This window comes from Dactylosporangium aurantiacum, from assembly GCF_000716715.1.
GTDB classification, from domain to species: domain Bacteria; phylum Actinomycetota; class Actinomycetes; order Mycobacteriales; family Micromonosporaceae; genus Dactylosporangium; species Dactylosporangium aurantiacum.
This window is the reverse complement of sequence record NZ_JNYJ01000002.1, coordinates 1-57,671: the sequence shown is the minus strand read 5'-3', so window position 1 is coordinate 57,671 and position 57,671 is coordinate 1. Positions and strand designations below refer to the sequence as shown.

Genomic DNA, 57,671 nt, shown 5'->3' with positions numbered 1-57,671 from the left:
GGCAGATGAACAGCGCCTCGCGTCCGGACCCATCCGGACCGTCCGCGCCAAACGGTGCGGGGGTGGCAGAACGGGTGAGAGCGACCGCCGCGACGGCCGGGCGGGCGGCCCCCGGCGGCTAGAATCGCCGCAGCCCTGCCAGCCTGGAGGCCTCGTGGTCACTGCGCCGCGGATCCGTGGTTACCGCGACCTCACGCTGATCAGCGCGCGCGGTGGCCAGGCCCACGTGTTCCGGGCGCACAAGGCGACGATGGACGGCTCCCCCGTCGCGATCAAGGTGTACAAGCAGGACCTCGACGACGCCGACCAGCGGCGCTTCCTGCGTGAGGTCGAGGCGTTGCGGGCGCTGCGCGGCCGGCCGCACGTGGTGCGGCTGCTGGAGGCGGACCTCACCGCCGACGGCGCCGGGTACGTGGTCATGGACCTGTACGCCGCCTCGGTCGCCGACCGGCTGGCCGACGGGCGGACGCTGCCGGTCGCCGACGTGCTGCGCATCGGCGCGCAGGTGGCCGAGGCGCTCATGTACGCGCACGAGGCACCGACGCGCATCCTGCACCGCGACATCAAGCCCAGCAACATCCTGCTCGCCGACGACGGCAGCGCGGTGCTGACCGACTTCGGCATCTCCGCGATCTGGCGGACCGACGGCGCGTACACCGCGACGGCCAGGATCGGCACGCGCGGCTACATGGCGCCGGAGATCCACGCCGGGCACGCCGACAGCGTCGCGTCGGACCTGTACTCGCTCGGCGCCACCCTGCACACGCTGCTGCTCGGCGAGCCGCCGTCGGCGCTCGCGCCGGCCGCGCAGCTGCCCACGGTGCCGGAGCCGCTCGCCGCCGTGCTGTGCCGGGCGCTGTCGCCGGACCCGGCGCAGCGACCGGAGTCGGCCCGCCGGCTGCGCGAGGACCTGCTGCAGGCGACGGCGCGGGAGACCGGCGCGTTCGCCGCGGCGCCGCCGGCCGCCACCAGGGTCATGCCGGAGCGGCCCGCGGCCCCGGCCCGGGTCCACCCGCGACTGCTGGAGACCCCGGTCGCCGACCCGGACCTCGGCCGCAACATCGGCGTGGGGCTGGCCGCGCTGCTCGGCGCGCTGGGGCTGCTGACCCTGCTCGACTGGGTCTGGTGGGCCGGCGCGCTGCTGGTCGCGGTGCCGATCGGCGCGGCCGTGGCGCTGCGGGCGGCGCTGCACGCCCGGCGGCTGGCCGGGCCCGCCGCGGCGGCGTCGCTGGCCTGTTACGCGGTGCCGGTCGTGACCTACGCGGCGCGCCTGGGCGAGCACCCGTTCGTCAACCTCGGGATGCTGGCGCTCGTGCTGGTCGCGTTCGGCGGCCAGGTCACCGCGATCCACGAGATCGAGCGGTACGTGCGGCAGGACCTCGCCCAGGCGGAGGTCGCCCGGGCGAACGAGGAGCGCCGGCAGCTGTTCGAGTCCTCCGCCGGCCGGTACTGGCTGGACGGCGCCGACCCGCCGCCGTGGCTGGACGACGTGCTGGGCGCGCTGCCGGCGGCCCGGGCCATGCCGTGGCGGGACGGGCTGGTGCGGCACGCGGTGGTGTGCGACCGCAGCGTGGTGCTCGTGACGGTGCTGGACGGCGCGCGCCCCGGCTCGTACGACCTCGACCCGGCCGGCGGGCACCCCTGCCGGGTGTTCGCCGACGGCCGCCCCAACACCTCCGTCGACACGAGGCTGCGCGAGCTCGCCCGCCGGGTCGACGGCGTCGGCTGGGGCGCGGCCGGCGTGAGCGCCGGCTGTGTCGTGGTGCTCACCACGGACGGCACCCGGTCCGACGGGATCCGTCTCGCGCCGGCCCAGTTCGACTCGACCAGCCTGACGGTGGTCGTCGCCCCGGACGTCGCGACCGCCGTGATCCGGCTGCTGGCCGGCGCCGAACGCCTGGTCATCGACCCCGTGCTGCTGCGCGCGGTGTGGGAGCGGGCGGCGCGGGCCTGACCCTCGCGGGTGCCGCCGTCCCGGCGGTTCAGCGATCCGATCGACCGATGTAACGCAACCCACACGGATCGACTGCGCCCCGCAACCTTGACAGCCCGCGTCGCGCAACTATTCTATTCCTACCTACTAACTAGAGAAGTAGGAAAGATAGGAAAGCTAGGGATTGCCGCTCGAGCCGGAACGGAGACAGGCAGCGTGCACAGGTGTTGTCGCCGACCACAGGCGAGCTGATCGGAGCACAGCGACGTGCACATCTCCGTCCGCGCCGACTACGCGATCAGAGCCATGCTCGCCATCGCCGCGGCCGACCCGGGCCGCGTCACGGCGGCACAGCTGGCCCAGCACGAGCAGATGTCCATCGGCTCGCTGCAGACGGTCCTGCTCGAACTGCGCCGCGTCGGGCTCGTGCTCAGCCACCGCGGCACCGAGCGGGGCTACGGCCTGGCCCGGCCGGCGTCGGCCATCACGGTCGGCGAGATCCTCCGCGCCATGAACGGGGCGCTGACCACGGTGCGTGGCCTGCCCACCGGCCAGGCCACCTACGACGGGGTCGGCCGCGGGCTGCGCAGGGTCTGGCTGTCGGTCGACACCGCGGTCAACGCGATCGTCGACCAGGCCACCCTCGCCGACCTGCTGGCCGAGGACCGCACCGAGGAACGCACCGAGGAACACGTACGGCACCGCACGACCCCCATATGAGCACCGCCTACCCAGGAGGACAGGTTCCCCATGAAGCACCCGATCAGAGCGACTGCCACGCTCATGCTCGCCGCCGGCTTACTGCTGTCGGCGTGCGCGGGGACCACCAGGAAGGCCGACGCCGGCACCGGTGGCGAGTCCACCACGCTCAACATCGTCGGCTTCGCGGTGCCTGAGGCCGCGAACAAGGCGATCGCCGCGGAGTGGAACAAGACCCCGGCGGGCAAGGGCGTCAAGTTCCAGACCTCCTACGGCGCCTCCGGCGACCAGAGCCGCGCGGTCGTGGCCGGCCTCAAGGCCGACTACGTGCACTTCTCGGTCTCCAGCGACGTGACCCGCCTGGTCGACGCCAAGCTGGTCGACCCGACCTGGAACCAGGGCCCGACCAAGGGCATCGTCTCCTCCTCGGTCGTGGTCCTCGCGGTCCGCCCGGGCAACCCGAAGCACATCAACGGCTGGGACGACCTGGTCAAGCCCGGCATCGGCATCGTCACGCCGAACCCGGCCTCCTCCGGCGCGGCCCGCTGGAACGCCCTGGCGGCGTGGGGTCACGTCACCGCCAACGGCGGCACCGACGCGCAGGCCGGCGAGTTCCTCACCAAGCTCTTCGCCAACGTCGTCGCGCTGCCCGGCAGCGGCCGCGACGCCACCACCGCCTTCCTCGGCGGCACCGGCGACGTGCTGCTCGCCTACGAGAACGAGGCCATCCTGGCCCGGCAGAGCGGCGAGAAGCTCGACTGGGTCTACCCCGACACCACGATCCTCATCGAGAACCCGGGCGCGATCCTCACCAACGCCAACCCGAAGGCGAAGGAGTGGCTCGACTTCGTGCTGAGCCCCGCCGGTCAGCGCCAGTTCGTGCTCAAGGGCTTCCGGCCGGTCATCTCCGGCGTCGACGCCAAGGGTGTCGAGGGCGCCATCGACCCGAACGACCCCTTCCCGACCCCGAAGAAGCTGCTCACCGTCGACAAGGACTTCGAGAGCTGGTCGAAGCTGTCGAAGAAGTACTTCGACGAGAAAGAGGGCCTGATCGTCAAGATCATCGCCGCGTCGGGCAAAGCCAAGTGACCACCGCGACCTCGACGCCTGACGTCGACCAGAGCCGGCCGGCGGGCAACCGCCGGCCGGCTCCGGCCGGTCAGCCCCTCACCCGCGTCTCCGGCCTCGGGCTCGGGGTCGCGATGCTGTGGTTCAGCCTGCTGGTGCTCATCCCGCTCGCCGCGGTCGTCGCCGTCGCCGGCTCGGAGGGCTGGGGCGGCTTCTGGGACGCGATCACCGCCGAGCAGACCCTCGCCTCGATCGAGCTCACCATCTTCACCTCGATCGGGGTGACGCTGGTCAACGTGGTGATGGGCACGCTCATCGCGTGGGTGCTGGTCCGGGACCGGTTCTTCGGCAAGCGCGTGCTGGAGGTGCTCGTCGACATCCCGTTCGCGCTGCCGACGATCGTCGCGGGCCTGGTGCTGCTGTCGCTGTACGGCCCGGCCAGCCCCATCGGCGTCGACATCGCCAACACCAGGGTCGCGGTGTTCGTCGCGTTCCTGTTCGTGACGCTGCCGTTCATCGTGCGCACGGTGCAGCCGGTGCTCGCCGAGATCGACCAGGACGTCGAGGAGGCCGCCGCCTCGCTCGGCGCCAGCCGGTTCACCATCTTCCGGCGGGTCATCCTGCCCAGCCTCACCCCGGCGATCACCGCCGGGGCCGCGCTGTCCTTCGCCCGCGGCGTCAGCGAGTACGGCTCGCTGGTCCTGCTGTCGGGCAACCTGCCGATGCGCACCGAGGTCACCTCCGTGCGCATCTTCAGCAGCATCGAGAACGACCACCTGGAGAACGCGGCGGCCGTCGCCACCGTGCTGCTGGTGATCTCGTTCGCCGTCATCGTCATCCTCGACGTGATCCAGCGAAGGACGGTGCGCCGTGGCTGACACCATCACCGAACCCGCGCCGGCACCGGCGCCGCGCAGGCGCACCGGCAAGGCCTGGACCCGCCGCCGCGGCCCGGTCACCCACCTGGTCCGACTCGTCGTCGTCACGTACCTGTTCTTCCTGGTCGCGTGGCCGGTGTACCTGGTGGGCCAGAACACCTTCCGCAAGGGCTTCGACGACCTGCGGGCGATCCTCACCGACCCCGACATCGTGCACGCCCTGCACCTGTCGGTGGAGATCGCGATCATCTCGGTGGTCATCAACACCGTCTTCAGCGTCCTCGTGTCGATCCTGCTGGTGCGGTACCGCTTCCCCGGCAAGCGGCTGCTCAACGCGCTGCTGGACATGCCGCTGTCGGTGTCGCCGGTGGTCGTGGGCCTGTCGCTGGTGCTCGTCTACGGCGGGCGCAACGGCTGGTTCGGCCCGACCCTGGAGAGCTGGGGCCTGCAGATCATCTTCGCCGAGGCCGGCATGGTCATGGCGACCGTCTTCGTCGCCCTGCCGCTGGTCATCCGCGAGGTCGTGCCGGTGCTGCAGGAGATCGGCGACGAGCAGGAGCAGGCCGCCCGCAGCCTGGGCGCCAACGCCCTGCAGACCTTCGTCCGGATCACGCTGCCGTCCATCAAGTGGGGCATCATCTACGGCGTCGTGCTGAGCCTCGCCCGCTCGCTCGGCGAGTTCGGCGCCGTGAAGATCGTGTCCGGCAACGTGCTGGGCCTCACCCGCACCGCACCGCTCGTGGTCGAGGAGAAGTACCTCAACTTCGACAAGGGCGGCGCCTACGCCACCGCCTTCCTCCTCGCCCTCGTGGCCGTGGCCAGCATCATCGTCGTATCCGTCCTCCGGCCGAAGGAAGAACGTTGAGCATCGAGATCGCAGGGGTCGGCAAGCGCTTCGGGGACTTCGTCGCGCTCGACAACGTATCGGTGAGCATCCCGTCGGGCCGGCTCACGGCGCTGCTGGGCCCGTCCGGCGGCGGCAAGTCCACGCTGCTGCGCATCATCGCCGGCCTGGAGCGCGCCGACACGGGCCGGGTCGAGATCGAGGGCGTCGACGCGACGGACCTGCCGCCGCAGAAGCGCAACGTCGGCTTCGTCTTCCAGCACTACGCCGCGTTCAAGCACATGTCGGTGCGCCGCAACGTCGCCTTCGGCCTGCAGATCCGCAAGCGGCCGAAGGCGGAGATCGCCGCGCGGGTCGACGAACTGCTGCACCTGGTGCACCTGGAGCAGTTCGCCGACCGGCTGCCCGCGCAGCTGTCCGGCGGCCAGCGCCAGCGCATGGCCCTGGCCCGGGCCCTCGCGGTGAAGCCCACGGTCCTGCTGCTCGACGAGCCGTTCGGCGCGCTGGACGCCAAGGTCCGCAAGGAGCTGCGCGACTGGCTGCGCCGGCTGCACGACGAGGTCGAGGTGACCACGGTGTTCGTCACCCACGACCAGGAGGAGGCCCTCGAGGTCGCCGACGAGATCGTCGTCATCAACGACGGGCGCATCGAGCAGATCGGCTCCCCCGACGACCTGTACGACCGCCCGGCCAACGACTTCGTCATGCGCTTCCTCGGCCCGGTCACCCAGCTCGGCGACCACCTGGTGCGCCCGCACGACCTGCAGATCAGCACGACCCCGACCGGCCCGGACGACGTGACCGGCACGGTCACGCGGATCACCCGGATCGGCTTCGAGATCCGCATCGACGTCACCACCACGACCGGCCAGCCGGTCATCGTGACCGTGACCCGCAACGAGTTCCTCGCCCTCGGCCTGGACACCGGCGCGACCGTGCACCTGCGCATCGCCCCCGGCAGCCCCACCACCGCCGCCGCGCCCGCCGCACCCGCCACGGCCGGCGCCGACCACGACCTCGCGGCGAGCAGCATCTGACCGGCCGGGGCGCTTCGCCCCGCTGTCCACAGAGGAGACGCGGGACGGCGCGGGCCGTCCCGCTCCCGGACACCGGACCGGGTCTTCGTCGACGCCGCCGGCAACGCGCCGGTCGGGGCGTGGAAGGACGGCGCGGCAAGCGGGAGCGGCGGCACCTGCACGGCGTGGTGTCCTACACCTACCAGGTCGGCGACGCCGACCCGGTGACGGTCACCGCCGCCGCCGACGGCACCGTCACCTGGACGCCAGGCTCCCCCGTGCGGGCACAGCCTGTCCGTGCGCAGCCGCACCGCGGGCGGGCCGGCCTGCGGGTACACGTCCACCGGCGGGTGGGTGAGCTCGCCGCGGCCGGGCCGTCACCAGGTGTCGGGGTGCTCCAGGTCCTCGACGGGCCGGTAGCCGCCCAGGACCCGCAGGCCGTCCTGCTCGGTGTAGCCGCTGCCCCGGCCAGTGAGGAACAGGTCGACCAGGCACGGCTGCACGAGCATCTCCAGCAGCCCGTCGCCGGTGCGCGCCACCCGGTAGGGGCCGGCGGTCAGCTCGCCGGTGACGGTCTCCATGCCCGGCGGGGTGCGCTCGGCGCGGACCGTGAGCCAGCGGGCGGTGCCGTCGCCGGCGACGAGGGCGCCCTCGGCGAAGCCGCCGCGCTCCGGGGTGCCGAGGACCACCGAGCAGTGCAGCACCCGCGCGCCGGCGGGCAGCGCCGTCAGGCCGAACGGCACCACGCAGCGGCGGGCCTCGTCGAAGGTCACCCGGGCCGCCGCCGCGACCGCCTCGTCCCGGTCCGCGGCGTACATGTCGAGCTGCGCCCACAGGCCGTCGCCCGGCTGCCAGCGCACCGACCACAGCCGGCGGGTGCCGTCCGGGGCCCAGGAACTCGACGCTCTCGGTGCCGTACCCGGCGCTCCAGGTGGCGTAGTCGGCGCCGGCGGCCAGACCGTCGGCGGCGAAGTGCAGCACCCGCGGGTCGGCGCCGACGGCGTCGGGGCGCCGGTGCGGCGCGGAGCGTGTCGAGGGCACGTTTCGCATGGGTCCGCACGGTGCCGGTGGAGCAGTCCAGGATCTCCGCGATCCGCGCGTCGTCCATGTCCTCGTAGTAGCGCAGCACGATGACGGCGCGTTGCCGGGCGGGCAGCGCGCGGACCAGCCGCCACAGCGCGTCGCGCTCGGCGATGTCGGCGGCCTCGTCGGCGGTGCCGGGCGGCTCGGCGACCGCCTCGACGGTCACCTCCCGGCTGCTGCGCCGCCGCCACCACGAGCGGTGGGCGTTGACCATCATCCGGCGCACGTAGACGTCCGGGCGCTCGGTGCCCGCGATGCGCCCCCAGCGGCTGTAGGCCCTGGCCAGGACGTCCTGCACGAGGTCCTCGGCGCGGTGGTCGTCGCCGGTGAGCAGCCTGGCGAAGCGGAACAGCGCCGGGGTCCGGGCGAACGCGTACTCCTCGAACGTCACGTCCCTACACACGCGGCGGGCCGCCCGTGCCGTGGACACGGGCGGCCGGCTCTTCTACGTCTGGCGGATCGTGACGTTGTCGACGCCCGCCTCCACCAGGCTCGCGGTCGAGGCGTCCGCCGCCTCGACCAGGATCCGGACGGTCTGCCCCGCGTACGGGGTGAGGTTGGCGCTGGCGGTCGCCCACGACGCGTCCCGGTCGGTGGCCGCGCCGGCGGCCGTGAACAGCACCGTGGTGCCGCTGCCGGTGACCACGCTGACCCGCAGGAAGTCCGCCGACGACGCGTTGCTGCCGTGGCCGAGGTACCACGACCAGGTCAGCGTCAGCGTGCCGGTCGACGGCAGCGTGACGCTCGGCGAGCGCACGCTGGTGGTGCCGCCGTCGACGTCGTTGGCGCCGGCGCTGGCGCCGGCCAGGCGCGCCGTCACCAGGTCGTTGCTGCCGCTGACCGTGGTGCCGAGCTGCTTCGGGCCGCTGGAGTCGGTGGCCTCGGGGTCGCCGCGCTCCCAGGCGCCGCTGGTCGCGGTGTCCGTGCCGGACGGGTTGACCGTCCAGCCGAGGTTGGACTCGAAGTCGTCGGACCACACGGTGGTGCCCTGGCCCGCGCCGCAGTACTGCGCCTCCTTGCCGATCACCCGGTACGGGCAGTCGGCGTACTCGGCGATCTGCAGGCTCGCCTCCCGGTTCAGGGCGGTCTGCGCCGCGATCACCTCGTCGGGCGGGTAGAAGCCGCCGCCGCCGGAGCTGCCCGGGTACATCTCGAACGTGTACGACCAGATCCGCTGGTCGCCCCACATCCAGTCGTCGATGGACCCGTCGGTGATGTACAGGTCGCTGGCCTGCTCGGGGGTGTAGCCGTTGGTGCCGGCCAGCTGCACGCCGAGGGTGCGGAACGTCGCCTCCTGGTCGGCGTCCAGGCCGGGCGCGGTGTTCGCGGTCGTATAGCCGAACGGCCACAGCACGAGCTTGCCGTAGGTGTGGAAGTCGATGTGCGTTCTGATCTGCTGCACCCCGCCGACGCGCCGGCTGAGCACGAAGTCGCGGACCCGAGACGTCTCCGGCGCGGAGAACGCCGACGGCCCGCGGTACGTCTCGGAGCTGGTCGTGCCCGATGAGCCGCCGCAGCAGCCGAAGTTGTACGCCCAGTTGCGGTTGAGGTCGGTGCCGACGTTGCTGCTGCCGCTGTTCGGCTGGCGGTTCTTGCGCCACGACCGGTAGGAGCCGGTCGCGATGTCGTACTCGCCGCCGTCGGGGTTCATGTCCGGCACGATCCAGATCTCGCGCGAGTCGACGACGGCGGTGATCCGCGGGTCGGTGCCGTAGTTGTCGGTGAGCTGCTTGATCAGGTACAGCGCCATCTCGACGGTGAGGTGCTCCCGGGCGTGCTGGTGGGCGGTGTAGATGACCTCGGGCTCGTTCTCGTCGACGCCGACGTTGTCGGAGATCTTGATGACCGGGATGCTGCGGCCCTCGTACGAGGTGCCGAGGCTCGTCCTGCTCAGGATCGCCGGGTGGTCGGCGACGGCCTGGTCGAGCTCGGCGGTCAGCTCCGCGTAGTTGTGGTACGCCGAGTCCGCGGACGGGAAGTCCTGGACGGTGGCCGGCCCGCCGGGGGTGGCGGGGCGCAGCGCCCGGGTGACGGTGAAGCCCTGCTGCCGCAGGCTCGCCACCTCCGACGGGGTCGCGGTGATGTCGGCGACGCCGTGCTCGACGCCGTCCAGCGACGCGCCGCTGGCCGCGATCCGGTTGCGCTGCTCGAGCGTGGTGACGTCGCTGACCAGGTACGGCGCGGACGTCTCGGCGGCGACCAGGTCGGTCGGGGCCGCGCCGGCCGGGGCCGCGGCCGGGCTGATGGCGGCGACCAGGAGGGTGCCGGTCGCGGCGACGGTGAGGGGGATGGAGCGCCAACGGGAATGGCTCATCAAGCCTCCTTGGGTGTGGAGGTGCACCGGAGTTACCAGGTGACCACCCGGGAGACGTCAAGACAACATCCGTCTTCGTCAATAACGCCGGCCGCTGTGCGCGGCCGGCGTCATCGGTCGCTACTTGCCGCGCAGGCCGACCGGGTTGCCGTCGGGGTCCTGCAGCACGCAGACCCGCGAGCCGGGCGCGACCTCCCGCGGCGCGCTGCGTTCGGTGGCGCCGGCGGCGAGCAGCGCGGCGTGGGCGGCGTCGAGGTCGTCGACGTCGACGTAGGCCACGGGCCCGCCGGCGACGTCGCCCTGCGGCGCCAGGCTGACCTCGAAGCCGTTGGCGTTGAAGCCGACGTAGTAGGGCTGGTCGGTGTGGGGCGCGCCGAACAGCGCCGTGTAGACCGCCTTGGCGGCGGCCAGGTCGGTCACGGGCACGACCACGCTGCGGATCGTCGGGTTCATCTGCGGGTTCCTCTCCGGTTCGGGGGCGGCTGGCTGTCGCATCCACAACCGCCGGTTCCCCGGGGACGTTACGGACCGCGGGGCGTGCGAGTGGCCACATTGGACGAAACGGTGCGTCCTATGGTTGCCGCATGGACCGTGACCGCAGGCCGATCACCGCCGCCGTGGCCACCGCGGCCGTCTCGTGCGGGCTGCTCGCGGCCGCGCTGCGGTGGGGCTGGCTCGGCCCCGACGCGGGGCGCGGCGCCGAGTTCTGCGAGGCCGGCCGCGACTGGGTGGTGCGGCAGCCGGCGAACACCTTCAGCAACGCCGGGTTCGTCGCGGCCGGGCTGCTCATCGCCTGGCACGCCGGGGCGCGTCCCGACCCAGGTGCCGGGGCCGGTCCGCGGCGGCGGGCGACCGCCCTGGCGTGTCTCGTGGTGCTGCTCGGGCCGGGCAGCGCGGCGATGCACGCCACCCAGTCCGTGCTCGGCGGGCACCTGGACCTGCTGAGCATGTACCTCATCGCCGCGTTCGCCGCCGCCTCCGCGACGACGCGGTGGCTGCGGGCCGGCACCGCGGTGCTCGCCGGGGTCTTCGCGGGCGCCGTGGCCGCCTGCGAGGCCGCCGGCGCGTGGGACGTGCGGGTGCCGGTGGTGCTGCACCCCGGCAACGCCGCGTTCGGCCTGCTGCTGCTCACCGCGGCCGCCCTGGAGATCGCGATCATCCGCCGGGACCGCACCGCGCCGGGCGCCGGTTTCGCGTACGCCGCGATCGCCGTGCTCCTGGTCGCGTTCGCGGTGTGGAACGCCGCGCAGGCGTGGCTGTGCGACCCGCGCTCGCCGCTGCAGGGCCACGCCGCCTGGCACCTGCTGTGCGCGGTGTCGGCGTACCTGCTGTACCGCTACTACGCCGCCACCGATCTTGTGGTGCGCCGGGCGGACGCCTATGGTGCGTGAGGGAAACACTGTTTCCCAATCGAGGAGGCGCCCGTGGCAGGCACCGACCGTGGCGGCACCGTGCTGGTGGACGCCTTCGCCGGACGGCCGCCGGTGCCGGTGCGCCCCGGCGCGACCGCGCCCCTGGGCTGGTGGCCGGCGATCTGCGTGGCCCTCGTCGCGTTCGTCGACCGGGTCGAGTACAACCTGCTGGCCGGGGTCGTGCCGCAGCTCCAGGAGGAGTTCGGGCTCAGCGACAAGGCGGTCGGCGCGATCCCGACCGCCGGCGCGATCGCCGGGGTGGTGCTGCTGCTGCCGGCGGGCCGGCTCGCCGACACCAGCCGGCGCAACTGGATCATCGCCGCCGTGGTCGGCGCGTGGGCGGTGCTGACCCTCGGCACGGGCCTGGCCGGGTCCTACGCCGTGCTCTTCGGCATCCGGGTGCTGCTCGGCGCGGCCGGGCAGCTGTACAACCCGCCGGCGTCCAGCCTGCTCGCCGACTACTTCCCGCCCGGCGGCCGGGCCCGCGCCTACGGCCTGGAGCGCCTCGGCTACTTCGTCGGCCTGCCGGTCGGCGTCCTGGTCGGCGGGGCCCTCGCCCAGGCGGTCGGGTGGCGGCAGGCGTTCCTGGTCGTCGCGGTGCCGGGCGCCGTCATCGCCCTGCTGTGCCTCACCATCCGCGAGCCGCTGCGCGGGCTCGGCGACCGGATCGGCGCCCTGGCCGCGGCGGCGCGGGTGCCGGCGCCGGCGACGCCACCGCCGCCGGCCGGGCCGGGCCCGGCGGTGCCGATGCTGCGGCAGCTGCGGGACCTGGTGCGGATCCCGACGCTGCGGTCGGTCGTGGCCGGGCTGACCATCATGTTCTTCGGCCTGGGCGGCCTGTTCTTCTGGATGCCGACGTTCTACCAGCGGCAGTTCGGCCTGGACGAGGCCGCCGCGACCGGGATCGCCGGCGGGGTCGGCGGGATGGGCATCGTGCTCGGTGTCGTCGTCGGCAGCCGGTACGGCGACCGCTTCCACGGCCGGCGCCCCGGCTGGCGGATGGTCCTGGCCGGCACGGCCCTGTTCGCCGGCGCGCTCGGGCTGGCGGTCGCGGCGCTGGCGCCGGTGCTGGCGGTGCAGATCGCCGGGTACTTCGTCGCCAACGCCGGCTTCTCCGCCGCGATCCCGAACCTGACCGCGGCGAACGCCGACGTCGTCCCCGCCCACCGGCGCGGCCTGGGTTTCGCGGTGCTCAACGCGGTCGTCACCCTCGGCGGCGCGGCCGGGCCGTTCCTCGTCGGGGTCGCCTCCGACGCCCTCGCGGGCGGCAGCGGCCCGGGCTCGCTGCGCGGCGCGTTCACCGTGCTGCTGCTGCCACTCGGCGCCGGCGCCTGGATCATCCTGCGCGGCGGCCGGACCTTCGACGCCGACATCGCCCGCGCCACCGGCGGCGACCCTGCGGCGCCCGCCGCCACCGACCCGACCGCCGCCACCGACCCGAGCGCCGCCACCGACCCGAGCGCCACGACGGACCCGGCCCACTGACGCCCCGACCCGTTGACGTCCCGGCCCCTGACGGACCAGACCCCTGGCAGAGGCGTCCCTCGCCGCGGCGCGGTGTCGGGCGGTCGCGGGGCAGGTCCTGACCGGCGGGCGGACAGCGGGCGGGCCCGGCGTCGGCGACAGTGGGAGGCGCACCGGGGCACCCGGCCCCCGGCAGGCGGGCCGTGCGAGGCACACCTGCCGGAGGCCGGGCCCGGCTCAGCGCTGGACGCGGGCGCCGCCGCCGCGGACCAGGGACTCGACCTCGGCGAGGCTCGCCATCGACGTGTCGCCGGGGGTGGTCATCGCCAGGGCGCCGTGGGCCGCGCCGTACTCGACCGCGGTGGCGATCCCGCCGTCGCGCTCCAGCAGGGCGAAGATGAGGCCGGAGGCGAAACTGTCGCCGCCGCCGACCCGGTCCAGGATCTCCAGGCCGGGCCGGTGCGTCGCCTCGGCGAAGTCGCCGCCGGCCCACGCGACCGCGCCCCAGTCGTTGACGGTGGCGCTGCGCACGGCGCGCAGCGTGGTGGCGACGACCTTGAAGTTCGGGTACTCCTCGACGACCGCCTTGATCATCGTCTTGAAGTTGCCGGCGTCAAGCGCGCCGGCGTGGATGTCGGTGTCCGGCACGGCGAAGCCGAGGCAGGCCGTGAAGTCCTCCTCGTTGCCGATCATGACGTCGACCAGGCCGGCGAGGCGGCGGTTGACCTCCTGGGCGCGGGCCTGCCCGCCGACGGCCTTCCACAGGCTGGGCCGGTAGTTGAGGTCGTAGGACACGATCGTGCCGTGCCGGCGCGCGGCGGTCATCGCCGCCTCGACGGTCTCCGGGGCGGTCTCCGACAGCGCCGCGTAGATGCCGCCGGTGTGCAGCCACCGGACCCCGAGCGTGCCGAACAGGTGCTCCCAGTCGACGTCGTCGGGGCGCAGCTGGCTGGCGGCGGTGTGCCCGCGGTCGGACGTGCCGACGGCGCCGCGCACGCCGAAGCCGCGCTCGGTGAAGTTGAGCCCGTTGCGGGCGGCGCGGCCGATGCCGTCGTAGGGCACCCAGCGGATGAAGGCGGTGTCGACGCCACCCTGCAGGATGAGGTCCTCCAGCAGCCGCCCCACCTCGTTGTCGGCGAACGCGGTCACGATCGCCGTGCGCAGCCCGAAGCAGCGGCGCAGGCCGCGGGCGACGTTGTACTCCCCGCCGCCCTCCCACGCCTGGAAGCTGCGGGCGGTGCGGACCCGGCCGGCGCCGGGGTCGAGGCGCAGCATCACCTCGCCGAGGGAGACGAGGTCGTAGCGGCACTCCTCCTTGGGGCGCGGGGTGAGCGTCATTTCGCCGCCACCTCCACCGCGGCCGCGGCGCGGCTGGTGACCTCGTCCCAGCGCCCGGCGGCGAGCAGGTCGGGGGCGACGATCCAGCTCGCGCCGACCGCCTGGACGGCGGGCAGGGCCAGGTAGTCGGGCATCACGGCGGGGGTGATGCCACCGGTCGGGATGAACCGGACCCCGCGGAACGGCGCGGCCAGGGCCTTGATCATCGCGGCGCCGCCGAGCTGCTCGGCGGGGAAGAACTTGACGAGGTCCAGGCCGGCGTCGAGGGCCATCTGGATCTCGGTGGCGGTCGCCGCGCCGGGCACGACCAGCACGCCGGCGTCCTGGCAGGCGGCGACGACGGCCGGGGCGAACCCGGGCGTCACCACGAACCGGGCGCCGGCGGCGATGGCCCGCTCGGCCTGCTGGGCGGTCAGCACGGTGCCGGCGCCGACGACCAGGTCGTCGCGGCCGGCGAGGGCCTCGATCGCATCCAGGCCGGCGGCGGTGCGCAGGGTGATCTCGGCCGCCGTCAGGCCGCCCTTGACCAGGGCGTCGCCGAGCGCGCCGGCGTGCCGGGCGTCCTCCAGGACGACCACCGGCACCACGCGGCCGATGGCAAGCTGTTCACGATTCTGAACGTCAGTCACGAGTGTGAACATAGTGGAAGCCGCGCCGGTTCGCTACAGTGGCGCCGTGCAGCAGGAGCTCCAGGACTTCCAGCCGGTCAAGTCCGCCGGGCGCACGCTCGACGTGCTCGAGGTCCTCGCCGGCCAGCCGCGCGCCTGGACCCTGGTCGACCTCGCCCGCGAGCTGGGCATCCCGAAGAGCAGCCTGCACGGGCTCATGCGCACCATGACCGCCCGCGGCTGGGTGCGCGCCGACGAGACCGGCACCCGGTTCCGGCTGGGCATGCGCGCCCTGCAGGTCGGCGCCGCCTACCTCGACGGCGACGACAGCGTCGCGGTGGTCTCCGGGGTGCTGGACGAGCTGTCCCGGCGGCTCGGCGAGACCGTGCACCTCGGCCGGATCGACGGCGACCAGATCGTGTATCTCGCCAAGCGCGACTCGACGCACCGGCTGCGGCTGTACAGCGCCGTGGGCCGCCGGCTGCCCGCGCACGCGACCGCGCTGGGCAAGGCGCTGCTGGCGCAGCACCCCGACGCCGACGTCGACCGGATGCTCACGTTCCCGCTGCAGCGGCTCACCGCGGGCACCGTCACCCAGCGCGGCGAGCTGCACCGGGCCCTCGCCGAGGTCCGCGCCGCCGGCTATGCGGTGGACCGGGAGGAGAACGCGGAGGGCATCGTCTGCGTCGCGATGGCGGTGCCGCTGACCGACCCGGCCACCGACGCGGTGTCCGTGTCCGTGCCGACGACCCGGATGGGCGCCGACGTCGAGCGCCGCATCGTCGACGCGCTGACCGACCTGATCCAGCCGCTCGGGCAGGCCCGCAGCATGCTGTCCGCCTGACCGGACGCTGACCCGGGCCGCCCCCGGCCGGCCCGGCGCGCCGGACGCGGCCGGCGGTGCGGGCCCCGCGCCGTCAGCCCCGCATCCCGTAGGCGGCCAGCACCGCCGACGTGACCGCCGCGACCGTGACGCCCGGCAGCGCGTCCTCCAGGGCGCCGACGGCCGCCGGGTCCAGGTCGTAGCCGAGCGCGGCGTAGGCGGCGCGCAGCGGCGCGCGGAGCGCGGCCGCGCCGGTCACCTGGATGATCGAGCTGAACAGCCAGCCGTCGCGGGTGACCCGCTGGGCGGAGCCGACGACCTTGCGGGTGCCGCCGAGGTTGACGCTGTACTCGCCGGGACAGTACTCGCCGGGGACGGCCCCGACCCGGGCGTCGGCGCCGAGCGCGGTGAGCACGCCGGCGTGCAGGGCGGCGAACCGGCGGAACCGCGCGACCGTGTCCCGCGAGGCGTCCGGGGTGCGGTACACGTGGTCGACGACGACGCTGCCCTGGTGGTACACGGCGAGGCGGCCACCCTGCGGGCGCACCACCGGCGTCCAGCCGAGCCGGCGCACCGCCCCGGCCGCGGCCGGGTAGCCGGGGCGCAGCGTGTCGCGGCGGCTGAACGCGGCCGTGGGCGACGGCGAGTACACCCGCAGGAACTGCCGCCCGTCGCGCAGACCGGGCAGATCTTCCGGCAGATCGTCCGGCAGGTCGTCCGGCAGGTCGCCGCGCAGCAGCTCCTGGCCGAGGGTGACGTCCCGCGCCGGGCCGCCGGGCAGCGGGTGCCCGGCGAGCAGCACGGCGGCCGGCACGGCGGTCACAGCCTGGCGATGGCCGACGCGGGGTCCTCGATGGCGTCGGCGACGCTGCGCATGAACCCGGCGGCGGTGCCGCCGTCGCACACGCGGTGGTCGAACACGAAGCTCATCTGCGTGATCTTACGGACGCACAGCTGGCCGTCCACGACCCACGGCCGGTCGATGATCCGGCCGAGGCCGAGGATCGCCACCTGCGGGTGGTTGATGATCGCGGCGCTGCCGTCGACCCGGAACGCGCCGTAGTTGTTGAGGGTGAACGTCCCCGCCGACAGCTCCCGCGCCGTGCTGCGGCCCTCGCGGGCGGTCGCGGTGAGCCGGCGGATCTCGGTGTCCAGCTGCGCGGTGGTCATGGCGTCGGCGCCGATGACGGCCGGCACGACGAGCCCGCGCTCGCCCTGCACCGCGATGCCGAGGTCCACCCGGTCGAACTCCACGATCTCCTGGCGCTGCGTGTCGAGCCGCGCGTTGAACACCGGGTACTCGCGCAGCGCCGCGACCACGAACCGGGCCACGTACGCGATCAGGCCCGGCCCGCCGGGGGTGCGCTCGCGCAGCTGCCACAGCCGGGTCGCGTCGACGTCGACCCAGACGGTCGCCTCGGGGATCTCGGCGCGGCTGCGGCTCAGCGCGGCGGACACCGTCTTGCGGAACCCGTTCAGCGGCACCCGCCGCTCCCCCGCCGCCACCGGCGCGGGCGGAGCCGCGGGCGACGACGCGGGCGACGACGCGGCCGCGGTGAGGGCGCGCTCCACGTCGGACCGGGTGATGACGCCGCCCTCGCCGGTGCCCTCGAGGGTGCGCAGGTCCAGACCGTTGGCCCGGGCGAGGTTGCGCACGATGGGCGAGACGACCAGCGGCACCGGCCGCGGCGTCCCGGCGCCCCCCGCGGCACCCCGGGTGCCGGACACGCCCGGCCGCACGCCGCCCCGCGGGCGGCGCCGGCGACCGGAGGTGGTGCCGCCGGAGGTGCCGTAGCCGATGAGGACGTTGCCCGACCCGGCCTGCTCCTCCTCCCGGTAGGTGGCCGCCGCCGCGGCCGCCGCCGGCGATGCGGCCGGTGCCGCGGCGGGTGCTGCCGAAGGTGCGCCCACGGTGGCGGGCTCCCGGTCCAGGGCGGCCACCGTGATGAGCGGCCGGCCCACCTCGACCGTCGCCCCGGGCGCCGCGTGCAGGGTCTCGACCCGGCCCGCGTACGGCGACGGCACCTCCACCACCGACTTGGCGGTCTCCACTTCGACGATGCTCTGGTCCACGGCGACCACGTCACCCTCGGCGACGAGCCACCGCACGATCTCCGCCTCGGTGAGCCCCTCACCGAGGTCCGGCAGCAGGAACGTGCGCGCCGCCATCACTGCTCCCACTGCAGGTCGTCGACGGCGTCCAGGACCCGGTCCACGCCGGGCAGCTGGAAGTGCTCGAGCTTCGGCGGCGGGTACGGGATGTCGAGCCCGGTGACCCGGCGGACCGGCGCGGCGAGGGCGTTGAAGCAGCGCTCCGTGACCCGGGCGACGATCTCGGCGGAGACGCCGGCGAACCCGGCGGACTCGGTGACGACCACGGCCCGGCCGGTCGAGCGGACCGCGGCGCACACGGTCTCGTCGTCGAACGGCACGATCGAGCGCAGGTCGACGACCTGCAGGCTGCGCCCCTCCCGCGCGGCGGCCTCGGCGGCCTGCAGCGCGACCGGCACGGACGGCCCGTAGGCGATGAGGGTGGCGTCGGTGCCGTGCCGGCGCACCACGGCGGTGCCGATGCCCGGGGCCCGCGACGGCAGCTCGACCTCGCCCTTGCTCCAGTACAGCTTCTTCGGCTCGAGGAAGACGACCGGGTCCGGCGAGGCGACCGCGGCGCGCAGCAGCGCGTAGGCGTCGGCGGGCGTGGCCGGGGCGAGCACGTGCAGGCCCGGGGTGTGCGCGTAGTAGGCCTCGGAGGAGTCGCAGTGGTGCTCGACGCCGCCGATGCCGCCCGCGTACGGCACCCGGATCACCATCGGCAGCGCGACCCGGCCCCGGGTGCGGTTGCGCATCTTCGCGACGTGGCTGACGATCTGCTCGAACGCCGGGTAGGCGAACGCGTCGAACTGCATCTCCACCACCGGCCGCATGCCGTTCATCGCCATGCCCACGGCCATGCCGACGATGCCGGACTCGGCCAGGGGCGTGTCGAAGCAGCGGACCTCGCCGAACTCGGCGGTGAGGCCGTCGGTGATGCGGAAGACGCCGCCGAGCGCGCCGACGTCCTCACCGAACACGACGACCGACGGGTCCTCGGCCAGCGCGTCGCGCAGGGCCCGGTTGAGCGCCTGCGCCATCGACAGGGTGACGGTCCCGGCGGCCGGCCGCACCGGCCCGGCCGGGGCCGCCGGGGGCGCCTGCGGCGCGGTGGTCATGGGTTCGGCGACGGCGGTCATCGGGCTGCTCCTTCCGGGCTGCGCCGGTCGGCTGCGTGGTCGGGGGCGCCGAGCTCCCGGCTGAGCTCGTCGGCGACGAGTGCCGCCTGCTCCCGCAGCTGCGGGGTGGGGGTGGCGTACACGTGGGCGAACAGGTCCGCGGGGTCGGGTTCGACGTCCCGGTTGAGCCCGTCGCGCAGGTGCGCCGCGACCCGCTCGGCCTCGGCGGTGAAGGCGGCCAGCTGCTCGTCGCCGAGCACGCCGCGCTCGCGCAGGTGGGTGGTGAGCCGGGTGATCGGGTCGCGCTCGACCCACGCCGCGACCTCGGCGTCGTCGCGGTACCGGGTGGCGTCGTCGGCGTTGGTGTGCGCCTGCATCCGGTACGTGTGCGCCTCCACCAGCTGCGGGCCGCCGCCGGCGCGGGCCCGGGCCACGGCGGCGCCGAGCACCGCGAGCAGGGCGGCCATGTCGTTGCCGTCGACCCGCTCGCCGGGCACGCCGTAGCCGATGCCCTTGTGCGCCAGGGACGGCGCGGCGCTCTGCCGGGACAGCGGCACGCTGATCGCGTACTCGTTGTTCTGCACGAAGAACACGACGGGGGCGTGGAAGACGGCGGCGAAGTTGAGCGCCTCGTGGAAGTCGCCCTCGCTGGTGCCGCCGTCGCCGCACATGGCCATGACGACGGTCGGCTCGCCGCGCAGCGTGGCCGCGTGCGCGACCCCGACCGCGTGCGGCAGCTGGGTCGCGAGGGGGGTGGCGTGCGGGGCGACGTGGTGCTCGTACGGGTCGTACCCGCAGTGCCAGTCGCCCTTGAGCAGGCTCAGCGCCTCGACCGGGTCGACGCCGCGGCCGACGGCGGCGACGGTGTCACGGTAGGTGGGGAACAGCCAGTCGCCGTCGTCGAGGACCTGGGCCGCGGCGACCTGGCACGCTTCCTGCCCGTGCGAGGACGGGTACACGGCGAGGCGCCCCTGTCGCACGAGGGCGTACGCCTGGTCGTTGAGCCGGCGCGCGGTGAGCAGCGCACCGAGCGCCCGCAGCAGGGCGGCGTCGTCCGGGGCGGGGTACGGCGCACCCCCGACGGCCCGGCCGCGCGCGTCGATGAGGCTGACGGGCTCCGCGGAGGGCAGCAGGTGACTCGGGTCACGTGACATGCGGCAATACTGGGCCTCATGCCATTCGCGTTCCACTGCCCGGCCGGAAACGAGAAGATGGAGCCCGGGACCGGCCCGGACCGGGCCAAACGTCCAAACCTAGGGCTCGTTCAGCAACGGTGGTGAGACAGGTGGCCAGCCCGCTCGACGACATCGACCGGCGTATCCTCGCCGAGCTCAGCCGCGACGGACGCATGTCGATGCGCACCCTCGCCGAGCACCTGCACATCTCGCGCGCCAACGCCTACGCCCGCGTCCAGCGGCTGCGCGACACGAACGTCATCCGCGGCTTCCGCGCCGACGTCGACCACGCCGCCGCCGGCATGGGCACCTCGGCGTACCTGACGGTCAACCTGCGTCAGGCGGAGTGGCGGGTGGTCGGCGAGCAGCTGCGCGCCCTGCCGGGCGTCGTGCACATCGCCCTCGTCGGCGGCGAGTTCGACGTGATCCTGCTGGTGCGCGCCAAGGACAACGCCGACCTGCGCCGCCTCGTCCTCGACGTCATCCAGGGCATGCCGGGCGTGGTGAGCACCCGCACCCTGCTGGTCTTCGAGGAGTTCGAGCCGCCGACGGCCGCGTCGATGTGGGAGGCCCGCTGACGCCGGCGCCCCCGCGGCGACCTGCGGGTGAACTTCAACGTGACCCCGGTCACTAGGAACCTCAGGGTTGGCCCGAATCTCTTTTGTGGGATCCTTACAACACGACGGCACCGGTATGCGTGATCCGGCACATTGGCGTACTCGGCGGTAATCACGCAGGGTGTAGCAAGGTGCAGGCGGCGCTCCGGAACCCGGACGTCGCCTGCTGCATGTGGGGTTCATGGGAGGCTCAACCGGTGTTCAGTCGTGTCGCCATCGTCAACCGCGGAGAGGCCGCGATGCGGCTCATCCACGCCGTCCGGGACCTGTCGGCCGAAACCGGGGAGCGGATCGAGACGGTCGCTCTCTACACCGACGCCGACCGGACCGCGACGTTCGTGCGGGAGGCGGACATCGCCTACCCGCTCGGCCCCGCCTCGGCCCGGCCGTACCTCGACCACGCCGCGCTGGAGCGGGCCCTGGTGGAGACCCGGGCCGACGCCGCCTGGGTCGGCTGGGGGTTCGTCGCGGAGGACCCGGCGTTCGCGGAGCTGTGCGAGAAGCTCGGGGTGACGTTCATCGGGCCCAGCCCGGAGGCGATGCGCCGGCTCGGCGACAAGATCGGCTCGAAGCTCGTCGCCGAGGAGGTCGGGGTCCCGGTCGCGCCGTGGAGCCGCGGCGCGGTGTCCACCCTCGACGAGGCGCTGCGCGCCGGCGCCGAGATCGGCTACCCGCTGATGCTCAAGGCGACCGCCGGCGGCGGCGGGCGCGGCATCCGCAAGGTCACCTCGGCCGAGGACCTCACCGACGCCTACGAGCGCACCAGCCAGGAGGCGCTGCGCGCGTTCGGCTCCGGCGTGGTGTTCCTGGAGCGCCTGGTCACCGGCGCCCGGCACGTCGAGGTGCAGGTCATCGCCGATGGGCAGGGCACCGCGTGGGCGCTGGGTGTGCGGGACTGCTCGGTGCAGCGGCGCAACCAGAAGATCATCGAGGAGTCCGCGTCGCCGGTCCTCGCCCCGGAGCAGTCCGCCGAGCTGAAGGCGTCCGCCGAGCGGCTCGCCATCGCCGTCGGGTACCGCGGCGCCTGCACCGTCGAGTTCCTGTACCACCCCGGTGAGCGGCTGTTCGCGTTCCTGGAGGTCAACACCCGCCTGCAGGTGGAGCACCCGATCACCGAGATCACCACCGGCACGGACCTGGTCCGGCTGCAGCTGCACGTCGCCGCCGGCGGCCGCCTGGAGGGCCCGCCGCCGCAGGAGACCGGGCACGCCGTCGAGGCGCGGCTCAACGCCGAGGACCCCGACCGCGACTTCGCCCCCTCCCCCGGCCGCATCGCCCGGCTGGTCCTGCCCGCCGGCCCCGGCATCCGCGTCGACACCGGCGTCAGCGAGGGCGACACCATCCCCGCCGACTTCGACTCGATGATCGCGAAGATCATCGCGTACGGCCGGGACCGCGACGAGGCGCTCGGGCGGCTGCGCCGCGCGATGGCCGAGACCACCGTCATCATCGAGGGCGGCACCACCAACAAGAGCTTCGTGCTCGACCTGCTCGACCAGCCCGAGGTCATCGACGCCAGCGCCGACACCGGCTGGATCGACCGGGTCCGCGCCGAGGGCCGGCTCGTCACCCACCGGCACTCCGCGGTCGCCCTGGCCGCCGCCGCGATCGAGGCCTACCAGGACGAGGAGGACCTCAGCCGGCAGCGGCTGCTGGCCACCGCGCACGGCGGCCGGCCGCAGGTGCAGCACGAGACCGGCCGCCCGCTGGACCTGAAGCTGCGCGGCGTCGGCTACCGGGTGAGCGTCGCGCGGGTCGGGCAGAAGCGGTTCCGCGTCGGCGTCTCCGGCGGCGGCGACGTGCACCCGGTGGACGTGGAGATCGAGCGGTTCGACGCGCACAGCGGCCGGATCGTGGTCAACGGCCACCGGTTCCGCCTCGTCACCGCCACCCACGGCCCGATCCACCTGGTCGAGGTCGACGGCACCACCCACCGGATCAGCCGCGACGAGGGCGGCGTGGTGCGCTCGCCGGCGCCGGCGCTGGTCGTGGCGACCCCCCTCGCCGTCGGCGACGAGGTCGAGTCCGGCGCGCCGATCCTCGTGCTGGAGAGCATGAAGATGGAGACGGTGCTGCGCGCGCCGTTCCGCGCCCGGGTCCGCGAGTGCCCGGTGTCCGTCGGCAGCCAGGTCGAGACCGGCGCGCCGCTGATGCGCCTGGAGCCGCTCGCCGACGGCGACGCCGCCGAGGACGCCGCCGGCGGCACCGAGGTCGCCGAGATCGAGCTGCCCGCCGAGCCCGACGGGGTGTCCGCGGCCGAGCGGGTCGAGCGCGGCCTGCAGGACCTGTGCAGCCTGCTGCTCGGCTTCGACGTCGACCCGCAGGACGGCCGGCGGCTGCTGTCGGGGTACGTGGCCGCCCGTGCCGAGCTCGGCGGTGGCCGGCCGCTGCCGGGCGAGCTGGACCTGCTGACCGTGTTCGCGGACCTGTCGGAGCTCAGCCGCAACAAGCCGGGCGGCGACTTCGACGAGGAGCCGGGCAGCCCCGTGCACAGCCCGCGCGAGTTCTTCCACAGCTACCTGCAGAGCCTCGACGTGGAGCGGGCCGGCCTGCCCGAGAGCTTCCGGGCGAAGCTGCGCACCGCGCTGCGGCACTACGGCGTCACCGAGCTGGACCGCACGCCGGAGCTGGAGGCCGCGGTCTTCCGCATCTTCCTGGCCCAGCAGCGCATGTCCGCCGACGTCGCGGTCGTGTCGGAGCTGCTGCGGCAGTGGCTGGCCGGGATGCCGCCGGTCGAGTCGCTCAGCGAGCGCGCCGGGCTCGTCCTGGAGCACCTCGTCGAGGCCACCCAGGTGCGCTTCCCCGCCGTGTCGGACCTGGCCCGGGGCGTGGTGTTCCGCTGGTTCGCCCAGCCGCTGCTGCGCCGCAACCGGGCCAAGGTGTACGCCGCGGTCCGCGAGGACCTGCAGCACCTGGACCGCAACCCGGACGCCCCGGACCGCGCCGAGCGCATCCAGGCCATGGTCGCCAGCGCCGAGCCGCTGGTGCGGCTGCTCGGGCAGCGCATCGGCCGCCCCGGCCGCGACCACGCGCCGCTGCTGGAGGTGCTGACCCGCCGGTACTACGGCAACCGGGCGCTGTCCGGGGTCACCGTGCGGGAGGCGGCCGGCTGCCGGTTCGTCACCGCCGAGCGCACCGACAGCTCCGGCGTGGTCCGCATCGTCACCACCGCCGTCGACATCGCCGCCCTGAAGCAGGCGATCGGCGCGGTCACCGAGCTCGCCGCCGGTGTCGCCGACGACGGGCTCGTCGCCGACCTGTACGTCACCTGGGAGGACCAGCCGGACGCCGACGCGATGGCGGTCCGCCTCGGCGAGCTGCTCGCCGGGCAGCCGCTGCCCCGGGCGGTGCGCCGGATCACCACCACCGTCGCCGGCACCAGCGGCGCCGTGATGCACCACCACTTCACGTTCCGCCCCGACGCCGCCGGCAGCGGCGCGTTCACGGAGGACCGGCTCATCCGCGGCCTGCACCCGCAGATCGCGCAGCGGTTGCAGCTGCACCGGCTGCGCGAGTTCGACCTCACCCGGCTGCCGTCCGCGGACGAGGAGATCTACCTGTTCAAGGCCGTCGCGCGCAGCAACCCGGCCGACGAGCGGCTCATCGCGATGGGCCAGGTCCGCGACCTGACGCCGCTGCGGGAGGCCGACGGCCGGCTCGTCGCGCTGCCCGCCGTCGAGGACGCGATCACCGCCGGTCTCGACGCGATCCGCAACATCCAGGCGCAGCGGCCGCAGAACAAGCGCTTCGACACCAACCGGATCATGATGTACGTCTGGCCGTCGACCGAGCTGACCGGCGACGAGCTCAACGCCCTGGTCCAGCGCATCCTGCCGACCACCGCCGGAGCCGGCCTGGAAGAGGTCCAGTTCATCGCCCGGCAGCGCAACTCCGCCGGGGACCTCAGCGAGGTCGCGGTGCGCATCACCCTCGACCACGGCCAGAGCGTGCGGGTGTCGGTCGACAAGCCGTCGACGGAGCCGCTGCAGCCCCTCGACGACTACCGGCAGAAGGTGCTGCGCGCCGCCCGCCGCGGCAACGTGTACCCCTACGAGCTGACCGACCTGCTCGCCGGCGCCGACGGCAGCTTCGTCGAGCACGACCTCGACGAGCAGGGTGTGCTCGTACCGGTGCAGCGGGCGAAGGGCAGGAACAGCGCGGCGATCGTCGCCGGGGTCGTCACCACCCCCACCGAACGGCACCCCGAGGGCGTCACCCGGGTCGTGCTGCTCGGCGACCCCACGAAGGCGCTCGGTGCCCTGTCGGAGCCGGAGTGCTCGCGGGTCATCGCCGCGCTCGACCTGGCCGAGCGGATGCGGGTGCCCCTCGAATGGTTCGCGCTGTCCGCCGGCGCCCGGATCTCGATGAGCTCCGGCACCGAGAACATGGACTGGGTCGCCGCCGCGCTCAAGCGGATCGTCACGTTCACCCAGGCCGGCGGTGAGATCAACATCGTGGTCGCGGGGATCAACGTCGGCGCGCAGCCGTACTGGAACGCCGAGGCGACGATGCTCATGCACACCAAGGGCATCCTGGTCATGACCCCGGACTCGGCGATGGTGCTGACCGGCAAGCAGTCGCTGGACTTCTCCGGCGGCGTCTCCGCCGAGGACAACTACGGCATCGGCGGCTACGACCGGGTCATGGGCCCCAACGGCCAGGCGCAGTACTGGGCGCCGCACCTGCCGGCCGCCCGGGACATCCTCATGGCGCACTACGACCACACGTACGTGGTGCCGGGCGAGACCGGCCCGCGGCGCGCCGTGACCAGCGACCCCGTCGACCGGGACGTCTCGGACTTCCCGCACGCGATCGTCGGCAGCGACTTCACCACCGTCGGGCAGATCTTCTCGGTCGCGCACAACCCCGACCGCAAGAAGCCCTTCGACATCCGCACCGTCATGCGGGCCCTGTCCGACCAGGACCACCCGGTGCTGGAACGCTGGGCCGGCATGGCCGACGCCGAGACGTCCGCGGTGCAGGACGTGCACATCGGCGGCTGGCCCGTGTGCCTCATCGGCATCGAGTCCCGCTCCGTGCCGCGGCGCGGTTTCCCGCCCACCGACGGGCCCGACACGTACACCGCGGGCACCCTCTTCCCGCGCTCGTCCAAGAAGACCGCCCGGGCCATCAACGCCGCCTCCGGCAACCGCCCGCTCGTGGTCCTCGCCAACCTGTCCGGCTTCGACGGCTCCCCCGAGTCGATGCGCAAGCTGCAGCTGGAGTACGGCGCCGAGATCGGCCGGGCCATCGTCAACTTCGAGGGCCCGATCGTCTTCTGCGTCATCTCCCGCTACCACGGCGGCGCGTTCGTGGTGTTCTCCAAGGCCCTCAACCCGAACATGACCGTCCTGGCACTGGAGGGCTCGTTCGCCTCCGTGCTCGGCGGCGCCCCCGCCGCCGCGGTCGTGTTCACCGGCGAGGTCAACAACCGCACCGCGACCGACCCGCGGGTCACCGACCTGCAGGCGCGCATCTCCGGGGCCACCGGCGCCGAGCGGGCCGCCCTCAACGCGCAGCTCGCCGAGGTCCACTCCGCCGTGCGTGCGGAGAAGCTCGGCGAGGTCGCCGCCGAGTTCGACCGCGTCCACAACATCCAGCGCGCCGTGGCCGTCGGCTCCGTCGACGCCATCATCAGCGCCGCCGAGCTGCGCCCCCGCATCATCGAGGCGATCGAGCACGGCATGAAGCGCTGACCCGCGGTGGGGCACGCCGGACCGGATGCTACGGTCCGGCGTGCCTGTGCGCGTCATGCCCGGCAGACAGCCCCTGCCGGTCGCCTCCCCCGAGGACGTCGCCGTCCTGGTCGCCGCGCTGGCGCGGCCCGGCGCGGACACCCGCGTCCTGGCCGACCATTTCTCGCTGCTCGCCGGTACGCACCCCGAGTGGCTGCGGCCGCACCAGGAGCACGTCATCGCCGCGCTGCTGGAGCCCTTCGACGTCGGCTTCGACGACCTCTGCGTACTGCTCGCCGGTGCCCCGGACCGCTGCGTCGAGCTGCTCGCCCGCCGGCTGCGGGACCGATGGCACTTCCGCGACGCGTGGGCCCTCGCCGCCATCGGCACCGACGCCGCCCTGGCCGCGGTCGCCGCCGACGTCCGCGCCGGCACCGCACGCGAGGAGTACGAGACCCTGGGCGTCGAGGTGCCCGCTCACGGCCCCGCCCGGCACCGCTTCACCGCGCGGCGCCGCGCGGCCCGGCTGCGCCCTGTCGCCCGCCACGAGGACCTCGCCGCCGAGCGCCACCCGGTCGGCCTGCGCGTCGAGGACGTCGCCGCACTGCCCGTCCCGCGGCCGGCTGATGTTCCACGTCGCCACGCTGCCCGCGCGCGTCCGCGAGTACGGCGACGGCTGGCGCACCCTGTCGTTGTGTGAGGACTGCGGCCGGGTCGCCTGCACCGCCACCCCCTGGAACTGACCGGCGGCCGGGCCGCGGGGGCGGTGCGGCGGTACTAGCCTCTGAGGATGACCACGCACCGGTTGTCCCCTGCCGACGCGCGCCGGATCGCGGTGCGGGCGCAGCTGCTGGAGGCGGGCCGGCCCGCGGGGCTGCTGGAGCTGGTGCGGCACCTGACGTTGCTGCAGCTCGACCCGACGGCGGCGGTCGCGCCGAGTGCCGATCTCGTGGCGTGGAGCCGGCTCGGGGGCGCGTACGAGCCCGCGGACCTGGCCGGTGCGCTGGGGCGGCGGGACCTGGTCGAGCTGGCGGCGACGGTGCGGCCGGCGGAGGACATCGCGCTGTACCGGGCGGAGATGTCGCTGCGCCGCGAGGAGGCGCCCGGGGCGTGGAAGTACCAGCGGCACCTGGACTGGATCCGGGCCAACGACGCGTGCCGGCGCGACATCCTCGCCCGGCTCGCCGCGGAGGGGCCACTGCCGTCGCGGGTCATCCCCGACACGTGCGTGGTGCCGTGGGCGTCGACCGGCTGGACCAACGACCAGAACGTGATCCGGCTGCTGGACCTGATGGCGGCCCGCGGGGAGGTCGCGGTCGCCGGGCGGCAGGGGCGGGACCGGCTGTGGGACCTGGCGGAGCGGGTGTACCCGGACGAGACGCCGGTGCCCGCGCAGGACGCACCGCGGTGCCGAAGCGAGCGGCGGCTGCGGGCGCTCGGCATCGCGCGGGCGAAGACGACCGAGGTGCCGATCGAGCCGTGGGGCGTCGGCGACGTCGGGGAGCCGGCGACCGTCGACGGGGTCAAGGGCACCTGGCGGGTCGACCCGGAGCAGCTCGGCCGGCTCGGCGAGCCACTGGACGGGCGGGTGGCGCTGCTGTCGCCGTTCGACCGGCTCATCCACGACCGGAAGCGGGCCGTGGAGCTGTTCGGCTTCGACTACGGCCTGGAGATGTACAAGCCGGCCGCGAACCGCCGCTGGGGCTACTACGCGCTGCCGATCCTGCACGGCGACCGCCTGGTGGGCAAGCTCGACGCGGCCGCGGACCGCAAGGCCGGGGTGCTGCGGGTGCGCGCCGTCCACGAGGACGAGCCGTTCGACGCGGCGACGGCCGCCGCGGTCGACGCCGAGATCGCCGGCCTGGCCGCCTGGCTGCGGCTCGAGGTGGCGCGCTAGATCCGGGCGCCCTTGGCGAGGTTGCACCGGCGGCACAGCAGCTGCAGGTTGCCGACGCTGGTCGCGCCGCCGCGGCTCCACGGGATGACGTGGTCGAACTCCAGGTACTCGGTGGCCTGGCACTCCACGCACGCCCCGCCGTCGCGGCGCCACACCTCGGCCCGGATCGCCGGCGGCACCGAGCGGGAGTCGCGCTGGCCGGGCACGGTCGCGATCCGCTTCGCGACCTTCAGCACGCCGGTGAGGACGGCGGCCACGTACTCGGGGTCGCCGACCTCGTAGGTGCCGCCGCCGCGGGAGGTGGTGGCGGCGACGACCACGGTGCCGTACTCGGGGCGGGCCTCGATCACCTTCGACCAGGCGAGGTCGGCGCCGGCACCCTCGCCGACGAAGCGCAGCTTGGTGTTGGTGACGATGAGCCGGCCGCTGTTGCGGCGGGTGCCGCTGGCCAGCTGCCGCACCCGCGTCGCGGGCACGTCCAGGTGCAGGATCTCGTCCGCGTCCAGGTGCAGGGTGCTGGAGGTGGCCCGGGGCACGTCGCCGCCGCTGATCAGGCCCAGCTCCAGGCCGCGCCGCAGCCGGCGGCGCAGCTGGCTGATCGCGGGGTCGACGACGCCGAGGGCGCGGACCGCGTCGTCGAAGGCGTCCATCTCGTGCTGCTCGATCACCCCGTCGGCGAACGCGAACGTCAGCAGCTGGTGCAGGTGGTGCAGGGCGGCCGGGCGCAGCGCCTCCCGGCCGGCCTCCTCACGCACCCGGTGGTAGCGCAGCTCGGCCCACAGCTGCGACCAGGCGGGCTCGGCGGTGCCGGTGGCGGCGAGGACCCTGGCGGCCCGGGTCCGCCACACGTTGAGCACGTTCGCGATCTCCGGCTCGCACCGGCGGCAGGCGGACGGCACACCGGCGTAGCTGCGGTACTTCGGGCCGCCGCACCGGCCGCAGACCGTCGGCGTGTCGTGGATGAGCGGCACCGTCTGCACGCTCCACTCGGTGCCGTTCCACCAGCGCAGCAGCGACGGGTTGTCCGGTGCCACGTACCAGTCGGCGCGCACCGCGGGGGTGGCGGCGGGCGCCGCGGCGTCCTCGGCCGGGTCGGCCTCGACCGTGACGCCGTAGGCCGTGGCCAGGCCCTCCAGGCCCGAGTCCCAGCCCTGCCCGATGGCCCGGAACTTCCACCGGCCCTGCCGCCGGTAGAACTCGCCGAACACCACCGCGGTGACCGGCTCCACGTCGCGGAGGGGGAACCTGGCGACGACCTGCCCGCGCCGGCCCTTGACGGTGACCTCGAGGCCCGGCACCCCGTCGAACGTGCCGGTGTCCATCGACCCGGCGACGACGACGCTGCTGACGTCGGCCGGGACCCGGGCCAGGTCGACGGCGAGGGTCGCCGCGCCGACGCCGTCGGTGCTCAGCCGGACCGCGCCGGAGCCGTCCTGCGGCTGGTTGTAGAACACGAAGTCGGCGTCGCCGCGCACCTTGCCGCCCTCGCCGACCAGCAGCGCGCACGCGTCGACCGTTGCGCCGGAGCGCCAGGCGACGAGCGCCGTGACCGCCGTCTCGTCGATCGTGGTGTTCGCACCGCGGGCGAGTGCTGCGGTCGTCAAAGGACACCTCCGGGCCGTGAGCGTAACGACACCGTATCTCGGAGTCGATCATCGCGTCACGCCCCGGACTGTCCACTATGGAGCACAACCGCGCCCGGTCTCCCGCCGCGGACCATGTGCAGCTTCGTTGCGGGAAACGGCGGTCTTGTAGGCTGCCGGGGTGCCGTTCGCGCTGCCGCCGTGCGAGCCGGGCGGGACGGACCCGGCCGACGTCGCCGCGTCCATCCACGACTGGGCCACCTCCCCCGCCATGCGCGGTCTCGTCGCGCACTTCGCCGGCGAGGTGGCCGGCGGGCCCACCGGCGAGGTCCTGGACCGGCTCGCGGCGTTCAGCGCGGTCTGGGACTTCCGGGCCGGGACGAAGGAGCGGTTCGACACCGCCCGCGTCGGCTACGGGCCGCTCGACGACGAGCTCCGCGCGCTGATCCACGAACTCGGCCTGGGTGGCACCGCGCCCCGGCACCGGCGCTACGACCACGTCGTCATCCTCGGCGGCGGCATCCGGGTCACCCTCGGCCGGGTCGACTACACCGCGCGGCTGCTGCGCCGCGGCGTCGAGGCCGGCACGGTCGCCGGGCTGGGCAGCCTGCGGCACCGCGACGACCGGGAGCACCGGGAAGGGATCCGCCTCGGCCTCGGCGAGCTGGAGACCGAGGCCGACATGATGACGGCCGCGCTGCGCCGGTTCCTCGGCCTGCCCGAGCCCGCGAAGACGCACGGCGGCGACGGCTGGTGGCATCGGCAGTGGCCGGAGGGTGACGTCCACGTCCTGGCCGCCGCCTCGACCCGGCCGCCGCTGCGGGCCAGCACCGCCTGCACCCTGCTCGGCTGGGCCGAGCACATTCACACGCCGACCGGGACCGACCGGGTGCTGCTGGTGACCAACGACCCCTACGTGCGGCACCAGCACTGCGACGCCGTGCGGCTGCTGGGCCGGCCGTACCGCTGCGGCATCGAGACCGTCGGCATGGACGAGCTGGCGACGGCCGAGTGGGGGCGCCCCCTGGCGACCACCGAGCTGCTCCAGGAAGTGCGGTCATCCATCCTCGCGACGCGCAACCTGCACACCGCCACCCAGAAATAAGTCCCGTACTAAGGCGCCGTTAAGCCTTACCCTTGCGCACCCTCGTCGATGGCCGCTATACATCTAGGACACTTTACTGTTAACTTTATTAACGGTTGGCGAGGGGTTCCATGCGACGACGCGCCCTGCACCTCCTGTCCGCCGCGACGGCCGCCCTGGTGGCCGCCTCCGCGGCCTTCTTCGTGACCACCGCCAGCGCGGAGGTCGACCACGCGGCCTGCCGGCCGGACGGGCTCTACCCGACGCCTGGCGTGACGGTGCCGTACTGCACCGTGTACGACACCAACGGCCGGGAGAACCTCGGCGCCGACCACGGCCGCCGCATCATCGGCTACTTCACCAGCTGGCGGACCGGCAAGAACGGCGCGCCCGCGTACCTGGCCAGCCAGATCCCGTGGGACAAGGTCACCCACATCAACTACGCGTTCGCGCACGTCGACGGCGCCAACAAGATCTCCGTCGGCACCCCGACGGCGGCGAACAACGCCGCGACGAACATGACCTGGCCCGGCACCGCCGGCGCGGAGATGGACCCGGCGTACTCGTACACCGGCCACTTCAACCTGCTCAACAAGTTCAAGAAGCAGCACCCGGCGGTGAAGACGCTGATCAGCGTCGGTGGTTGGGCCGAGACCGGCGGCTACTTCGGCGACAACGGCGAGCGCGTGGACTCCGGCGGCTTCTACCGGATGACCACGAACGCCGACAACAGCGTCAACGTCGCCGGCATCAACACCTTCGCCGACTCGGTGGTGGCGTTCCTGCGCACGTACGGCTTCGACGGCGTCGACATCGACTACGAGTACCCGACCTCCAACGCCAAGGCCGGCAACCCCCTCGACTTCGCACAGGCCGACGCGAAGCGGGCCGGGCTCAACGCCTCCTACCACCTGCTGATGAAGACGCTGCGGGAGAAGCTCGACGCCGCCGCGGCCGCCGACGGCAAGTACTACATGGTGACCGTCGCCGCGCCCGCGTCCGGCTGGCTGCTGCGCGGCCTGGAGTCCTACCAGGCGCTGCAGTACCTCGACTACGTCAACATCATGTCGTACGACCTGCACGGCTCGTGGAACCACTTCGTCGGGCCGAACGCGGCGCTGTACGACAACGGCGACGACGCGGAGCTGTCGCAGGGCGGCGTGTACGGCGCCTACTCCAACATCGGCTACCTCAACACCGACTGGGCGTACCACTACTTCCGCGGCGCGATGCAGTCCGGCCGGATCAACATCGGCGTGCCGTACTACACCCGCGGCTGGCGCGGCGTCACCGGCGGCACCAACGGCCTGTGGGGGCGCGCGGCGCTGCCGGACCAGACGAAGTGCCCGGCCGGCACCGGCGGGGCGATCGGCTCGACGACCCCGTGCGGCAACGGCGCGGTCGGCATCGACAACCTGTGGCACGACGAGGAGCTCAACGCCGAGGTGCCGGCGGGCGCCAACCCGATGTGGCACGCGAAGAACCTGCAGGACGGGCGGGCCGGCAGCTACCTGGAGGCGTACGGGCTGACCCCGGCGACCGACCCGGAGGACCGCGTCAGCGGCACCTACACCCGCAACTACTCCAGCGCCCTGGTGGCGCCGTGGCTGTGGAACGCGCAGAAGGGTGTGTTCCTGTCCACCGAGGACGACCAGTCGCTCGGCGTGAAGGCCGACTACGTGGTGAACAAGGGCATCGGCGGCGTCATGATCTGGGAGCTCGCCGGTGACTACGCGTGGAACGCCACCCGCAACGAGTACTACATCGGCAACACCCTGACGAACCTGCTCTACGACAAGTTCAAGACGGCGGCGCCGTACGGGGCGAAGAAGGCGAACATCACGCTGCCGACGCAGACGCTCAACGTCGGGGTGCAGATGGGCGGGTTCGCCCTCGGCGACAACAACTACCCGATCAACCCGGAGCTGCGCCTGGTCAACAACACCGGCGCGCCGATCCCGGCCGGGGCGCAGTTGGAGTTCGACTACCCGACGACCGCGCCGGGCAACCTCAGCCAGCAGTCCGGCTGGGCGCTGACCACCGTGTCGACCGGGCACACCGGCAGCAACGTCGGCGGCCTCAAGGGCGACTTCCACCGGGTGCGGCTGACCGTGCCGGCGATCGCGGCGGGCTCGTACGCCGAGGTCACCCTCAACTACCAGCTGCCGATCTCGGGCCCGTCGAACTTCACCCTCACCTTCGGCGGCCAGACCTACGCCCTCGCGGCCGACTACGCCCGCGGCGGCACCGTGCCGACCGTCTCGCCGACCGTGTCGGGCAACCCGTCGACCGGCACCTGCACCGCGCCGGCGTGGTCGGCGTCCACCGTGTACACCGGCGGCAACCTGGTCTCCCACAACGGCCACACGTGGAAGGCGCAGTGGTGGACGCAGGGTGACACCCCCGGCGGCAACGCGGTCTGGGTCGACCAGGGCGTCTGCTCCGGCACGTCACCGTCGGCGTCGGTCTCGCCGTCGGTGTCGCCGTCGGTCTCGGTCTCGGTCTCGACCTCGCCGAGCCGGTCCACCTCGCCGAGCGCGTCCACGGGCACCGGCTGCACCGGGCTGCCGGTGTGGAACGCGGCCACCGCGTACGCCGGGAACACGGTCGTGCAGTACAACGGCCGCAGGTACCGCGCGAAGTGGTGGACGCAGGGCGAGAACCCGACGACCACCGGGCAGTGGGGCGTCTGGGAGGACCAGGGCGCCTGCTGAGTCCGGGGCGTGCCGGGCCCTTCGGTAAGGCCCGGCACGCCCCCTGCAGCGGGTGACGCGCGGCGGCGCCGCACGGCGGTGCGGCGCCGGTCTCAGGCCAGCAGCAGCATCGGCAGCGCCAGGCCCGCGGCCGCGACGGCCGACGCCGCGCCGGCCGCCACGGTGGTGGTGACGCGGGCGTTGACCAGCGGGCCCATGAGCGCCCGGTCGCGGCAGCAGTGGATGAGCAGGAACAGCGCGACGGGCACGCCGAGGGAGATGACCACCTGGCTCGCGACCAGCAGCGTGGTCAGCGACGTGCCGGCGGTCAGCAGCACGACCGACGGCGCCATGGTGACGAGGCGGCGCAGGTACACGGGGACGCCGCGGCCGAGGAAGCCGGCCATGACGACGTCGCCGGCGAGGGTGCCGACGCCGGACGACGCGAAGCCCGACGACAGCAGCGCCACCGCGAACGCGAGGGCCGCCACGCCGCCGGCCCGCTCGGCGAGGACGGTGTGCGCGTCGAACAGGTCGCCGGTCCAGGTGCCGCCGGTCAGCGCGGCGAGCCCGGCGCCGAGCGCGATCATCGACACGTTGACCACGGCGGCGGCGCTCAGCGCGATGCCGCAGTCCAGCCGCAGCGCGCGCCGCACGTCGCGGGGCTCGGCGGCGAGCGGGCCGACGGGGCGGGCGCCGGGGCCGGTCAGGGCGGAGTGCAGGTACACGGCGTGCGGCATGACGGTCGCGCCGACGATCCCCATCGCCAGCAGCACCTGGCCGGCGCCGTCGAGGCGGGGCACGAGCCCGGCGGCGAAACCGGACGCGGACTGGTGCCCGGCGGCGAACAGGTCGTAGCCGGTGCCGGCGCCGATGAGCAGCAGCGCCGCCGCGGTCGCGCACTCGAAGCGCCGGGCGCGGCCGTTGCGGCGCAGGGCCAGCAGCAGCAGCGACACGGTCGCGGTGACGGCCGCGGACACCGCGACCGGCATGCCGGACAGCAGCCGCAGGCCGATGGCGGCGCCGACGAACCCGGCGAGGTCGGTGGCGAGGACGACGAGCTCGGCCTGCAGCCACAGGATCCGCCGGCCCCAGCGCGGGAACCGTTCCCGGCACAGCTCCGGCAGGCTCCGCCCGGTCGCCATGCCCAGCTTCGCCGCCTGGTACTGCACGAGGACCGCCACGAGGCCGGCCGCGACGACCACCCAGACCAGCCGGTACCCGGACGTGGCGCCGGCGGTCAGGTTCGTGGCGACGTCGCCGGGGTCGACGTACGCGACGGCGGCGACCACTGCCGGTCCCATCATCGGGGTCAGCCGCGCCGGCCGCGCCGGTCCGGCCGGTGGCCGCTCGGTGGCCACGACGCGCGCGGTGTCCGCCATGAGGTCGAGCGTGTCGCGGGGCCGGCGGGCCGGCCTCACGCCACCGGCATGAACCGCGGCGGCGGTCCGCCGGGACGGCGCGGGCGCCGGACCCGCGAGCGGGTCCGGCGCCCGGAGGCGGGGAGGTCAGGCGTGCGACATCGCGGTGGCGCCGGCGAACTCCAGCATCGCCCGGGTCACCTCGGTGGCGTGGGTCCACGGGATGCCGTGCGGCGCGCCGGCGAGGGTGACCAGCCGCGCGTCGGGCAGCATCGGCTGCAGCCGCCGGCCGGTCTTCTCGTACGGCAGCACGTTGTCCTGGTCGCCCTGCACGATGAGCACCGGCACGTCGATGCGCGGCAGGTCGCCGCGGAAGTCGGTCAGCCACGCGCTGACGCAGTCGTGGGTGCCCTTCGCCGAGCCGCGGGCGCCGATCTCCCAGTGCGCCCGGAACGCCTCCTCGCTGACCAGGTCACCCCTGGTCTCGTCCCAGTTGAAGAACGCCTCGCAGAACTGGGTGAGGTAGGCGAATCGGTCGGCGAGGATCGCCGCCTGGAACCCGCGGAACAGGCCGCCGTCCACGCCCTCGGGATTGTCGGCGGTCTTGAGCAGGAACGGCGCGAGCGGCGCCAGGAGCACCGCGCGCGCCACCCGCCGGGAGCCGTAGGCGCCGAGGTAGCGGGTCACCTCGCCGGTGCCCATGGAGTGCCCGGCCAGGATCACGTCGCGCAGGTCGAGCTTGTTCATCAGCGTGTCGAGGTCGGCGGCGAGCGTGTCGTAGTCGTAGCCGGTCGACGGCTGGGAGGAGTTGCCGAAGCCGCGCCGGTCGTAGGTGATCACCCGGTACCCGGCGGCGAGCAGCGGCGTGGACACCTTCTCCCAGGTGGCGCCGTTGAACGGGAAACCGTGGATCAGCACGACCGGCTGGCCCGCGCCGTGGTCCTCGTAGTACAGGTCGATGGGGCCGGAGTTCTCGGCACCGACGGTGATGTAGGGCATGGCGGCCTCCTTCGGCGGGACGTTGCTCCGGGCCGTCACTGCCCCGCCGGGCCCTGATTACGCCACCGGCTGCCCCGCGGCCGCGGTCACCACGAACGCCTCCATCTCGTGCAGCAGCGCCCGCAGGTCCGGCAGCGGCAGGTGCCGGGTGTCGACGTCCACGCTGAGGCGCACCACGTCCGGCACGTCCTCGACGACGACCATGAGCTTCGGCCCGAGGGACGGCAGCGGCTCCTCGGACAGCACCGCCGTGTGCTCCGGCACGGGGGCCGCGGCGCCGGCGGGGCGCCCGGTGCGGCGGTCGTTGTAGATCAGGGTGAGGTCGAGGTGCTCGCCGCGCTCCCGGCTGATCCGTTCGGTGAGCGCCGCGCGGGCCGCCGGGTCGTAGTAGGCGTGCTTCGACGCGCTCATCGACGCGGTGCGGGCCCGGGAGATCGCCTCCTCGGCGCTCACCCCGGCGACGTCCAGCACGCACAGCCCGTCCTGGGTGATGGGGCTGACCACGTCGCGCAGCGCCGGGCGGAACCGGTTGCTGATGATGTTGATGGCGACGAACGGGCCGCGCCCCGGCCGCAGCCGCTCCAGCCCGGCCGCGAACGCGGCGAGCAGCACCCACGCGGGGTCCGCGCCGAGCCGGTCGGACACCACGCCGGAGGCCACGTGCATCGCGCGGGACTGCCACCGCAGCCGGCAGTACACCGGCGTGCCCGCCGGGGTCGCCCGGCCGGTGGGAGGGTCGAACAGCGACGCCGGGATGGTGCGCAGGTGCGACTCCCAGTAGCGCATCGCCGCGGCGGTCTGCCGGGTCATCACCGGCTCCTGCTGCAGGCGGACCAGGTCGAGCGGCTGCGGCGCCTCGTACGGCCCGGCGGGCGCGCCGGTGACCGGGTCCCGCTCGGCCAGCTCGCGCATCATCACCGCGACCCCGCCGAGGTCGGCGGCGATGTGGCACATCAGCGCCACGACGTGGGTGACGGCGCCGCGGTGGCGGACCACGCCCATGCGCAGCGGCCACTCCGTGGCGTAGTCGAACTTGCGCTGCCGCCACTCGGTGGCGAGGGCCTCGGCGCGCGCGGCCGGGTCCTCGTCGTCGGCGGCGTCGAGGACCACCAGCGCGGTCTCGCCGGAGCCGAACACCTCCTGGGTCACCGTGCCGTCGCCGCCGAAGCGCAGCAGGGTCCGCATCGCCGCGTACCGGCACATGAAGAACCGCAGCTCGGCGGCGTAGTCCTGCACGGTGCGCCCGTCGGTGGCGGGCATCGCGCCGCCCATGCTCATCGACGAGTCGATCTCGACCATCGCGGCCCACACCTGCTGCTGTCCCCATGCCAGGGGCCCGGCACCGGCGCCGGGCCCCTCGAACGGGACGATGATCCGCTCCACCAATTCGGTCCACTCCCAGCGTGCTCGGCATTCGCTGGCGTGGATGCTCGCACAGACCCCCGGCGGTGGAAACCGCCGTTCGGTGACTGTTGCCCGGCCGTCGGTTACAGCGTCTCGCGCTCGGCCTGCGCGATGAGCTCGAGGGAGTCCTCGCGGCCGAGCCGCTGCTCGCACAGGTAGCCGAACACCGACCACGTGGTGTCGATCACGACCTGCGGCGGGAACGCCGCCAGCGGGTCGGTCTCCGGGTCTTCCGGCCCGAGCTGCGCCTGGATGAGCGCGACGGCCGCGTCCTGGTCGACCTCGACGTCGCGGGCCATCACCGCGACCGCCTCGGCGATCGCCTCGACCGGGGTGTCCTCGTCGAACAGGCTGCGCACGGCGAGCCGGATCGCGGCCGCCAGGACCAGCGGGTCCTTGTCGTCGCGCGGCTCCTCGGCCACCTGCTCGGCCGCGTCCTGGTCCCCCACGAGCAGCGCCGCCACCACCGCGCCGACCCGCGAGCGCGGCTCCCAGCCGCCGTCCTGCGCGCCGGTGCCCGTCCCCGTGCCGGTGTCCGTCCCCGTGCCGGTGTCCGTGCCGGCATCGATGCCGGTGTCGGTGCCGCTGTCCGTCCCCATGTCGGTCCCCATGTGATGACTGTAGCCAGCCGGTGCTCACGCGGCGGTCACCCCGGACGCGGCCGGGACTGACCGCGTTCCGTCATACGGGAGGATGTTCTACAGGACAGTACCGGTTGAGGGGCAACGGGGCGTGCTGGAGTCGGACCGCCGGCACGTAGGCCAGCAGCTGCGCCACGCCGGAGGTGCGCCCGGCTCAGGTCGCCGACCGTGGCGCGGCGCTCGTCCAGCAGGGGCTCGACCGCCTGGACGAAGGCCGCGGTGGCGGCGTCGTCGTTGATCTTCGTGCCTTTGTCGCCGGCCTGCTTGCTCCGGATTCCTCGCGCGGGCGGTATGTTGTTCCGATAGGCGGAACATTATCCTGTCATACGGAATGCACGACACCCGAAGTATGGAGGACGTCGAATGGAGATCCGCCACGCGACGGCCCCGGACGAGGTGCGCGGCATGGACACCGCGGCCCTGCGCGGGCGCTTCCTCGCCGAGGACCTGCTGGCCGAGGCGTCGGTGCGGCTGGTGTACTCGCACCACGACCGCCTGGTCATCGGCGGGGTGCGGCCCGGCGACGCGACGGTGCCGCTGCCGGACCCGCCCGGGCTGCGCTCGGAGTTCTTCCTGCAGCGCCGCGAGCTCGGCGTGGTCAACGTGGGCGCGGCGCCCGGCCGGGTCGTCGTGGACGGCACCGCCTACGAGGTCGCGCCGAAGGAGTGCCTGTACGTCGGAGCCGGCGCCCGCGAGGTCACCTTCGCCGGCCCGGCCGCGGCGTTCTACCTCGTCTCCACCGCCGCGCACACCGCGCACCCGACGCGGCTGAGCCGGCTCGCCGACGCGGAGCCGGTGCACCTGGGCGGCGCCGAGGGCGCCAACGAGCGCACCATCGTCAAGCACGTCCACGCGGCCGGCATCCGCAGCTGCGAGCTGGTGCTGGGCGTCACCGTGCTCGCCCCGGGCAGCATGTGGAACACGATGCCGTGCCACACCCACGACCGGCGGACCGAGGTCTACTTCTACTTCGACCTGGAGCCCGGCCACCGGGTCGTGCACCTCATGGGCCGCCCCGACGAGACCCGTCACCTCGTCGTCGCCGGCGACCAGGCGGTCATCTCCCCGCCGTGGTCGGTGCACTGCGGCTTCGGCACCCGCAGCTACGCGTTCGTGTGGGCGATGGGCGGGGAGAACCAGGCGTACGACGACGTCGAGGTGGTCGCCCTCGAGGACATGCGGTGACCATGCCTGCGCAGTTCGACCTGACCGGGCAGACGGCGCTGGTCACCGGGGCGGGCAGGGGCATCGGCCGGGCCGTCGCGGTCGCGCTCGCCGCGGCCGGCGCCGACGTGGTGCTGCACGCCCGCCGCGCCGCCGACCTCGACGACGTCGCGCGGGAGGTGACCGCGGCCGGGCGCACCGCGGCCCGCTGGATCCTCGACCTGTCCGACCCGGCGCGGGTCGCCGACGCCGCGGCCGGCATCGGGCCGATCGACATCCTGGTCAACAACGCCGGGCTGATCCGCCGCGGGCCGAGCGCCGAGCAGTCCCTCACCGAGTGGCGGAAGGTGCTGGACACCAACCTCGACGCGGTGTTCGTGCTGACCCGCACCCTCGGCTCGGGCATGCTGCGCCGCGGCCACGGCCGGGTCGTCATGATCGCCTCGCTGCTGTCCTTCCAGGGCGGGTTCAACGTCGCCGCGTACACCGCCAGCAAGCACGCCGTCGCGGGGCTCACCAAGGCCCTCGCCAACGAGTGGACCGAGCGGGGCGTGCTGGTCAACGCGATCGCCCCCGGGTACATCGCGACCGCCAACACCCGACCCCTGCGCGAGGACGCGGAGCGCGAGCTGGCGATCCGCCGCCGCATCCCCGCGGGCCGGTGGGGGCGGCCCGAGGACGTCGCCGGGGCCGCGGTGTTCCTCGCCTCGCCCGCGGCCGGGTACGTGGCCGGGCACGTGCTCGCCGTCGACGGTGGCTGGCTCGCCCGTTGAGGCTGCCGCGGCGGGCCTGGCGGTAGGGTGTCAGGCGTGGCGGTCGGAGCGGCGAACGGTTCCATCGACAAGGCGCTCATGGTGCTCGAGTCGCTCGCCCAGCACAGCCGCGTCACCGACATCGCGGCGGCGACCGGCCTGCCCAAGTCCACGGTGCACCGCATCCTGCAGTCGCTGCTCGCGTGGGAGTTCGCCCGCGCCGACGGCGGCGGCGGCTACCTGCCTGGCCCCCGGATCCTCGCCCTCGCCGGCAAGGTCATGACCCGGTTCGACCCGGCGCAGCACGCCCGCGCCGCGCTGCGCGACCTGCGCGACCGGACCGGCTTCACCGTCCACTTCGCCATCCGCAGCGGCGACGAGGTGGTCTACGTCGAGAAGCTGGAGGGCCGCCAGCCCTACGACATGAAGTCCCGCGTCGGCAACAGCGTGCCGCTGCACACCACCGGCATCGGCAAGGCCGTCATGGCCAACCTGCCGGCGCAGGAGACGGACCGGATCATCGCCCGGGCCGGCCTGGTCGCGGTCACCGCCCGGTCCATCACCGACCCGCGGGTCCTGCACGACCAGCTCGCCGAGGTGGCCCGCCGCGGCTACGCCGTCGACGACGGCGAGAACGACCCCGGCATCCGCTGCGTCGCCGCCCCCGTCTTCGACCACACCGGCGCCGTCATGGGCGGCGTCTCGATCGCCGCGCTCACGTTCGACCTGGAGCTCGCCGACGAGGTCCTGGCCGGCCAGGTGATGACGACGGCCGCGGCGGTGTCGGCCGCCCTGGGCGCCCCCGCCCAGCGCCCCGCCGCCCAGCTGTCCTGACCGGCCACCCGCGTCCCGCCCGGCCACCGCGACCGTCCCGCGTCCACCGCGGCGGCGCCCACCGGCGCCTCGGAAGCGCCGCGCGGATCAGTGCGAGCGTCGGGCGTGGGCCCGGCGCGGCGGACCGTCCGGGCACCGCGCCGCCGCCTTGGTGTCCCCGCGGGGCGTCGTGCGGGCGGGCCCCGCCGGCGGGCCGACCCCACAGCGTGCCGCCCGGCCGGGACCGCCCGGCGGCGCCGCATCGCAGCGGGCGCCGCAGGCGGCCACCACCAGGCACACCACCAACGCCGCCGCGCTCACCAGCAGCAGCGCCCGCGGGGCCTCCCGACCGTGCGGCACGTGGGGCTCCATTTCCACCTCGTCGTAGGGACTGCGGCAGCACACCAGGCCGGTGACCCGGGTCGCCAGGGTCCGGCGTCCCGGATGGCCCGGGACGGTGACCCGGACCGGCGGGGACCGCCCGTGAACCGCCCCGTCACCAGCCGGCGTTCGGCGGCGAAACCGACAGACAGTCGACAGGAACCTTGATCACGTCCACGGCGCGCCGCGAGAATGCCGGCCGTGGAGGAGACTCAGGACCAGCAGCAACAGCGGTCGCGGTGGTGGGACGGGTGCGACGTCGGCGGGTGCGACGTGCCGGGCTGCGACGGCTGCGACGGCTGTGACATCGGCGGATGCGACTGCAACTTCATGCTGGGCACGATGCTGCTCGGCACGATGGCGCTCAGCGCGCCCGGCAGGCCGCCCCGCAGCCGGGCCAGCGGCCCCGGCCGGGCCGGGATGGCGGCGATCCGCGGGTACCAGCGCTGGCTGTCGCCACACCTGCCGACCCGGTGCCGGCAGATCCCGACGTGCAGCAACTACGGCCTCGAGGCGGTGCGCCGCTACGGCCTCGTCACCGGCTCGCGGCTGACCGCGGCGCGGATCCGGCGGTGCAACGCGTCGACGCCGAGGGGCACCCGCGACCTGGTCCCGTAGCGCGCGGTCGTGTTCGCGCTCACATGAAGGCCGTCGGCAGACGTTGACAAGCGGGAATGTGAGCGCAAACATGACGTACCCCCGCCGCCACGAGGAGCCCTCATGCGCAGACGCCTGACCGCCGCGCTCACCACCCTGGCCGCCCTGGCCGCCGCCGCCGTCGCACTCGTGCTGACGCCGGCCGCGGCCGCCGCGTCGCCCGCCGTGCAGTACACGAACCCCCTGGTCAACCAGCGCGCCGACAGCCAGATCGTGCGGCACACCGACGGTTACTACTACTTCACCGCGACCGTCCCCGAGTACGACCGCATCGTGCTGCGCCGCGCCACGACGCTGCAGGGCCTGGCCACGGCGGCGGAGACCGTCATCTGGCGCAAGCACGCCAGCGGGGTCATGGGCGCGCACATCTGGGCGCCGGAGATCCACTACATCGACGGCAAGTGGTACGTGTACTTCGCCGCCGGCGCCACCGACAACGTGTGGGCGATCCGCATGTACGTCCTGGAGGGCACCGGCGCGAACCCGCTGACCGCGACCTGGACCGAGAAGGGCCGCATCACCACCGCCTGGGACACGTTCGCGCTGGACGCCTCCACGTTCGTCGCCGGTGGCGTGCGGTACCTCGTCTGGGCCCAGTCGGAGCCCGGCATCGCCACCAACTCCAACGTGTACATCGCCGGCATGGCGAACCCGTGGACCATCACCGGCACCCCGGTGCGGATCGCGACACCGACCCTGGACTGGGAGAGGCGCGGCTACGCCGTCAACGAGGGACCCACGGTCATCCAGCGCAACGGGCGGATCTTCCTCACGTACTCCGCGAGCGCCACCGACGCGAACTACTGCCTCGGCCTGCTCACCGCTTCGGCGTCGGCGAACCTGCTCAGCGCCGCGTCGTGGGTGAAGAGCCCCAACCCGGTGTTCGTCAGCAACGCCGCGACCGGCCAGTACGGCCCGGGCCACAACTCGTTCACCGTGTCCGAGGACGGGCAGAGCGACATCCTCGTCTACCACGACCGCAGCTACCGCGACATCAGCGGCGACCCGCTCAACGACCCGAACCGGCGCACCCGCGTGCAGAAGCTGTACTGGAACGCCGACGGCACCCCCAACTTCGGCATTCCGGTGCCGGACGGGATCACGCCGGTGCGGCTGCAGTCGTACAGCGTCCCGGGCGGCTTCGTGCGGCACTACAACTACCGCGGCCGCGTCGAGGCCAACGTCAGCCCGCTCGCCGACGCGCAGTTCCGCATCGTCACCGGGCTCGGCGGCGGCGGCACCGTGTCGCTGGAGTCGACCAACTTCCCCGGGTACTACCTGCGGCACCGCAACTTCGAGGTGTGGGTCGAGCGCAACGACGGCTCGGCCGGGTTCAAGGCCGACGCCAGCTTCTTCCGCCGGGCCGGCCTGGCCAGCGGCACCGCGGTGTCGTTCGAGTCGCAGAACTACCCCGGCCGGTACGTGCGCACCAGCGGCGGCCTGCTGTACGTGCAGGCGGTCAGCGACGCCGCCGGCCGCGCCGACGCCACGTTCACTCTCGACTGACCGTCCGACGCGCCGTCGCGGGGCGGCCGGCCGGTGGCTTCCCGGCCGGCCGCCCGGGTGCCATACTCTGCGCGCACCAGCACCTGCGCCCGGACGGGAGCCACGGCGATGAAGGCCCTCATCAGCGGATTCATCTGGATCGCCAACTCGGTGAAGGCGACCGTGGCGGTGTACGTCGGACTGATCATCGTCGGCGGGACGCTGTACAGCGCGTTCGAGGACAAGAGCTTCGGCGACTCGTTCTGGTGGGCGGTCGTCACCGCCTCGACCGTCGGCTACGGCGACACGTACCCGACGACGACCGCCGGCCGGATCGTCGCCGGGCTGCTCATCTCCATCATGGTGCTGGTGGTGATCCCGCTCATCACCGCCCACTTCGCCAGCAAGCTCATCGTGGACAACGACGCGTTCCGGCACGAGGAGCAGGAGGAGATCAAGGAGCACCTGCGGGCGATCCGGGAGCTGCTGGAGCGGCGCGAGCAGGGCTGACCCACGCGCCGCAAAACCGGTTGCCGCACCGGCCGCGATCGGTGATCGTGGACGGCATGACGCTCTGACGGACGACCCAGCCGCCCTGACTCTTTTCCGATCCGCGAAATGAAGCGAGCGTCCGTGCCCCACCACCAGACCGTCCACTCCACCGTGCCGGCCACCGTCACCGTGTTCGCCGGCCCCACCAGCTGGATCGAGTCCGACGCCGTCGCGCAGTGCCACCAGGTGGCCGCGCTCGACGGCATGCGCCACGTCGCCGGCATGCCCGACCTGCACCCCGGCAAGGGCGCCCCGATCGGCGCGGCGATGCTCTCGACCGTGCTGTACCCGCTGCTCGTCGGCTCCGACATCGGCTGCGGCATCGCCGTGTTCCCGATCAGCCTCAAGCGGCCCGTGCCGGAGCGGCTCGCCGCCCGGTTCCCCGACCTCGACGTGCCCCTCGTCCCCGGCGACGGCGACCCGGCCTGGGCGGCGCTCAGCGGCGACGGACCCGACGACGGGAACAGCGACGTCCCGGGCGGCCACACCGAGGGTCTCGGCACCGTCGGGCGCGGCAACCACTTCGTCGAGCTGGCCCGGGTCGGCACCGTGCTGGACGCGGCCCACGCCGCCCGGATCGGGCTCGCCGCCGGCGACCTCGTGCTCGTCGTGCACAGCGGCTCGCGCGGCTTCGGCGAGCGGATCCTGCGGGCGCACACGGAGCTCCACGGCGCCGGTCCCGCGCCCGACCCGGCCGCGTACCTGGCCGCGCACGACGACGCGGTGCGCTGGGGGTCGCTCAACCGGCGGCTCCTCGCCGCCCGGGTCGCGCACGCGCTCGGGGCGCAGCCGACCGAGCCGGTCGTCGACCAGTGCCACAACCTCGTCGAGGTCCGCGACGGCGGTTACCTGCACCGCAAGGGCGCCGCGCCGGGCGACGGCCGGGACGTGCTGGTCGCCGGCACCCGCGGCACCCCGTCGTACCTGGTCGCCGCGCACGCCGGGGCGGAGGCCAACCACTCGGTGGCGCACGGCGCGGGCCGCAAGATGTCCCGCGCCGACGCGCTGCGCCGCGGCAAGGCCAAGCACACGGTGGAGGAGCTGCGCCGCACCCCGGTCGGGTCGCTGGTCGTGTGCGGCGACCGGCAGCTGCTGTTCGAGGAGGCGCCGACCGCGTACAAGCGCATCGAACAGGTCATCGGTGACCTTGTGGAGCACCGCCTGGCCACGCCTGTGGCCACCACGGTGCCGCTGGTCACCTACAAGACGGCCGACGCCGGGCAGCCGCGGGAACGCGCGGGCCGCCCGGATCGCCGGCGCGGGCGGCTCAGCAGGTGATGCCCTGCTTGGCGAGCTCGGCGACCAGCGCCGACGCGGTGAGGTTGGTGAAGTTGACGTCCTTGCCGGCGGCGGTCTCGATCACGTAGTCGTCGTCGCCGGAGTCCTGCTCGATCTCCACGTCGCAGTTGCCGGCCTTCGCCTCGGCCTCGTAGTCGTCGAGCTTCTTCTCGTTCTTCTTCTTTTTCTTGTTGTAGACCTGGTCGTAGTCGGCCTCGGCGGACACGTTGGTGTAGCCGGCCTTCTGCAGCTGCTTCTCCAGGTCGTCCGCCTGGGAGGAGCAACCGGCGAGCCCAGCGCCGAGCAGCAGCATGGTCGTGGCGGCAATGATGGTTCGGGTGGCTCGCATGGTCGTGGCGCTTCTTTCGGGTCAGGGGGATGGTCCCGTTCCGGGGGTGGAGCCACCATTCTGGATCATCCAGCCGGCGACGCTGTCGGGATTTCGATGGCGGTTGTGTCGGCAAAGGGCAGGGCGCCGGTGCGGCGCGCGTCGTAGTGCGGGTCGAGCGTGCCGAACAGCCGGTCCCACACGGTCGTGTAGAAGCCGAGGTTGTACCGCGGCGCCGCGTGGTGCCCGGCGTGCATCGCGGGCGTGGCCACCCACTTGAACACGGCGCCGGCGCGCACCCGCCGCGGCAGCGGCTCCACCCCCAGGTGGCCGAGGATGCCGAAGAGCAGGTTGACCGCGGTGTACGCGCCCAGCGCCCAGACCGAGAACGGGTGCACCGCGAGGACGGCGAGCCACGCCCCGCCGAAGCCGAGGACCTCGACCGGGTGCAGCGCGAACAGCGTGACCGGCCGGGCGTCGGCGAACACGTGGTGCAGCCGGTGCGCGTACGGGAACAGCCACCGCACGTGCGCGGCGGCGTGCCCCACGTACAGCAGCACGTCCATGACCACGATCAGCACCGCGAGGTCGGTCAGCGCCCACCAGTCCAGCGGCAGCGTCAGCGTGATGGCCCCGGCCCGCCACAGCCACCAGCCGGCCACGGTGACCGCCGCGTTGAGCACCGTCGCGCCCGCGACCAGACCCAGCTCCAGCCGGCTGACCGGGCCCGGCGGCGCGGTCACCCGGTGCGCGCCGGGCAGCCGCAGCACCCAGTGCCCGAGCAGCGCGGTCACCCCGACCAGCGCCGCGTTCTCGGCCAGGGCGAGCAGCGCGAACCAGCCGGGAGCCAGGTCGCGCAGCCAGGTGACGGTCGCGTGCACACCCCGCACTGTGCCACCCTCCCGCAACGGCGCGGGTCGCAGCGACGACCGTACGGACCGGTACGTCTCTAAGCTGTGGCGGTGACGAGCCGGCGCGTGCGACGCACGTATCTCGCCCTGGTACTGCTGCACACCCTCGCCGTCACGTGCATCTGGGCCATCAACTCGCTGCTGCTGTTCGAGGCGGGGCTCAGCAACACCGAGGCGCTGCTGGCCAACGCCTGCTTCACGCTCGGCTACGCGGTGTTCGAGATCCCGACCGGCTCCGTCGCCGACACGTGGGGCCGGCGGGTGTCGTACCTGCTGGGCAGCGGCACCCTGACGGTCACGACGCTGCTGTACTGGCTGGCGTGGCGCCTGCACGCCGACGTGTGGGCGTGGGCGGCGGTGTCGCTGGCGCTCGCGGCCGGGTTCACGTTCTTCTCCGGCGCGACCGAGGCGTGGCTGGTCGACGCCCTGCACCACCTGCGCGACGACGCCCCGCTGGAGCGGGTCTTCGCCCGGGGGCAGGTGGTGGCCGGGGTCGGCTCGCTCGCCGGGTCGCTCGGCGGCGCCTACGTGGCGCAGGCGACCGACGTCGGCGTGCCGTTCCTGATCCGGGCCGGGCTGCTGCTGGCCCTCACCGCGGTGGCCTGGCGGGTGATGCACGACGTGGGGTTCACGCCCCGCCGGACCGGCGGCCCGGTGCGTGAGGTCCGCCGGGTCCTCGCCGCGTCGGTGCGGCACGGCTGGGGCCGGCCCGCGGTGCGCTGGATGATGCTCGGCGCGGCCGTCGCCGCCGGGGTGGGCTACTACGTCGCGTTCACGATGAAGCCGTACCTGCTGCAGCTGGCGGGCGACCGGCGCGCCTACGGGCTGCTCGGGGTCGCGGCCGCGCTCAACGCGGCGGCGCAGACGGCCGGCGGGGCCCTCGCCATGACGTTCCGGTCGCTGTTTCGCCGCCGCATGTCCGTGGTCATCGCCGGGGTGGTGCTCAACGGCACCCTGCTGGCCGGGCTGGGCATGGCCGGGCTGGGGCTGGCCGGGTTCCGGCCGGCCGGTTCGGTGCCGGTGGCGATGGCGCTGCTGGCCGCGTCGAGCCTGGTGTCCGCGGCGGTCCTGCCGTCGCGGCAGGCGTACCTGAACAGCCTGGTGCCGTCGGGGCAGCGCGCGACGGTGCTGTCGTTCGACTCGCTGGTCTCCTCCGCCGGCGCCGTGGTGACGCAGCCGGGCCTGGGCCGGGCCGCGGACCTGTGCGGCTACCCGGCCTCGTACGTCGCCGGCGGGGCGTTGCAGGTGCTGGCGCTGCCGGTGCTGCTGCTGGCCCGCCGCCACGAACGCGTCGCGGCCGCCGCCCCGGCGGAGCCGGTGACCGCCTGGGCGCCCCGGTCGTGAACGCCGCGCGGCCCGTCCCGGCGGAGCCGGTGACCGCCTGGGCGCCCCGGTCGTGAACGCCGCGCGGCCCGTCCCGGCCGGCTACCGCGCCGCGGCCGCCCGCCCGGACCCCGGGGCCACGACGCGGTGCACGTACTCCTCGAACCGGTGCACCGAGTCGCCGACCCACACCATGCCGTGCTCGCGGATGATGAACCAGTCGGTCCGCTTCTGGCGCAGCTCCCGGAAGAACAGCCGGCCGGCGGAGAAGTGCCCGCCCTCGATCCTCGCGTCGGTGACGAGATTGCGGAAGCGGGGGCCGCGGGTCAGCTCCCGGTGGTGGAAGTGCACGATGAGCCGCGGCCGGCGGCCGTGCATGCTCAGCAGGCTGCTGAGCATGAGGAACTCCGGCGCGTCGGACGTCGGCAGCCGCTCGCCGGTGTAGGTGAGGCTGCGGGTGCCCTCGTCGAACGAGGTGATGAGGTCGAAGTCGCCGGAGGTCATCCGCGACTTGTCGGTGAGGGTCTGCGAGGCGAACCAGTACCCGTCGTGGGTGAACATGACCGAGCCGTCGGTGTACGGCTTGCGCTGCCACAGGTGGTGCTCGCGGTGGACCCGGGCCAGCTCGGCGACCTCGTCGGCGTGCGTGTGGCGCAGCCGCTGCAGCACGGCCCGGTCGCCCGGGTCGACGCTCTCCGTCGGCTGGTACTTGACCCGGATCGTCTCGCCGATCGCGTTGACGTAGACGTCCTGCCACGTGTTGGTGCGGATGCCCCGGGAGAGGTCCAGGGCGTCGGGGAAGATCGCGTTGATGTCGAGCAGGTCGCACAGCCGCGGCACCACGCTGCTCGCGGCGGCGTAGTCCGGCCGGTCCTCGTTGGTCTCCGTCAGCGGGTACGCCGAGATGATGTTCGTGCGGGCACCGGCGGCGGCGAGCGCCGCGAGGTACGCCTGCTCCCGCGGCGGCATCGTGAGCGGGTTCGTCGGGCCGTACACCACGTAGGTGACGCCGCCGGGGCGGACCTCGGGCAGGTCACCGTAGGCGAGCGGCTCGACCGTCACCCCGTAGTCGGCGTGCAGCGCCCGCGCGGCCGGCAGGATGATCTCCCCCAGCGCCCACGCGCCGTGCGGCGAAGCCGGGTTGACGACGTAGAAGTAGCGCAGGTCCGCGACGTCACGCTTGTACCGGTAGTCGTAGACCTGCACGTGTGCCGTGGAAGCCGTCGAGGTGACCACCCCGGGGACTGTACCGCCGCGTCCCGCGCCCCGCTGGCCTGCGGACGGTCACTCCCGCCAGCCGGACATTTGGACGCCTTTGGCGGTGTCGACGCGGTACCCGAGCCGGATCGTCTGCGTCTGGCCCTCCGCGATGACGAGCCGCCAGGTGAGCACGCCCAGGTCGGTGCGTTCGGCCGGCGGCGGCTCCAGCAGCGCCTCCTTCACCGTGATCGTGTCGTGCCGGCTGACCGGCAGCTGGTCCAGCACCGTGATGCGCACCGGGCGGCCGGTGTAGTTGCCGACCGTGGTGCGGTACTCGACCTCGCGGCGGCGGCTGGAGCCCAGCGTGGCGCGGGTGGCGGTGCGGCGGGTCAGCTCCCGCTCGACGCGGACCCGGTCGTCCAGGCCCAGCGCCAGCTCCAGCTCCTCACCGGGCGCCCACGCCGACAGGGCCGTCTTGCTGACGAAGTCCGCCTCGTGGAACACCGCGGCCGAGCCGGGCGGCAGCGTGTGCTGCGACGTGTTGGTCACCACCGCCCGCAGGTGCACGTCGGTGGAGCGGGCCGGCGCCGCCACGTGGTCCAGCTGGGCGGCCAGGTCCAGCACGAGCACCGTCGCCCGGGACGTCGTGCCGTCGGCGGGCACGGCCACGACCCGGGCCGGCCGGTACGTCGCCGCGACCGGGCCCTCCTGGACCGTCGCCTGCGCCACCTCGATCGGGGAGAACCCGTCGAACTCCTCGTCGTGCAGCATCCGTCCCCGCGCCACCGGCTGCGGCATCGCGGCCGCGGGTGCCGGGGCGCCGGGCGCGCCGCCGTACGCGGCGAACGCCTGCATCGGCGGCGGTGGCGGCATCAGCAGGTCCAGGTACCAGGGGTCCAGCTCCGGGATCGCGACCACCCCCGACGGGCGGGCCGTGGACAGCGCCAGCTCGCACTCCGGCCAGTCCTCGCCGGTGCGCTGCTCGACCAGGCCGAACCAGGTCAGGCGCAGCGTCTCGCCGGTGAGCCGCACGTCGTACGTGGAGCGCCAGCCGGCGTCCGGCACCTGGTACGACACGTCCAGCTCGACCTGCCCGGGCGCCGACACGGCGAGCGCGACGACCGCGTAGCGCGCGTCGGGCTCCCGCAGCTCGCCCACGTCGGCCAGCTGCCGGTCCAGCGCCGAGATCCGGTCCGTGACCTGGGTGCGGCGGTGCTGCAGCTGCCGGATGCCGGCCAGGACCGAGGTCAGCTCGCCGCCGATGGTGGTGGTGAACGCGGCGACGGTGTCCGGCGCCGCCTCACCGGTCGCGAGGGCCCGCGCGTACGTGCCGCCGGCCCGCTCAGCGAGCGCCGTCAGGAACGCCTGCCGCTGCCGCAGCACCGTCTCCGTGTCGCCGATCTCGGCCAGCTCGTCGGTGAGCGCCCGCCGCTCCTGCTGGACCGTGGTCACCGTGCCGTCCGACGGGACCGCGTGGCGGCGCAGCACCACGTCGACACCGAGGACCGTCGCCGGCCCGCGCCCGCTGACCCGGATCGAGTCGGGGTCCATGCTCAGCGGCAGCGGCCCCACCTCGACCGTCTGCTCACCGGCCGCGAGGGTGTCACGGCCGCGGCGGGTGACCCGCGCCTGGGTGGGGTAGACGGTGACGGCGACGATCGAGTTCTCCACGACCGGCACCGTAACGCATGCCGTCACCCCCGCCACGGCCGTTCGGGTGAGGCCGGCCGACCGTTGCGGCCACTGTCGTGTGCCGATCGGCGGGTTGCCGCGGCCGCCCGCGTTTCGCGGCCGGGTCGCGCGGCCGCTGCCCGGACAATCGCACGGTTCCGCCCGCCCCGTCGCCCCCGGAGGCAGCCCGCCGTGACGTCCGCCGCCCTGACCCCTCTGCCCGCCAGCGCCTCGACGCGGTACCCGCTGCGGTACGCGGTCGTGGACGTGGAGACCACGGGGCTGCACGCGCCCAGCGACCGGGTGCTGCAGATCGCCGTCGCGCAGCTGGAGCCCGACGGCACGCCCGGGCGGACCTGGTCGACGCTCGTCGACCCCGGCTGCGACCCGGGGCCGGTGCACGTCCACGGGATCACCCGCGCGCGGCTGTCCGGCGCGCCCCGCTTCGACGAGGTCGTCGCGCACCTGGCCGAGCTGCTGGACGGGCGGGTCCTCGTCGCGCACAACGCCGGGTTCGACTGGAAGTTCCTCGCCGCGGAGGCGCACCGCGCCGCGCACCCGCTGCCGGTCAGCACCCGGCTGTGCACCGTCGCGCTCAGCCGCCGGCTGGACCTGCCGACGCCGAGCCTGTCCCTCGCGGCGCTCGCCGCGCACTGGGGTGTCACGCAGGCCCGCCCGCACGACGCCGAGGACGACACCCGGGTCCTCACCGAGATCCTGCGCCACAGCCTCGCCTTCGCCGACACCCTCGCCGTCGAGCTGCCGCTGAGCGCCTGCGACGCCGCCGACACCGACCGGGTGTACCCGGCGCGGCTGCCCCGGCCGGTGTGCCCGTGGGCGTGGCCGGGCCGGTGGACCCCGGGCCGGCGCCTCGTCCAGGGCACGAAGGTCGCCATCACCGGCAGCACCGCCACGGCCCGCGCCGCGCTCGCGGCCCGCGCGACCGCGGCGGGGCTGGACGTGATGAACACCGTCAGCGCCAGGACCGGCATGCTGGTCACCAACGACCCGGCGGCCGGCACCTCGAAGCTGCGCGCCGCCGCCATGTACGCCGTCCCCGTCGTCGACGAGGCCACCTTCACCGCGCTGCTCGAACACGTCGAGCCCGGCACCCCCAGGCCGGATTCGAAGCCCGCCGCCGGGCCGGTCGCCGGGCCGGTGGTGCCGGTGCCACGCGCGGCCGCCCGGGCCGCGGCGGTGCCGGCCGGGCCGCTGACCGGGCGGTGCCTGCTGGTCCTCGGCGGCACCCACGCCGAGGCCGCCGAGGTGCGCGACCGGATCGCTGGCCTGGGCGGGATCGCGGCGGTCAACCTCACCGCCCGGGTCACCGACGTCGTCGCGCTCCCCGGTGCCGGCGACGACCGCCGCTGGGCCACCGTGGCCGCCCTCGGCCTGCCGGTGCGCACCCCCGAGGCGCTCGAAGTGCCCGCCCCCACGGCCGCCGCCCCGACCGCGACCCCGACCGCGGACCCGACCCCGGCACCGACCCCGGAAACGGCTCCGGAAACGGCTCCCGACGCGGCTCCCGACGGCGCGCCCGTGTCGGCGGCGGGTGTCGCCGCGCCGGTGCCGGCGCCGGTGACTGCGCCGGTGCCGGTGACTGCGCCGGTGCCGGTGACGGTCCTGTCCCGGGGCGCGGTCACCGACCTGCCCGCCGGCGTCGACGACTGGACGGTCTCGGTCACCTGGCCGACCGGCACCGGCGCCGAGGTGGACGTCGTCGCGTTCCTCACCGACGCCGACGACCTCGTCCGCGCCGACGCCGACTTCGTCTTCTACAACCAGCCCGCCGCCGCCGACGGCTGCGTCGAGCTGACCCTCGACGTGCCGCACGAGGCGCTCGTCGACGTCCGGCTCGACCGGATCCCCGGCGACGTCAGCCGCGTCGTCATCGCCGCCGCCCTCGCCGGCGCCGGCACGTTCGGCGACCTCGGCCCGGTGGAGTTCGTCGCGCGCACCGGGGACGGCAGCCCCCGGCTCCGGGCCACCCTGGACGCGGCGACCACCGAACGCACCCTGCTGCTCGCCCACGTCTACCGGCGCGGCGGCCGCTGGCGGCTGCGCGCCGTCGGCCAGGGCTACGACCACGGCCTCGCCGAGCTCGCCACCCTGCACGGCGTCACCGTCGACGACGACTGACCCGGCAGCCGGCCGGGCGCAGACCCAGAGGCCGGCGGTGAACGCGGTGTCGGTCGGCAGCCCGCGCGGCGGGCTGTGCGCGGTGATGACGGCCGCGGCGAGCGGATGCTGCGTGCCCAGATCGCCCTCGCCTCGGCGACCGGGAGGAGCTGACGGGGCCGCTGCGCGACCTGTTCACCGCTGCTGCGGCCCGGACCCTCAGGACGCCGCGGCCCGCGCTCACGTGGCGCCGGACAGGCGGCGCTCCAGGCGGGCGGCGAACCTCGGGTACCAGCGCGGCGCCAGCCGCACGAGCACGTCCACGGCCCGGGCGTCACCGCCGACGAGGATGCGGGGCCGGCCCGCCTCGACCCCGCCGACGATGATGCGCGCGGCCCGCTCGGCGGGCATCTTCAGCAGCTTCTCGTTGTAGAGCCGGGTGCGCGCCTCGTCGCGGGCGGTCACCTCGGCGCCGTCGCGGCGGGCGCGTTCCAGCGCGGCGGTCGCGATGTTCGTGCGTACCCCGCCCGGGTGCACGACGCTGACCTTGACCGGGTGCCCGGCGGCGAGCAGCTCGCCGCGCAGCGCCTCGGTGAAGCCGCGCACGCCGAACTTCGCCGCGCAGTAGTCGCTGAGCGCCGGCTGGCCCATGATCCCGTTGAGGCTCGACACGTTGACGACGTGGCCGTCGCCGGACGCGACGAGGTGCGGCAGGAACGCCTTCGTGCCGTGGATGACGCCGAACAGGTTGACGGCCAGGGTCCGCTCGTACGCCGCCCAGTCGGTGTCCAGCACGCCGCGCCCGGCACCGGCGACGCCGGCGTTGTTGTACACCTGGTGCACGACGCCGAAGTGCCCGGCGACGGCGGCCGCGTACGCCTCGACGGCGGGCCGGTCGCTGACGTCGAGCCGGTCCGCGCGCACCTCGGCGCCCAGGGCCTTCACCTGCTCGGCGGTCGCGGCGAGCCCGGCCTCGTCGATGTCGCTGACGGCGAGCCGGGCGCCGCGGCGGGCCAGCTCGGCGGCGAGCTGCCGGCCGATGCCGGAGCCGGCGCCGGTGACCACGGCGACCTTGCCGCGCACGCCGCTCATGCCGTCACCTCCGCTACGCTCCGGCGCCGGCCTGAGCCACAAACTGCCACATGACGAGCGCCCGAGACGCTCCGCTGGCCGCTCACGCCAACACCTCCGCTACGCTCCGGCGCCGGCCTGAGCCACAAGCTGCCACATGATGAGCGGCCCGAGACGCTCCGCTGGCCGCTCATTCGCGGACCCCCGTCACGCTGGTGATGTGGCCGGCGGTCAGCTCGACGAGCCGGTCGACGACGCCCGGCGCGAGGTGGTGGCGCATGCCGGCGATCTCGACGTGCCGGGCGCCGGGGATCGCGGCGGCGGTGGCCCGCCCGCCGCTGGGGTGGACCATGCGGTCGGCGTCGCCGTGGATGACGAGGGTCGGCGCGGTGATCGCGCGCAGTCGCGCGGTGCGGTCCCCGGACGCCTGGATGGCGCCGATCTGGCGGGCGACGTTGGCGCCGTTGGGCCGGCCCTCGGCGCGCGCCCACAGCTGCTCGACCCAGGCGCGCTCCTGCGCCTCGTCCGGCGGGAAGTGCGCCGAGCCGATGTGCCGCAGCAGCGCCAGGTGCCGCACCACGCCCTCCTCGACGGTGGCCGCGGGCCGTTTCGCCATGCGCAGCAGCGTGGAGCGGGCCGGCTGGCCGACGCGCCGGTCGCCGGTGGTGGAGAAGATCGAGGTGAGGGTGGCGACCCGGTCGGGGTGCGCGGCGGCGAGCGTCTGCGCGATCATGCCGCCCATCGACATGCCGGCCAGGTGCACCCGGCCGACGCCGAGGTGCTCCAGCAGGCCGTGCGCGTCCGCGGCCATGTCGCCGAGGTCGTACGCGCCCGGCACCGGCCTCGCCAGGAGCTGCTGCAGCATGGTGGGCGGCTTCGCGGCGACGCGGGTGGAGCGGCCGGCGTCGCGGTTGTCGAGGCGGATGACCCGCAGGCCGCGGCCGGTGAACCCGTCGATCATGCGCTGCGGCCACGACGTGAGGTCCAGGCCGAGCCCGGCGATGAGCAGCAGCGGCGGGCCGTCGGCGGGACCGTCGACGCGGTAGCAGATGGTGACGCCGCCGGGCAGCGCCACGAACCGGTCGCCGGGCGGGGTTTCCGTCATGCGGTCACCGCCGCGGCGGCGCGCTCGAAACGCAGCTCCGGGTCGTCGACCCGGCCGGTGCGCAGCAGCCGGACGTCGGAGTGGTAGTCCATCGACGTGAGCCAGGGCATCCGGTCTCCTTGCCTGGGCAGCTGGTCGACGACGCGCTGGATGTACCCGGCGGCGAAGTCGAGGAACGGGCGGGTCGGCATCGCGGGGTCGCGCGGCTCTGGGCGGCAGATGTCGGCGCCGGTCGCGTCCATGTGCGCGAGGAGCCGGCAGAAGTGCTCGCAGAGCAGCCCGATCTTCAGCGTCCACGACGAGTTGGTGTAGCCGATCGCGAAGGCGAGGTTCGGCACCCCGGACAGCATCATGCCCTTGTACGCGACGGTGTCCGGCAGGTGCACCGGCCTGCCGTCGACGGTGAGGGTGAGCCCGGCCATGGCCTGGACGTTGAGGCCGGTGGCGGTGACGATGACGTCCGCCGCCAGTTCCCGGCCGGAGGCGAGCAGCACGCCGCGTTCGGTGAAGGTCTCGATCCGGTCGGTGACGACGGAGGCGGTGCCGTTGCGGATGGCCCGGAACAGGTCGCCGTCCGGCACCGCGCACAGCCGCTGGTCCCACGGTCCATAGGGCGGGTTGAAGTGCTCGTCGACGGGGTACCCGGCCGGCAGCTGCTTCGTGTTCACCCAGCGGATGAGCCGGCGCGCCGCGTTCGGGAACCGCCGGCAGAACCGCCAGATCGCCCGCTGCTGGGCGATGTTCTTGCGCCGGGTCGCCCGGTACCCGCGCTCCTCGCCGAGCCACCGCCGCAGCACGCCCGCCACCGGGTCCTTCTTCGCCACCGGCAGCACGTACGTCGGGGTGCGCTGCAGCATCGTCACGTGCGCGGCGGTGCCGGCGAGGGCCGGCACGAGGGTGACCGCGGTGGCGCCGCTGCCGATGACCAGGACCCGCCGGCCGGTGCAGTCGAGGTCCTCGGGCCACTGCTGCGGGTGCACGACCGGGCCGGCGAAACGGTCCCGGCCCGCGAAGTGCGGGGTGTGGCCCTCGTCGTAGCGGTAGTAGCCGCCGGCGCAGAAGAGCCAGCCGGCGCTCAGCCGCAGCCGCTCGCCGGTGTCGGCGCGCTCGACCTCGACGCTCCAGCGGGCTTCGGCGCTGGACCACGACGCGGACACGACCCGGTGGTGGTAACGGATGTGGGCGTCGAGGCCGTTCTCGGTCGCGGTCTCCCGCAGGTACACGAGGATCCGCGGCGCGGTGGCGATCGACTCCTCGTCGCGCCACGGCTTGAACTCGTAGCCGAACGTGTGCAGGTCCGAGTCCGAGCGGATCCCGGGGTAGCGGAACAGGTCCCAGGTGCCGCCGGACGCGGCGCGGGCCTCCAGGATCGCGAACGACGTGCCCGGCAGCTGCGTGCGCAGGTAGCGGCCGGCCCCGATGCCGGAGATGCCGGCACCGACGATCAGGACGTCGAGGTGCTCGACGGCGCTCGGCGCTGTGCTCATGTGCTCGACGATGCGCCACCGTGGCCGCCTTGCGCTAGCGCAACATGCACCGAAATACTCGCCACATGGTGCATGATGCTGCGACGGTACGGTGGCCGCGGCTGTCACCCGAGGTCGCCGAGCTGTTCCGGCGGGGCGCCGAGGCCGCCCTCGACCCGCGCGCGGAGTGGATCGAGGAGCTGCACGCGGCGGCCCTCGGCGGGGACCGGATGCGGCCGGTGGCGGCGGACCCGGTGCTCGCGGAGGCGACGAAGCGCGCCAACCTCGCCAACCTGCTGCACTGGGCGGCGCAGAACGTGCGCCACCCGGGCCGGCGGGTGCCGGCCAACACCGGCCCGGAGGCCCTGGACGCGGCCCGCGACATGGTCCGCCGCGGCCTGGACGAGCGCGGCCTGGACGCGTACCGCACGGCACAGAGCGTCGCGTGGCGGCGCTGGATGGAGATCTGCTTCGAGCTGACCTCGGACCCGGTGCTGCTGCGGGAGCTGCTGGACGCCTCCGCGCTGTCGATCTCCACGTTCATCGACGACACGGTCGCGGCGGTGTCGCGGCGGATGGAGGCGGAGCGCGCCGAGCTGACCCGCGGCGCGTCGGCCGAGCGCCGGGCGGCGGTCACGCTGCTGCTGGAGGGCGCGCCGATCGGCCGGGCGAGGGCCGAGGCGCAGCTCGGGTACGGCCTGGCCGGCCCGCACACCGCGGCGATCGTGTGGAGCGTGGCCGGCGGCGCGTTCGAGCGGCTGGAGGCGGCCGCGGAGACGGTCATGCGGGCGGCCGGGGCGACGCACCGGCTGACGGTCGTGGCGGGCGCCGCCGCGCTGTGGGTGTGGTTCCCGACCGGGACCGCGCCGCGCGAAGGGCACCTCACCCAGCTGCTCGCCGCGCACCCGGACGTGCGGGTCGCGGTCGGCCGCCCCGGCACCGACGTCGACGGCTTCCGCCGCAGCCACCTCGACGCGGCCGCGGCGCAGCGGATGCTGACCAGGCTCACGTCGCCGCAGCAGGTCGCCCGGTACGAGGACGTGCAGCTGGTCGCGCTGCTCACCGCCGAGCCGACCCAGGCGGAGGAGTTCCTCGCCGACACGCTCGGCGGCCTGCTGCACGCCGACGCCGCGACGCAGGAGACCGTCCTGACCTACGTGCGCGAGCAGTGCAGCACGACGCGGACGGCGCAGCGGCTGTACACCCACCGCAACACCGTGCTGCGCCGCCTGGCCCGCGCCGACGAGCTGCTGCCCCGGCCGCTGCCGGAGAACGTGGTCAGTGTCGGCGCGGCCCTGGAGGTGCTGCGGTGGCGGCGGACCTGACCCCCGCCACCGCAGGCCCGTCTACCTACGCCACTTCTGGTTGCTGGCGCCGTTGCAGGTCCAGATGTGCAGCTTCGAGCCGTTGGCGGTGGCCACGTTCTGCACGTCGACGCACTTGTTCGCCTGGATGTTCACCAGGTCGCCCGCCGGGCTGAGGGTGAACTTCTGGGCGCCGGTGCCGTTGCAGGTCCACAGCTGCACGACCGCGCCGTCGGCGGTGGAGCCGCCGGACACGTCCATGCACTTGCCGAGC

The 57,671-nt window shown here is 74.2% G+C and carries 47 protein-coding genes and 1 pseudogene; 25 read left to right on the top strand and 23 right to left on the bottom strand.

What is annotated here, in order from left to right:
* The first annotated feature begins 154 nt into the window (after nt 1–154).
* From OP18_RS02650 to OP18_RS02625, 6 genes are all read left to right on the top strand, one after another.
* Nucleotides 155–1,954 (top strand): serine/threonine-protein kinase, encoded by a 1,800-nt coding sequence (locus OP18_RS02650; protein ID WP_033357080.1) that lies wholly within the window; start codon nt 155–157, stop codon nt 1,952–1,954.
* Nucleotides 1,955–2,200: 246 nt separating this feature from the next.
* A complete protein-coding gene (locus OP18_RS02645; RefSeq protein WP_052386119.1) occupies nt 2,201–2,653 on the top strand; it encodes an RrF2 family transcriptional regulator in 453 nt (150 codons plus the stop codon).
* Nucleotides 2,654–2,683: 30 nt separating this feature from the next.
* Nucleotides 2,684–3,721, top strand: coding sequence for a sulfate ABC transporter substrate-binding protein (locus tag OP18_RS02640; RefSeq protein WP_033357079.1), 1,038 nt, complete (start codon nt 2,684–2,686; stop codon nt 3,719–3,721).
* On the top strand, nt 3,718–4,578 hold the full coding sequence (gene cysT / locus OP18_RS02635) for a sulfate ABC transporter permease subunit CysT (protein WP_033357078.1): 861 nt from the start codon (nt 3,718–3,720) through the stop codon (nt 4,576–4,578). The genes OP18_RS02640 and cysT overlap by 4 nt, the downstream gene beginning before the upstream one ends.
* Entirely contained in the window at nt 4,571–5,443 is an 873-nt protein-coding gene (locus OP18_RS02630; RefSeq protein WP_081970235.1) for a sulfate ABC transporter permease, read from the top strand. The genes cysT and OP18_RS02630 overlap by 8 nt, the downstream gene beginning before the upstream one ends.
* On the top strand, nt 5,440–6,459 hold the full coding sequence (locus OP18_RS02625; protein ID WP_033357077.1) for a sulfate/molybdate ABC transporter ATP-binding protein: 1,020 nt from the start codon (nt 5,440–5,442) through the stop codon (nt 6,457–6,459). Before OP18_RS02630 ends, OP18_RS02625 begins: the two co-directional genes overlap by 4 nt.
* Before the next feature lie 356 nt (nt 6,460–6,815).
* Here OP18_RS02625 and OP18_RS51045 read toward each other — a convergent pair whose 3' ends face one another.
* The 4 genes and pseudogenes from OP18_RS51045 to OP18_RS02605 all read right to left on the bottom strand — a co-directional run bounded on the left by OP18_RS51045 (nt 6,816) and on the right by OP18_RS02605 (nt 10,288).
* On the bottom strand, nt 6,816–7,256 hold the full coding sequence (locus OP18_RS51045; RefSeq protein ID WP_156089251.1) for a hypothetical protein: 441 nt from the start codon (nt 7,254–7,256) through the stop codon (nt 6,816–6,818).
* 176 nt (nt 7,257–7,432) lie between these two features.
* Nucleotides 7,433–7,912: pseudogene (locus OP18_RS60240) on the bottom strand (SigE family RNA polymerase sigma factor); the annotation flags it as partial.
* 54 nt (nt 7,913–7,966) lie between these two features.
* Nucleotides 7,967–9,835 (bottom strand): M14 family metallopeptidase, encoded by a 1,869-nt coding sequence (locus tag OP18_RS02610; RefSeq protein WP_033357076.1) that lies wholly within the window; start codon nt 9,833–9,835, stop codon nt 7,967–7,969.
* A gap of 120 nt (nt 9,836–9,955) precedes the next feature.
* Nucleotides 9,956–10,288: a VOC family protein gene (locus OP18_RS02605; RefSeq protein ID WP_033357075.1), complete on the bottom strand. Its 333-nt coding sequence runs from the start codon at nt 10,286–10,288 to the stop codon at nt 9,956–9,958.
* A 131-nt stretch (nt 10,289–10,419) separates the two neighbouring features.
* Here OP18_RS02605 and OP18_RS02600 point away from each other — a divergent pair, with 131 nt between their 5' ends.
* Nucleotides 10,420–11,226: a ceramidase domain-containing protein gene (locus OP18_RS02600; RefSeq protein ID WP_052386117.1), complete on the top strand. Its 807-nt coding sequence runs from the start codon at nt 10,420–10,422 to the stop codon at nt 11,224–11,226.
* Between the two features lie 33 nt (nt 11,227–11,259).
* A complete protein-coding gene (locus OP18_RS02595; RefSeq protein ID WP_033357074.1) occupies nt 11,260–12,732 on the top strand; it encodes an MFS transporter in 1,473 nt (490 codons plus the stop codon).
* Between the two features lie 216 nt (nt 12,733–12,948).
* On the opposite strand, the gene OP18_RS02585 is transcribed toward OP18_RS02595, so the two are convergent.
* Both OP18_RS02585 and eda read right to left on the bottom strand, forming a co-directional pair.
* Nucleotides 12,949–14,049: a sugar kinase gene (locus tag OP18_RS02585; RefSeq protein WP_033357073.1), complete on the bottom strand. Its 1,101-nt coding sequence runs from the start codon at nt 14,047–14,049 to the stop codon at nt 12,949–12,951.
* Complete coding sequence (eda, locus tag OP18_RS02580; protein WP_033357216.1) at nt 14,046–14,678, bottom strand: bifunctional 4-hydroxy-2-oxoglutarate aldolase/2-dehydro-3-deoxy-phosphogluconate aldolase; 633 nt, start codon at nt 14,676–14,678, stop codon at nt 14,046–14,048. Before eda ends, OP18_RS02585 begins: the two co-directional genes overlap by 4 nt.
* 46 nt (nt 14,679–14,724) lie before the next feature.
* Between eda and OP18_RS02575 the strand changes: the two genes are divergently transcribed.
* Nucleotides 14,725–15,501: an IclR family transcriptional regulator gene (locus OP18_RS02575; RefSeq protein WP_033357215.1), complete on the top strand. Its 777-nt coding sequence runs from the start codon at nt 14,725–14,727 to the stop codon at nt 15,499–15,501.
* 73 nt (nt 15,502–15,574) lie between these two features.
* On the opposite strand, the gene OP18_RS02570 is transcribed toward OP18_RS02575, so the two are convergent.
* The 4 genes from OP18_RS02570 to pdhA all read right to left on the bottom strand — a co-directional run bounded on the left by OP18_RS02570 (nt 15,575) and on the right by pdhA (nt 19,843).
* Entirely contained in the window at nt 15,575–16,303 is a 729-nt protein-coding gene (locus OP18_RS02570; protein WP_052386115.1) for a lipoyl protein ligase domain-containing protein, read from the bottom strand.
* Nucleotides 16,300–17,649 (bottom strand): dihydrolipoamide acetyltransferase family protein, encoded by a 1,350-nt coding sequence (locus OP18_RS02565; protein WP_033357072.1) that lies wholly within the window; start codon nt 17,647–17,649, stop codon nt 16,300–16,302. The genes OP18_RS02570 and OP18_RS02565 overlap by 4 nt, the downstream gene beginning before the upstream one ends.
* Nucleotides 17,649–18,611 (bottom strand): alpha-ketoacid dehydrogenase subunit beta, encoded by a 963-nt coding sequence (locus tag OP18_RS02560; RefSeq protein WP_033357213.1) that lies wholly within the window; start codon nt 18,609–18,611, stop codon nt 17,649–17,651. Before OP18_RS02560 ends, OP18_RS02565 begins: the two co-directional genes overlap by 1 nt.
* Before the next feature lie 95 nt (nt 18,612–18,706).
* Entirely contained in the window at nt 18,707–19,843 is a 1,137-nt protein-coding gene (gene pdhA, locus OP18_RS02555; protein WP_052386114.1) for a pyruvate dehydrogenase (acetyl-transferring) E1 component subunit alpha, read from the bottom strand.
* Nucleotides 19,844–19,974: 131 nt separating this feature from the next.
* Between pdhA and OP18_RS02550 the strand changes: the two genes are divergently transcribed.
* The 4 genes from OP18_RS02550 to OP18_RS02535 all read left to right on the top strand — a co-directional run bounded on the left by OP18_RS02550 (nt 19,975) and on the right by OP18_RS02535 (nt 28,053).
* Complete coding sequence (locus tag OP18_RS02550) at nt 19,975–20,442, top strand: Lrp/AsnC family transcriptional regulator (protein ID WP_052386113.1); 468 nt, start codon at nt 19,975–19,977, stop codon at nt 20,440–20,442.
* 236 nt (nt 20,443–20,678) lie between these two features.
* Complete coding sequence (locus tag OP18_RS02545) at nt 20,679–26,177, top strand: ATP-binding protein (RefSeq protein WP_033357070.1); 5,499 nt, start codon at nt 20,679–20,681, stop codon at nt 26,175–26,177.
* 55 nt (nt 26,178–26,232) lie between these two features.
* Entirely contained in the window at nt 26,233–26,856 is a 624-nt protein-coding gene (locus OP18_RS56745) for a hypothetical protein (RefSeq protein WP_156089250.1), read from the top strand.
* A 90-nt stretch (nt 26,857–26,946) separates the two neighbouring features.
* Nucleotides 26,947–28,053: a DNA glycosylase AlkZ-like family protein gene (locus OP18_RS02535; RefSeq protein WP_033357068.1), complete on the top strand. Its 1,107-nt coding sequence runs from the start codon at nt 26,947–26,949 to the stop codon at nt 28,051–28,053.
* Here OP18_RS02535 and OP18_RS02530 read toward each other — a convergent pair.
* Nucleotides 28,050–29,657 carry a TerD family protein gene (locus OP18_RS02530; RefSeq protein ID WP_033357067.1) on the bottom strand — a complete coding sequence of 536 codons (1,608 nt, stop codon included), beginning with the start codon at nt 29,655–29,657 and terminating at the stop codon, nt 28,050–28,052. The genes OP18_RS02535 and OP18_RS02530 overlap by 4 nt on opposite strands.
* 160 nt (nt 29,658–29,817) lie before the next feature.
* Between OP18_RS02530 and OP18_RS02525 the strand changes: the two genes are divergently transcribed.
* A complete protein-coding gene (locus tag OP18_RS02525; RefSeq protein ID WP_052386112.1) occupies nt 29,818–30,741 on the top strand; it encodes a hypothetical protein in 924 nt (307 codons plus the stop codon).
* Nucleotides 30,742–30,851: 110 nt separating this feature from the next.
* Complete coding sequence (locus OP18_RS02520; protein WP_033357066.1) at nt 30,852–33,434, top strand: chitinase C-terminal domain-containing protein; 2,583 nt, start codon at nt 30,852–30,854, stop codon at nt 33,432–33,434.
* A gap of 92 nt (nt 33,435–33,526) precedes the next feature.
* Here OP18_RS02520 and OP18_RS02515 read toward each other — a convergent pair whose 3' ends face one another.
* The 4 genes from OP18_RS02515 to OP18_RS02500 all read right to left on the bottom strand — a co-directional run bounded on the left by OP18_RS02515 (nt 33,527) and on the right by OP18_RS02500 (nt 37,788).
* On the bottom strand, nt 33,527–34,795 hold the full coding sequence (locus tag OP18_RS02515) for an Nramp family divalent metal transporter (protein WP_081970278.1): 1,269 nt from the start codon (nt 34,793–34,795) through the stop codon (nt 33,527–33,529).
* A 126-nt stretch (nt 34,796–34,921) separates the two neighbouring features.
* Nucleotides 34,922–35,773, bottom strand: a complete 852-nt coding sequence (locus tag OP18_RS02510) for an alpha/beta fold hydrolase (protein ID WP_033357209.1) — start codon at nt 35,771–35,773, stop codon at nt 34,922–34,924.
* A gap of 57 nt (nt 35,774–35,830) precedes the next feature.
* Complete coding sequence (locus OP18_RS02505) at nt 35,831–37,156, bottom strand: condensation domain-containing protein (protein ID WP_033357065.1); 1,326 nt, start codon at nt 37,154–37,156, stop codon at nt 35,831–35,833.
* 104 nt (nt 37,157–37,260) lie between these two features.
* A complete protein-coding gene (locus OP18_RS02500; RefSeq protein WP_081970227.1) occupies nt 37,261–37,788 on the bottom strand; it encodes a hypothetical protein in 528 nt (175 codons plus the stop codon).
* Between the two features lie 393 nt (nt 37,789–38,181).
* On the opposite strand from OP18_RS02500, the gene kduI reads away from it, so the two are divergent.
* The 7 genes from kduI to OP18_RS02465 all read left to right on the top strand — a co-directional run bounded on the left by kduI (nt 38,182) and on the right by OP18_RS02465 (nt 44,900).
* Nucleotides 38,182–39,003, top strand: a complete 822-nt coding sequence (kduI, locus tag OP18_RS02495; protein ID WP_033357063.1) for a 5-dehydro-4-deoxy-D-glucuronate isomerase — start codon at nt 38,182–38,184, stop codon at nt 39,001–39,003.
* A 2-nt stretch (nt 39,004–39,005) separates the two neighbouring features.
* Nucleotides 39,006–39,755, top strand: coding sequence for an SDR family oxidoreductase (locus tag OP18_RS02490; protein ID WP_033357208.1), 750 nt, complete (start codon nt 39,006–39,008; stop codon nt 39,753–39,755).
* 36 nt (nt 39,756–39,791) lie between these two features.
* Nucleotides 39,792–40,568 carry an IclR family transcriptional regulator gene (locus OP18_RS02485; protein WP_052386111.1) on the top strand — a complete coding sequence of 259 codons (777 nt, stop codon included), beginning with the start codon at nt 39,792–39,794 and terminating at the stop codon, nt 40,566–40,568.
* A 561-nt stretch (nt 40,569–41,129) separates the two neighbouring features.
* Nucleotides 41,130–41,546: a membrane protein insertion efficiency factor YidD gene (yidD, locus tag OP18_RS56740; protein WP_245635230.1), complete on the top strand. Its 417-nt coding sequence runs from the start codon at nt 41,130–41,132 to the stop codon at nt 41,544–41,546.
* A 102-nt stretch (nt 41,547–41,648) separates the two neighbouring features.
* Complete coding sequence (locus OP18_RS02475) at nt 41,649–43,091, top strand: family 43 glycosylhydrolase (RefSeq protein WP_033357061.1); 1,443 nt, start codon at nt 41,649–41,651, stop codon at nt 43,089–43,091.
* 108 nt (nt 43,092–43,199) lie between these two features.
* Nucleotides 43,200–43,580, top strand: a complete 381-nt coding sequence (locus OP18_RS02470) for a potassium channel family protein (protein WP_063745414.1) — start codon at nt 43,200–43,202, stop codon at nt 43,578–43,580.
* Nucleotides 43,581–43,688: 108 nt separating this feature from the next.
* On the top strand, nt 43,689–44,900 hold the full coding sequence (locus tag OP18_RS02465; protein WP_033357060.1) for an RNA ligase RtcB family protein: 1,212 nt from the start codon (nt 43,689–43,691) through the stop codon (nt 44,898–44,900).
* Here the strand turns inward: OP18_RS02465 and OP18_RS02460 are convergent.
* Complete coding sequence (locus OP18_RS02460) at nt 44,890–45,249, bottom strand: hypothetical protein (RefSeq protein WP_156089248.1); 360 nt, start codon at nt 45,247–45,249, stop codon at nt 44,890–44,892. The genes OP18_RS02465 and OP18_RS02460 overlap by 11 nt on opposite strands.
* A 65-nt stretch (nt 45,250–45,314) precedes the next feature.
* Nucleotides 45,315–46,109, bottom strand: a complete 795-nt coding sequence (locus OP18_RS02455) for a sterol desaturase family protein (protein ID WP_052386110.1) — start codon at nt 46,107–46,109, stop codon at nt 45,315–45,317.
* Between the two features lie 96 nt (nt 46,110–46,205).
* Here OP18_RS02455 and OP18_RS02450 point away from each other — a divergent pair, with 96 nt between their 5' ends.
* The gene (locus OP18_RS02450) at nt 46,206–47,483 is read left to right on the top strand and encodes an MFS transporter (RefSeq protein ID WP_245635229.1); all 1,278 of its coding nucleotides are present in this window, start codon (nt 46,206–46,208) and stop codon (nt 47,481–47,483) included.
* An 81-nt stretch (nt 47,484–47,564) separates the two neighbouring features.
* Here OP18_RS02450 and OP18_RS02445 read toward each other — a convergent pair whose 3' ends face one another.
* Nucleotides 47,565–48,698, bottom strand: coding sequence for a hypothetical protein (locus tag OP18_RS02445; RefSeq protein ID WP_156089247.1), 1,134 nt, complete (start codon nt 48,696–48,698; stop codon nt 47,565–47,567).
* 48 nt (nt 48,699–48,746) lie between these two features.
* Nucleotides 48,747–50,333 (bottom strand): DUF4139 domain-containing protein, encoded by a 1,587-nt coding sequence (locus OP18_RS02440; protein WP_052386177.1) that lies wholly within the window; start codon nt 50,331–50,333, stop codon nt 48,747–48,749.
* 192 nt (nt 50,334–50,525) lie between these two features.
* Between OP18_RS02440 and OP18_RS02435 the strand changes: the two genes are divergently transcribed.
* The gene (locus OP18_RS02435; RefSeq protein WP_081970225.1) at nt 50,526–52,472 is read left to right on the top strand and encodes a TerD family protein; all 1,947 of its coding nucleotides are present in this window, start codon (nt 50,526–50,528) and stop codon (nt 52,470–52,472) included.
* 219 nt (nt 52,473–52,691) lie between these two features.
* Here the strand turns inward: OP18_RS02435 and OP18_RS02430 are convergent, their stop codons facing one another.
* The 3 genes from OP18_RS02430 to OP18_RS02420 form a co-directional block, all read right to left on the bottom strand.
* Nucleotides 52,692–53,543: an SDR family NAD(P)-dependent oxidoreductase gene (locus tag OP18_RS02430; protein ID WP_033357055.1), complete on the bottom strand. Its 852-nt coding sequence runs from the start codon at nt 53,541–53,543 to the stop codon at nt 52,692–52,694.
* Nucleotides 53,544–53,712: 169 nt separating this feature from the next.
* Entirely contained in the window at nt 53,713–54,627 is a 915-nt protein-coding gene (locus OP18_RS02425; RefSeq protein WP_033357054.1) for an alpha/beta fold hydrolase, read from the bottom strand.
* Nucleotides 54,624–56,114, bottom strand: a complete 1,491-nt coding sequence (locus OP18_RS02420; RefSeq protein ID WP_033357053.1) for a flavin-containing monooxygenase — start codon at nt 56,112–56,114, stop codon at nt 54,624–54,626. Before OP18_RS02420 ends, OP18_RS02425 begins: the two co-directional genes overlap by 4 nt.
* Nucleotides 56,115–56,179: 65 nt before the next feature.
* Here OP18_RS02420 and OP18_RS02415 point away from each other — a divergent pair, with 65 nt between their 5' ends.
* Nucleotides 56,180–57,418, top strand: coding sequence for a PucR family transcriptional regulator (locus OP18_RS02415; RefSeq protein WP_033357052.1), 1,239 nt, complete (start codon nt 56,180–56,182; stop codon nt 57,416–57,418).
* Between the two features lie 21 nt (nt 57,419–57,439).
* On the opposite strand, the gene OP18_RS02410 is transcribed toward OP18_RS02415, so the two are convergent.
* Nucleotides 57,440–57,671 (bottom strand): ricin-type beta-trefoil lectin domain protein (locus OP18_RS02410; RefSeq protein WP_033357051.1); only part of this gene is annotated, 232 nt, incomplete at its 5' end.

Coding starts and splice junctions, on each gene's coding strand:
- OP18_RS02640 (WP_033357079.1), top strand. CDS start 2,684: ATGAAGCACCCGATCAGAGCGACTGCCACGCTCATGCTCGCCGCCGGC.
- OP18_RS51045 (WP_156089251.1), bottom strand. CDS start 7,256: ATGTACGCCGCGGACCGGGACGAGGCGGTCGCGGCGGCGGCCCGGGTG.
- OP18_RS02610 (WP_033357076.1), bottom strand. CDS start 9,835: ATGAGCCATTCCCGTTGGCGCTCCATCCCCCTCACCGTCGCCGCGACC.
- OP18_RS02605 (WP_033357075.1), bottom strand. CDS start 10,288: ATGAACCCGACGATCCGCAGCGTGGTCGTGCCCGTGACCGACCTGGCC.
- OP18_RS02600 (WP_052386117.1), top strand. CDS start 10,420: ATGGACCGTGACCGCAGGCCGATCACCGCCGCCGTGGCCACCGCGGCC.
- OP18_RS02585 (WP_033357073.1), bottom strand. CDS start 14,049: ATGACGCTCACCCCGCGCCCCAAGGAGGAGTGCCGCTACGACCTCGTC.
- OP18_RS02565 (WP_033357072.1), bottom strand. CDS start 17,649: ATGGCGGCGCGCACGTTCCTGCTGCCGGACCTCGGTGAGGGGCTCACC.
- OP18_RS02560 (WP_033357213.1), bottom strand. CDS start 18,611: ATGGCGCAGGCGCTCAACCGGGCCCTGCGCGACGCGCTGGCCGAGGAC.
- pdhA (WP_052386114.1), bottom strand. CDS start 19,843: ATGTCACGTGACCCGAGTCACCTGCTGCCCTCCGCGGAGCCCGTCAGC.
- OP18_RS56745 (WP_156089250.1), top strand. CDS start 26,233: ATGCCCGGCAGACAGCCCCTGCCGGTCGCCTCCCCCGAGGACGTCGCC.
- OP18_RS02535 (WP_033357068.1), top strand. CDS start 26,947: ATGACCACGCACCGGTTGTCCCCTGCCGACGCGCGCCGGATCGCGGTG.
- OP18_RS02520 (WP_033357066.1), top strand. CDS start 30,852: ATGCGACGACGCGCCCTGCACCTCCTGTCCGCCGCGACGGCCGCCCTG.
- OP18_RS02515 (WP_081970278.1), bottom strand. CDS start 34,795: ATGGCGGACACCGCGCGCGTCGTGGCCACCGAGCGGCCACCGGCCGGA.
- OP18_RS02510 (WP_033357209.1), bottom strand. CDS start 35,773: ATGCCCTACATCACCGTCGGTGCCGAGAACTCCGGCCCCATCGACCTG.
- OP18_RS02500 (WP_081970227.1), bottom strand. CDS start 37,788: ATGGGGACCGACATGGGGACGGACAGCGGCACCGACACCGGCATCGAT.
- kduI (WP_033357063.1), top strand. CDS start 38,182: ATGGAGATCCGCCACGCGACGGCCCCGGACGAGGTGCGCGGCATGGAC.
- OP18_RS02490 (WP_033357208.1), top strand. CDS start 39,006: ATGCCTGCGCAGTTCGACCTGACCGGGCAGACGGCGCTGGTCACCGGG.
- OP18_RS02475 (WP_033357061.1), top strand. CDS start 41,649: ATGCGCAGACGCCTGACCGCCGCGCTCACCACCCTGGCCGCCCTGGCC.
- OP18_RS02470 (WP_063745414.1), top strand. CDS start 43,200: ATGAAGGCCCTCATCAGCGGATTCATCTGGATCGCCAACTCGGTGAAG.
- OP18_RS02465 (WP_033357060.1), top strand. CDS start 43,689: ATGAAGCGAGCGTCCGTGCCCCACCACCAGACCGTCCACTCCACCGTG.
- OP18_RS02460 (WP_156089248.1), bottom strand. CDS start 45,249: ATGCGAGCCACCCGAACCATCATTGCCGCCACGACCATGCTGCTGCTC.
- OP18_RS02430 (WP_033357055.1), bottom strand. CDS start 53,543: ATGAGCGGCGTGCGCGGCAAGGTCGCCGTGGTCACCGGCGCCGGCTCC.
- OP18_RS02425 (WP_033357054.1), bottom strand. CDS start 54,627: ATGACGGAAACCCCGCCCGGCGACCGGTTCGTGGCGCTGCCCGGCGGC.
- OP18_RS02420 (WP_033357053.1), bottom strand. CDS start 56,114: ATGAGCACAGCGCCGAGCGCCGTCGAGCACCTCGACGTCCTGATCGTC.
- OP18_RS02415 (WP_033357052.1), top strand. CDS start 56,180: ATGGTGCATGATGCTGCGACGGTACGGTGGCCGCGGCTGTCACCCGAG.